The organism is Rhodococcus jostii RHA1, from assembly GCF_000014565.1.
GTDB classification, from domain to species: domain Bacteria; phylum Actinomycetota; class Actinomycetes; order Mycobacteriales; family Mycobacteriaceae; genus Rhodococcus_F; species Rhodococcus_F jostii_A.
In genome coordinates, this window is the sequence record NC_008268.1 from 5,388,303 (window position 1) to 5,445,973 (window position 57,671).

Here is a 57,671-nt window from a genome sequence, read left to right on the forward strand (position 1 = left end):
AGGCCAGACCGACGCCCGAGCCGCAGATACAGGTCACCACGACCAGGCCCCACGTCGACCCCATCAGGAACATCGACGATCCGTAGCCGAGCGCGATGACGAGGCTTCCGACGAGCAGGGTGACCTTCGGCCCGCGGGTGGATGACAGCTTGGCGCCGAAGGGGGAGACCGCCATCATCATCAGACCCGAGGGGGCCATCCACAGACCCATGGCCAGCATCGACTGTCCCAGGCCGTATCCCGTAGACGCCGGCAACTGCAGGAGCTGTGGAACGATCAGGGACTGGGCGTACATGGCGAAACCGACGACGACGGACGCGGCGTTGGTCAGCAGCACCTGACGGCCGGCGATCACCCGCAGGTCGACCAGCGGTTCGGGAGTGCGGAGTTCCCACCAGCCCCAGGCCGTCAACGCGACGACCGTGGTCGCGAACAGACCGAGGGTGGTGCTGCTCGCCCAGCCCCAGTCGGCGCCCTTGGACACAGCCAGCAGCAGGGACACCAGTCCGACACCCAGTCCGACTGCGCCGATGGGATCGAAGCGGGCCTTGGGTCCGTGGACGGGTGTGGCAGGCACGAAGAACCAGAGCAGCACGGCGATCAGCGCGCTGAGCCCGGCGGCGCCCCAGAACAGCACGCGCCAGCTCGCATTCTCCGCGACCGTTGCGGCGAGCGGCAGACCGAGGGCGCCGCCGATGCCCATGGACGAGCTCATCAAGGCGATGGAGGAGTGCAGGCGCTCGGGCGGCAGCAGGTCCCGCAGTGCGCTGATTCCCAGCGGAATCATGCCCACACCAATGCCCTGCAGCCCTCGGCCGATCACCATCGGGGCCAGGGACGTCGCGACCGCACAGACCACCGAGCCCAGGACGAGCGGAACCGTGCAGATCAGCATCATCCGCCGCTTGCCGTACAGGTCGCCGAGACGTCCGGTGACCGGTGTCGCCACGGCGCCGGCGAGCAGCGTCGCGGTGATCACCCAGGACGCGTTGGAGGCGGTCGTGTCGAGCAGTCGGGGAAGGTCGCCGATCAGCGGCACCACGAGGGTCTGCATGAGCGCGGCGACGATGCCGGTGAAGGCCAGCACGGCGACGAGGCCGCCCGGTCGGACGGCGGGCGTCGGACTGTCCACACGAATCTCCTCAACTCAGCGAAACACAATTTGTGCACCATACACAGCATATGCATGGTGCACAACGTATGTATCGTGCAATGAGTTCAGGTGGGGCGTTTTCCGAGGTAGGCGGCGGCGAGTCCGCACGCGACCACGGCAACCACCGACAGTCCGGTCGATGTCCACGCCCACGAGTCCGGCCCCGGCGTGCTCTCGGATCCGACGAGCGGCGCGTACGCCGTCCACCCGTAGTCGGCGATCAGCGGGACGGCCAGCGCGGCCGGCACCGCCAGCGACATCGCGGTGACCGATTCGCTCGACGGCAGACTCGACGCGACCGTGTACGACGCCGCGAGCGGAAGGAGGAGCCACGTCGCACCGGCGTGCAGGTTGTCCCACGGCGGGTGCTCGAACAGCGCCGCCGCGGCCACGACTGCGAGTGCCGCGATGCCGAACACCGGCTGCGGGAAGCGCCTGCCGAGCACGGCACCCGTCAACGCGAGCGCCGCGGGCACCAGCAGCCACGGCCAGGAGTCCGGGAACGCCACGCCGATGTCCCCCGCGGCGACGAAGGCCATCGCGGCAAGCAACACGATCCCGGTGCGGCCCTCCAGCCACAGCGAGGCGGCGATCACCACCACGACGAGGACGAGTCCGAACATCCACCGGCCCTGCGTCGCACCGTAAGCGCCCACGTCCCAGACACGACGAACGAACCACCAGTACAGCACCAGCCCGATCAACGGCAGAACGATCCCGACGACGAGGGCGCGCCCGCTCACCGCGGCGAGCGTCCGCTCACCGAAGTCGCCGGACGCGAGCGTGACGGCCAGAACCACGGCCGTGAGCGCGAGGACGGTCAGCATCACCGGCTCGAACAAGGGTTCCGGAAGGTAGTCCGCGTAGCGCCGGGGAACCGGCGTCCGGAAATGGTCGATCGGTCCGGCGAGGAGGAGTCCGGTGAGAACCCCCGCCGCGAGTGCGGTCTGCGACCACGCCCGGTCGGCGGTGGCGCACAGTCCGACGATGCCGCCGAGCAGAAGGCCCGCACCGACTCCGCCGAGATACACCTCGGACTCCCACGGCCCCGTCGCCGGAGCGACACCCAGCAGCGCCAGGCCGATGAACGACAGCGTCGACATGATCCGGCGGACACGAACCAGCGTTGCCACCAGGACGGCGACGATCGCGGCGAGGAAGGCGCCTGCGGCCGGACCGACATACAACGCGTCCAGGCGGTCGCCGTCGACCACGAACGCGAACTCACTGGACGTGGTGGACCTCAACGCAATTCCCGCGACGAACCCGCCCAGCAGCAGGCACACGTGCGAGATACTGAATGTCATCCCCCGAGCATCGCGTAAGGGCACCGGCCTTGAAGTGACCGACGCGCAGGAGAAGGCTGGAGGTCGTGCTGTGCCCGCGGCAGAGAAGGGGTGGTCCGCTTGGTCATCGACAACGACGTCTACAACCGGGTGGGGGAGTCGTGGTGGGAGGAAGACAACCCACTCAACCTGCTGCACGGAAGTCTGACGCCGGGACGATTCGCCTACTTCCGAAAGGTGCTCGGCGAAACGGTCGGTCGTGACCATCGCGGACTCCGCGCCCTCGACGTCGGTTCGGGCGGCGGGTTCCTCGCGGAGGAGTTCACCCGCATCGGTTTCCGGGTCACGGGCATCGATCCGTCCCCGGTATCGGTCGACACCGCGCGGCGTCACGCGGCCGGCTCGGCACTCGACATCGAGTACCGCATCGGGTCGGGGGAACACCTGCCGGTGCCGGATGCCACGTTCGACGTCGCCTACTGCTGCGACGTCCTCGAGCACGTGTCGGATCTCGACGGAGTGATCGCCGAGACGTCCCGTGTGCTGAAACCTGGCGGCCTGTACCTGTTCGACACCATCAACCGCACATTCGCCAGCAAGCTCGTCGCGATCAAGATCATGCAGGAGTGGCGGATGACCCGGATGTTCGACACTCCCATCCACGACTGGTCGATGTGTATCCGTCCAGCCGAGCTGGCGCCGATCATGGAGCGGCACGGTCTGCGGCTCGGCGAGATCGTCGGGCTCGGGCCTCGGTCGAAGAATCCTCTCCGGCTCCTCGACCTTGCCCGGGCAGGCGGAACACGGCTCAGCTACGGGGAGTTGAGTCGCCGGCTCGACTTCGGGCAGATCCGGAGCACGGCCATCTCCTACATGGGATTTGCGGTCAAGAACGGCGAAAGCCCGCCGCGACGACGCGACGGGCTTCCGGACGGGCGTGATCAGCTGTAGTCGTAGAAGCCCTTGCCGCTCTTCTTGCCGAGCTGTCCGGCGTCGACCTTGCGCTTGAGCAACGTCGGGGGAGCGTAGTGCGGCTCGGCGAACTCCGCGTACAGCGACTCCGCCGCGGCGAGGGTGATGTCGAGACCGACGGTGTCGATGAGCGTCAGCGGGCCCATCGGGTAGCCGCAGCCGCCCTTCATGGCCTCGTCGATGTCCTCGGCGGTGGCGTACCCCGACTCCAGCATCCGGACCGCTGACGTGAGGTACGGGATGAGCAGCGCGTTCACGATGAAGCCCGCGCGGTCACCGGCCCGCACCGTCTTCTTGCGCAGCGTGTTCTTCGCGTAGTCGGTGACCGCGAGGACGGTCTCCTCCGACGTGACCAGGCTGACCACGATCTCCACCAGCGGCATCACCGGCACCGGGTTGAAGAAGTGGACGCCCACAACCTGCCCGGGACGCTGCGTGGCGTTGGCCATCTTGATCAGCGGGATGGACGACGTGTTGGACGCCAGGATGCCCGACGGCTTCACGATCTTGTCGAGCTTCTGGAAGATGTCGACCTTGAGCGACTCGATCTCCGGTGCCGCCTCGATCACGAGGTCGCGGTCCGCGAACTCCTCGATGTCGAGGGTGACCCGCACGCGGGCGAGCGCGGCATCCGCGGCGTCCTGGTCGAGCTTGCCCGCCTTGACCCCGCGAGCCAGGGACTTCTCGATCCGGGCCTGCGCGGCCTCGGCGAATTCCGGCTTGGTCTCGAGGATGAGAACCGAGCTGCCGGCCTTGATACATACCTCGGCGATGCCGGCACCCATGGTGCCGCCGCCGATCACGCCTACTAGTTCCACAAATTCTCCTCACGTAGCCGTGCGTGGTTAGCGAGTCCAGAGACTCGCTAACCACGCACGGGCGGCGTAGCCGCCTACTTCAACAGTGCACGCGACATCACGACGCGCTGGATCTGGTTCGTGCCTTCGTAGATCTGAGTGATCTTCGCATCACGCATCATCCGCTCGACAGGGAAGTCGGTGGTGTAGCCGGCGCCACCGAACAGCTGGACGGCGTCGGTGGTGACCTCCATCGCGACGTCGGAGGCGAAGCACTTGGCGGCCGCGGAGATGAATCCGAGGTTCTTCTCGCCGCGCTCGGCGCGGGCCGCGGAGGTGTAAACCATGAGGCGTGCGGCCTCGACCTTCATCGCCATGTCGGCGAGCATGAACTGCACGGCCTGGAAGTCGCTGATCGACTTGCCGAACTGCTTGCGGTCCTTGGTGTAGGCGAGGGCGGCGTCGAGGGCGCCCTGCGCGAGGCCGACTGCCTGCGCGCCGATGGTGGGACGGGTGTGGTCGAGGGTCTGCAGCGCCGTCTTGAAACCGGTGCCGGGCTCGCCGATGATGCGGTCGCCGGGGATCTTGCAGTTCTCGAAGTAGAGCTCCGCGGTGGGCGAACCCTTGATGCCGAGCTTCTTCTCCTTCGGTCCGACGACGAAGCCCTCGTCGTTCTCGTGGACCATGAACGCGGAGATGCCGTTGGCGCCCTTGTCGGCGTCGGTGACGGCCATGACGGTGTACCAGCTGGACTTGCCACCGTTGGTGATCCAGCACTTGGAGCCGTTGAGGATCCAGTCGTCGCCGTCGGCCTTGGCGCGGGTGCGCATACTGGCGGCGTCGGAACCGGCCTCACGCTCGGACAGCGCGTAGGACGCCATGGCCTCGCCGGACGCGAGCTGCGGCAGGACCTGCTGCTTGAGTTCTTCGGACCCGTTGAGGATGAGGCCCATGGTGCCGAGCTTGTTGACGGCGGGGATCAGGGAGGAGGAGCCGCAGACGCGGGCGACCTCTTCGATGACGATGCAGGTGGCGACGGAGTCGGCGCCCTGGCCGTCGTATTCCTCGGGGACGTGGATGGCGTTGAACCCGGAGTTCACGAGGGCGACGCGGGCCTCTTCGGGGAAGCGTGCGTCCTCGTCGACCTGCTTCGCGTAGGGGGCGATCTCCTTCTCGGAGAGCGCGCGGATCGCGGACCGCAGTTCGTCGTGCTCTTCACCGAGCTTGAACAGATCGAAGTCCGGATTTCCGGCCATGGGGCGCTCCTTGCTGAGTCTCGACGGCACCGAGTCTGAATAGGCACTCCGTGCCAGGGTTGTTGTCGTTCAGGTGGGCCGCAATGTTCGTGGTCGGCAAACTACTGCCACTACAGTGCAGTCAACCACGGCACTGAGTGCCAGTCAAGGGTGGTTGTCGTCACCCGGCCGCCTCAGTCCCGGCGCCGGGACAGCTGGGCCTGGATACGCCCGGTGATCTCGTCCACCGGCGTTCCCGGCGGGTACGACACCACCAGCACGGCGTCCTGTTCCTGCGTCGATGCCCCCGGAGCGACGCCGAACGTCCGGCGCACGTCGAGGAGGGCCCGCTCGAGTTCCTCGGCGGTGGCGTCGGGATCGCCCTTGATCATGTTCCGGAGCAGGAAGTTGTGGCACGCGGTGACAGCGGCCGCGAATCCGATGACCTTCAGGACCGGCTCGGTGGGTACGACACCGCGCAGGTAGTCGACGAACAACCGCTCGTAGCGGAAGCCGGTGACGATCTCCCGGTCGCGCAGGGCGGGCACCCGCTGCACCACCTGGTACCGGCGAGCCGACAGCTCCCGGTTCTCGCGGAACCTGTCGAAGACCAGGCCGGCCGTCCTGCAGACCGCGGCCCACGGGTCATCGGAATCCGTGGACAGATAATCGCCTGCCTGCTGCAACAGTGATTCGTGATCGGCGAAGATCACGTCCTCCTTGGAGCGGAACTGGCGGAAGAACGTCCGCCGGGACACGCCCGCCGCGGACGCGATCTGCTCGACGGTCGTCGCCTCGTACCCGTTCTCGGAGAACAGCCGGATGGCCTGCGCCACGACGTGGACGCGGAAGTCCGCGGGATCGATGCCGGGTGTGTCGACGCGCTCGGTCATGGGGCCCAGTATCCATCGGCGGCATTGGGCCCGCAGTGCCCTGGACCCGGCGCGCCTCGCGGGCGGATACTCGAAAGAGTGCGTCCGTCCTGGTTGGGCGGGGCGAGGTCGAGTTCGAGTGTGCCCTGGACAAGGTGAAGGACCCGTTCCGGGGGCGGGAGAAACGCGCCGCCCCGCGGACGTCCGTGTTCCGGACGGCGGCGAACCGATTCCGCTCTCGGCGGCCCAGCGGGCCACGTGGTTCGCGCAGCAACTCGAACCGCAGGTCCCGATCTCCATCGCCCAGTACGTCGAGTTCCACGGTGTCCTCGACATCGACCTGCTCCGGCAGGAGACGGTGGAAGCGGCCCGCGAATTCGAATCACCCTTCCTCAAGGTGTACGACGTCGACGGCCGGCCGCTGCAGTACGTGGACCATCGGACGGACACGTCCATCGCGTACGTCGATTTCCGCGCGGACGAGGACCCGGTGGCGGCGGCACACGCATGGATGGAACGTGATTACGTCACACCGCTCGATCTGAGCGCCGACCGGCTGGTCGAGACGTCGATCCTGCAGACCGCTGACACCCACTTCCTGTGGTACAGCAGGATTCACCACGTTGCTCTCGACGGTTACGGGGCCATGACGATGCTGCGCCGCATCGCACACCGGTATTCTGCGAAAGTCGCGGGCCGCGAACCGGATCCGAACCGGGCGGTGAGCCTGCGGCAGTTGTACGACATCGACAGCCGGTACCGCGCCTCCGAGCGGTTCGTGACCGATCGGGAGTACTGGGCGGGCCGGGTCGCCGGGCTCGAGGGCACCACGCTGGCGCGGACGGCGGGGCAGGTGTCGGCCACCAGTACGGTGGAGAGTGCCGTCCTCTCGGACGACGTCGTGGCCGTTCTCGATTCCCGCGACAGCCTGTCGGCGGCGACGATCATCGCGGCCGCGGCGTGCTACCTGTCGCGACGTACCGGCAGAACCGATGTGCTGGTGACCATTCCGGTGTCGGCCCGCACCACGGCGGTGCTGCGCAATTCCGGGGGCATGCTCGTCAACGTGGCACCGATGCCCGTCAGCGTCCGGGCCGACGACACCGTCGCGGAGCTGATCGAGAAGGTGCAGCGCGAGCTGGTCGCCGCACTGCGACACCAGCGGTGCAGCCTCGACGACATCCGCCGCGACGCCGGCGACACCGCGACGACGGCACTGTACGGGCCGATGGTGAACGTGATGTTGTTCCGCCAGGAGGTCGCGCTCGGTTCGCTCCTCGGCGATTTCCACATCGTCACATCGGGTCCGGTCGAGGACCTGCTGATCAACGTGTATCAGAGCGGCACCCCCACCAGGATCTTCGTCGACTTCCGCGCGAACCCCAGCCGCTATGAGGACGCGGAACTGCGGGAACACCATCGGCAGTTCGTCGAACTGCTCGAGGAACTGGCCACCGCAGACCCGGCGTCCCGGGTGGGCAGCATCCACGAGTCCAGTTCGCGCGCCGGCGAACGACTTCTGCGCGAGGCGGCGGAAATCGACTACTGGCGCCGGCAGCTGGACGGGTTGCCCGACCTCCTGCCGTTGCCCACCGACCACCCGCGGCCCGCGAGGTTGTCGCAGGCGAGCGACCGGGTCACCGTGGTGGTGCCGGGGGAGTTGCACCGCCGCGTCGCCGCTCTGGCCGACGCCGCAGGCACCACCGGCCGCACGGTGTTCCTGACGGCCCTGTCGATCCTGCTGGGCAGGGTCACCGGTAGCAGCGACATCGCCGTCGGAACGGCCGTGGACGTGGGCGATCGCACGGACGTCGTGGTGGTGCGGTCGCGGTACGCGAGCGAGGTGTCGTGCCGCGACTATCTGTCGCACGTCCGGGACGTCGCCACCGAGGCGGCCGCGCACACCGGTGTTCCGTTCGACCGTCTGGTGCGGGAACTCGGCGTGTCGGTGTCGGACGCGTACGCACCGATCGTCCAGGTGCTGCTCGACACCCGCGCGCCCGGCGCCCCGGGTCCTGCCGTCTCCGGCCTCGACCTATGCGTGACCGTGACCGAAGCGGCCGACGAGTCGGGCGATCCGGCGGGTGTCACCGTCGAATTCGGTTTCGCCGCAGACCTGTTCGACGCCCACACGATCCGGGTGGCCGCCGAGCGGTACCTCCGCATCCTCGACGCGATGGCCGCCGATCCGGAGGTTCCGGTCGGTGACATCGAGATCCTCTCCGCAGACGAACGTTCCGCGCTGACGCCGGTACGAGGACGGCCGGGCCGGTCCGAGCGCACCCTGCCCGACCTCTTCGCGGATGCCGCGGCACTGGATCCGGCGGCGACGGCGCTGTCGCGGCAGGGCGAGGAGTTGTCGTACCGCGAGCTGGACCGGTGGTCGACGCAGGTCGCGCGCATGCTGATCGACCGCGGGGTGGGGCCGGAATCGTTCGTCGCGCTGGCGCTCCCGCGTTCGTTCCGGTCGGTGGCGTCCGTGTGGGCCGTCGCGAAGACCGGGGCGGCCTTCGTTCCCGTGGATCCGAACTACCCGGCCGATCGGATCGACTACATGCTCGCCGATTCGGGTGTGGTGCTGGGCCTGACGGAGGAGGCGGCGCGCGGTCGCCTGCACGACTCGATTCCCTGGTGCGTGCTGGACGATCCCGATTTCCAGGCTGACTGCGCCGCCCGCTCCGGCCGTCCGCTGACCGACTCCGACCGCATCCAGCCCCTGCACCTCGACAATGCCGCGTACCTGATCTACACGTCCGGTTCGACGGGGCGGCCGAAGGGCGTCACCGTCACCCACCGCGGGCTCGACAACTTCGCTGCCGACCAGCAGGAGAGGTTCGGCGCCACGAGATCGTCCCGGACGCTGCACTTCTCGACCCCGAGTTTCGACGCGTCCGTGTTCGAATACCTGCAGGCGTTCGGGGTGGGCGCCACGATGGTGGTCGTGCCGCCGTCCGCGTACGGCGGCTCGGAACTGGCCGATCTGCTGAGGTCGGAACGCGTCACGCACGGCTTCGTCACCACCGCGGCGCTGGGCACGATCCCGCCGGATTCGCTGGGCGACTTCCTCGACGTGGTGGTGGGCGGTGAGGCCTGCCCGCCCGAACTGGTGGCCCGGTGGGCGCCGGACCGCAGGCTGCACAACGCGTACGGTCCCACCGAAACCACCATCATGGCGAACATCAGCGCACCGATGACCCCCGGCGACCCCATCACACTCGGCGGGCCGATCCGGGGCGCCGAGGAAGTGGTGCTCGACGCCCGGCTCCGTCCGGTACCCGTCGGCGTCCCGGGTGAGCTGTACATCGCCGGCGCCGGTGTGGCCCGGGGGTATCACCGGCGGCCCGGTCTCACCGCGGCACGGTTCGTCGCCGACCCGTACGGCCGGGGCCGGATGTACCGCACTGGTGACGTGGTGCGGTGGCGGCCCGACCACACCCTCGAATATTTGCGGCGCAGCGACTTCCAGGTCAAGGTGCGGGGTTTCCGCATCGAACTCGGCGAGATCGACGCGATGCTGCAGACGCATCCGGACGTGCGACTGGCCGTCACCATCGGCAGGCCGGGACCGTCCGGGGACACCGTCCTGGTCTCGTACGTCGTCCCGGCTCCGGGCAGGCCGATCGAGACGACGGAACTGCTGCGACAGGTTCGGAACCGGTTGCCGGCGTACATGGTTCCCTCGGTCGTCGTGGTGCTCGACGAGATCCCGCTGAACCCGGTCGGGAAGCTGGACCGCGCGGCACTGCCGGAACCGCGGTTCCTGTCCGCGGCCGCCGAGTTCAAGGCGCCTACCGACCCGGTCGAGGAGTCGATCGCCGAGGTCTTCACCGAGGTCCTCGGCGTCGAACGGATCAGTGTCGACGACAGCTTCTTCGACCTCGGCGGCAATTCTCTCGTGGCGACGCGGGTGATCGCGCGCGTCAACGCGGCACTCGGATCGGACGTGGGTGTGCGGGCGTTGTTCGAGGCGCCCACCGCCGAACTGCTGGCCGCGTACGTTCGGCGTGCGGGGACGGAATTCGTGGACCGTCCGCCCCTGGTCGTCGGGGAGCGGCCCGAGCGGATCCCGTTGTCGCTGGCGCAGCAACGGATGTGGTTCATCAACCAGTTCGACACGTCGTCGGTGGCGTACAACATCCCGATGGCCGTGCGCCTCACCGGACCGCTGGATGCGGACACGCTGCGGGCCGCGGTGGGCGATGTGATCGAGCGGCACGAGTCGTTGCGCACCGTGTATCCCGCGTCGACGGACGGGCCCTACCAGGTGGTGGTCGACACCGCGGACGTCGTCCCGGACCTCACCCCGCACGTCGACGGCGACGAGTCGCTGCACGAGAGGATCGCGACCCTCCTCGCGGGCGGATTCGACGTGAGCGCGAAGGTCCCGCTGCGCGCGGCGCTGTTGTGGACCGGCCCCGACGAACACGTGCTGGTGATCGTGGTGCATCACATCGCCGCCGACGGGGCGTCGCTCGCGCCGCTGGCCCGCGACCTGATGGTCGCGTACTCGTCGCGCCGGTCCGGGACGCCGCCGAGCTGGGAGCCGCTGCCCGTGCAGTACGCCGACTTCAGCGTGTGGCAGCGTCGCCTTCTCGGCAGTGCCGAGGACGCGGACAGTCTCATGTCCCGGCAACTGCAGTACTGGCGCGGTGTGCTCGCCGAACTGCCGGAGGTCAGCGCCCTGCCGCTCGACCGGAACAGGCCGCCCGCCCGCTCGCTCGAGGGTGCGACCGCGGCGTTCGCGATCGACGCGGGCCTGCACCGGCAACTGCTCCTCCTCGCGCGCGAGCACCAGGCGACGCTGTTCATGGTGATGCACGCGGCGCTGGCCGTGCTGCTGTCGAGGATGTCCGGTTCGGGTGACGTCGCCATCGGCACCCCGATCGCCGGTCGCGGTGAGGCGGCGCTGGACGACCTGGTCGGGATGTTCGTCAACACGCTGGTGCTGCGGACTCCGGTGGAGCCGGGTGAGGTGTTCACCGACGTACTGGCCCGGGCCCGCGACACGGACCTGGGTGCGTTCGGGCACACGGACGTTCCCTTCGAGAGCGTCGTCGACGAGCTGGCTCCAGGCAGGTCGACGTCCCACTCGCCGCTGTTCCAGGTGCTGCTCGAATTCCAGAACACCGTGCGCGCCCACCTCGAACTGCCGGGCCTGACCGTCGAGGCGGTCGACGTCGACCCGGGAGTCGCCAAGTTCGACCTGCAGCTGTCGCTCGCCGAATACCACGATGAGAAGGGCACCGCCGCAGGCATGGCCGCCGCGTTCCTGTATGCGACGGACGTGTTCGACCGGACGTCGGTGGAGGGGTTCGGGGAACGCTTCGTCCGGGTACTGCGGGCGGTGGTCGACGACCCGGCGGCGGTGGTGGGGGACATCCCGGTTCTCGGTGCGGTCGAGCGCGACCTGGTGCTGGACCGGTGGAACCGCGAGGGTGTCACCGCCGACGCGCAGACCGTGGTCGAGTTGTTCGCGCGGGTGGCCGCGTCGACCCCGGACGCCACCGCGGTCGTGTGCGGTGACGAGACGCTGACCTACGGCGAACTGGACGAGCAGGCGAACCGGTTGGCCCGGTTGCTGATCGCCGAGGGGGTGGGAACCGAGTCGCTGGTCGCGGTGATGGTGGATCGCACACCTGCCCTCGTGGTGACGTTGCTGGCGGTGCTCGCCGCCGGTGGCGGGTACGTGCCGGTCGACACCAGCTATCCCGCCGAGCGGGTGGCGGCGATGTTCGACGACGCACGACCCGTCTGCGCCGTGGTGAGCGCCGAATTCGCGTCGCTGGCACCGGCCGGAATCCCGGTGGTGGCGATCGACGATCCGGCGACGGCCGGTGCGATGGCCGAACTGTCCGGGTTGCCGGTCACCGACTCGGATCGGTTGCGGCCGCTGTGGGCCGACGCCGTCGCGTACGTCATCTTCACGTCGGGGTCGACCGGGCGACCCAAAGGCGTCCAGGTGTCGCACCGGTGCGTCGTCACGCTGCTCGCCAACACCCGGGAATTGTTCGGGTTCGACTCGTCCGACGTGTGGACGCTGTTCCACTCGTACGCTTTCGATTTCTCCGTCTGGGAACTGTGGGGTGCGCTCGTCCACGGTGGCCGGCTGGTGCTGGTCGACTACTTCACCGCACGGTCGCCGGACACGTTCCTCGAACTGCTGCGCCGGGAACGGGTGACGGTGCTGAACCAGACCCCGACGGCGTTCTACCAGCTGACGGAGGCCGATCGCGCGGCGAACGCCGTCAACGACGCCGGCGGATCGCCACTGTCGTTGCGGCACGTGATCTTCGGCGGTGAAGCCCTCGACGTCGGGCAACTGGAGCGGTGGTACACCCGGCACGACGACCGGGCCCCCGTGCTGGTGAACATGTACGGCATCACCGAGACCACGGTGCACGTCAGCTTCCTCGCCCTCGACCGCGCGCTGGCGGCGTCCGTGCCGGGCTCGGTGATCGGCGGCGGACTCCCCGGTCTACGGGTCTACGTCCTCGACGGCCGGTTGCATCCGGTACCGCCCGGGGTGGTGGGCGAGCTGTACGTGTCCGGCGACCAGGTGACCCGCGGCTACATCGGCAGGCAGGGTCTGACCTCGACGCGTTTCGTCGCCGACCCGTTCGACCACCACCGGGCGGGGGCGCGCATGTACCGCTCGGGCGACGTCGTGAAGTGGGGTGCGGGCGGCCGGCTCGAGTACATGGGGCGCAGCGACTTCCAGGTGCAGTTGCGCGGATTCCGGGTGGAACTCGGCGAAGTGGAGGCGGCCCTGGCCGCGTGTGCCGGGGTCGCGCAGTCGGTGGTCGTGGTGCGCGGCGACGACCGGGACGGTGACCGGCTGGTGGGTTACGTGGTCCCGGAGACGGGTGCGGATGTCGACGCGGCGGCGGTTCTCGACGCGGTCGGGGAGAGCGTTCCGTCGTACATGGTGCCGGCTGCGGTCGTGGTGATCGACGCGCTGCCCCTGACGGTGAACGGCAAGCTCGACCGGAAAGCCCTGCCCGAAGCGGACTTCGGCACGTCGACGCTGGGTTTCGTCGCCCCGCGCAACCCGGTGGAGGAGATCGTCGCCGCCGTGTTCGCCGATCTGCTCGGCATCGTCCGGGTGGGGGCGAACGACAGCTTCTTCGCACTCGGCGGGAACTCGCTGACCGCGACCCGGCTCGTCGCCCGCGTCAACGCCGCGGTCGGCAACCGTTTGGGCGTGCGGGACGTGTTCGACGCCCCGACCGTTGCCGGATTGGCCGCCCGGGCCGAGGCCGGGGACTCCCGCCCGGAATCCCGGCCGGCGCCGGCGCCGCGGGATCCGTCGCGGGAGGTCCCCGTCTCGCTCGCACAGCAGCGGATGTGGTTCATCAACCAGTTCGACACGGCCAGTGCGGCGTACAACGTCGCAATCGCGCTGCGCCTCTCCGGCACCCTCGACGCGCAGGCGCTGGACGCGGCCGTCGCCGACGTCGTCGAGCGCCACGAGTCCCTCCGCACCGTCTTTCCCCTCACCGACAACGGTCCGCGGCAGGTGATCCTCCCGGCAGAGAAGGTGGCGCCCCCACTCACACCGCACGCCGTCGCGTCGGCGGACCTCGACGCGGAACTCCACCGCCTGCTCTCCGCCGGGTTCGACGTGACGACGGAGGCGCCGGTGCGGGCCCGGCTGTTCGGAGTGAACGAGCACGAGCACGTGCTGGCCGTGGTCGTCCATCACGTCGCGGCGGACGGCTTCTCGATGGTTCCGCTCGCCCGCGACGTCCTGTCGGCGTACACCGCCCGGTGCCGCGGCGCCGCACCCGACTGGACCCCGCTTCCCGTGCAGTACGCCGATTACACACTGTGGCAACGAGACTGGCTCGGCGACGAAGACGACGACGGTTCGCCTCTCGCCCGCCAGCTCGACTACTGGACCGCGACGCTGGCCGACCTTCCGGATGTGCTGGAACTGCCGACGGACCGGCCCCGCCCGGCCGCCCGCACCCTTGGCGCGGGCCGCGTCGAGTTCGACATCGACCCGGACCTCCACCGGAGCGTCGTGCAACTCGCACGCAGGCACGGATCGACCGTGTTCATGGCACTGCACTCCGCGCTGACGGTCCTGCTGTCGCGGCTGAGTGCGTCGGACGACATCGCCGTGGGCACACCCATCGCGGGCCGCGGCGAGGCCGAGCTCGACGACCTGGTCGGGATGTTCGTGAACACCCTCGTGCTCCGCACCCCCGTCGACGGCGCCCGTACGTTCGCCGAGCTGCTCGCGCAGGTCCGCGAGGCCGATCTGGGGGCGTTCACGCACGCGGACGTCCCGTTCGAGCGTGTCGTGGAGAGCCTGCGGCCCTCCCGTTCGACGGCGTACTCACCGCTGTTCCAGGTGATGCTGGAATTCCAGAACACCGAGCGCCCCGAGTTGGAACTGCCGGGCCTCCATGTCGAACCCCTCGACCTCGCGTTCGACACGATCAATTTCGACCTCCAGCTGACGCTGCGGGAGAATGTCGACGCCGACGGTCATCCCGCGGGGATCAGCGCGGCGCTGGGGTACGCCACCGACATCTTCGACGCGGACACGGTGACCGCGTTCGCCGAGCGCCTGGTCCGGATCCTGAGCGCCGTCACCGAATCGCCGGACGCCCCGGTCGGCGACGTCGACGTCCTCGGCGCCGGCGAGCGGGCCGCACTGACGTCCGCGAGCGGAGGCCCCGGCGTGGCCGCGCGGACACTGCCGCAGATGCTGACGGCCGCCGCAGCCGCGGACCCGGCCGCCGTGGCGCTGGTCTCCGACGGACGTCAGGTGTCCTACCGTGATCTCGACGAGTGGTCGAACAGGCTCGCCCGGCTCCTGATCGAGCGGGGCGTCGGCCCGGAACAGGTGGTGGCTCTGGCACTGCCGCGGTCGATCGAATCCGTGCTGGCCGTCTGGTCGGTGGCCAAGACCGGGGCCGCGTTCCTGCCGGTCGACCCGAACCATCCGGCCGAGCGCATCGAGTACATGCTCGGCGACTCGGGCGCCGTCGCCGGTCTCACCACGGCCGCGCTGCGGTCGGCCCTTCCCGCGTCGATTCCGTGGCTGGTGCCGGGCGACCCCGAGACCGAGGCCGAGTTGGCACTGCTCCCGGCGGCGGCGGTGACCGACGCCGACCGAACGTCGGCGTTGCACGTGGACCACCCCGCGTACGTGATCTACACGTCGGGATCGACGGGCAAGCCGAAGGGTGTGGTGACCACGCACCGCGGCCTGGCGAATTTCGCTGCGACGGAGCAGAACACGTTCGGTACCACCGCGGCGTCCCGGACCCTGCACTTCGCGTCGCCGAGCTTCGACGCCTCCGTGCTCGAGCTGATGCTGGCGATCGGGCCGGGCGCGACGATGGTGATCGCGTCCCCATCCGTCTACGGCGGCGACGAGCTGGCGGAACTGCTGCTGCGCGAGCGGGTCACGCACTGCTTCGTCACCCCGGCGGCGCTCGCCTCGGTCGATCCCGCCGGCCTGGAGAGCGTGCAGTGCGTCGTGACCGGCGGCGAGACGTGCCCGCCGGAACTGGTGGCCCGCTGGGCACCGGGCCGGGCCATGTTCGACGCGTACGGTCCGACCGAGTCGACCGTCGTGTCGAGCATCAGCACCCCGTTGGCACCGGGCGAACCGGTCACGATCGGCGCGCCGACGCTCGGGTTCACCGCGGCGGTCCTCGATCAGCGGCTGCATCCCGTACCGGCGGGGGTCGCGGGGGAGCTGTACCTCGCAGGACCGGCGCTCGCGCGCGGCTATCACGGCCGATACCCGCTCACCGCGGAACGCTTCGTGGCCAACCCCTTCGGGCCGCCGGGCAGCCGGATGTACCGGACCGGCGACCTCGTGCGCTGGACGGCGGACGGGCAACTCGACTACCTCGGGCGCACCGACTTCCAGGTGAAGATCCGCGGATTCCGGATCGAGCTGGGCGAGGTCGAGTCGGCGCTGCTCGCACACGGCGACGTGGCGGCGGCGGTCGCCGACGTGCGCCGGGACGAACGCTCGGGCGACCGGCTGATCGGATACGTGGTCCCCGAACCCGGAGCGGACATCGACCCGGGCGAGGTCCTGCAGTTCGCGGGCACGCGGCTCGCGTCGTACATGGTGCCCGCCGCCGTCGTGGTGATCGCGGCGCTCCCGGTGACGGTCCACGGCAAGCTCGACCGGAAGGCGCTGCCGGAACCGGACTTCGGTGTCGTCGTCACCGACAGTCGTCCGCCGCGCACCGAGACGGAGGCGTTGCTCGCCGGCCTGTTCCGGGACGTGCTGGGACTCGGGTCGGTGGGTATGGACGATTCGTTCTTCGCGCTGGGCGGCGACAGCATCATGTCGATCCAGCTGGTGGCCCGCGCGAAGGCGGCGGGTCTGATCCTCTCCCCGCGGGACGTGTTCGAGCGCAGGACCGTCGCCGGTCTCGCCGAGGTGGCCCACTACGAGCGCGCGGATGCCGTGGTGCTGGAGGAACTGCCCGGCGCCGGCGTCGGCCCGGTTCCGCTGACACCCGTCGTCGCGTGGATGCTGGGGCGCAGCGGCGGCCGGCTGAACCGGTTCTCTCAGGCCGTGCTGGTCACCGCGCCGCCCCGGCTCACCCGCGACGATCTCGCCGCCGCCGTCGACGCGGTGCTGGACCGTCACGACATGCTCCGCGCGCGGCTCGCCGTCGACGAGTCGGGGCAGTGGGCCATGACGGTGCTGCCGACCGGATCGGTGCCTGCCGATGCGCTGATCCATCACGTGCCCGTGACGTCGTTCGACGCCGGCGACTTCGATGCGGTGGCGAGAGCGGAACTGAACGCGGCGGCGGACCGCCTGGACCCGGCCTCGGCCAGCATGGTGCAGGTGCTCTGGTTCGACGGTCCCGGCGGGCAGGGGCGGTTGCTGCTGGTCGCGCATCATCTCGTGGTCGACGGCGTGTCGTGGCGGATCCTGATCGCGGATCTGGCGGCGGCCCACGCTCGCGCCGCCGAGGGTCTGCCCGCCGCGCTGCCTGCCGTGGGGACGTCGATGCGGCGGTGGTCGCACGGACTCACCGATGCCGCGGCGGCCCGTCGCACCGAAGCGGGGCGGTGGCAGTCGATCCTGGACGGCCCCGACCCGCTCCTCGGCTTCCGGCCCCTGGATCCGGCCGTCGATGTCGATGCCACGACGGGCCGCGTCAGCGTCGACGTCCCCCCACCCGTCACCGAGGCACTCCTCACCACACTGCCCGCCGCGTTCCACGGCACCGTCGGCGACGGCCTCCTCACCGCGCTCACAATGGCGATGATTCGGTGGCGGCGGCTCCGCGGGGTCGAGACGGCCGACGTGCTGATCAACCTCGAGGGTCACGGCCGCGAAGACCACGTCGTGCCCGGCGCCGACCTGTCCCGGACCGTCGGATGGTTCACCACCCTGTTCCCGGCGCGACTCGACCTCACCGGCATCGGCATCGACGCCGCCCTCGCCGGCGACGACGCGGCCGGGACCGCGATCAAGGCGATCAAGGAACAACTCCTCGCCATCCCCGATCACGGCATCGGTTACGGGATCCTGCGGTACCTGGATCCGGTCGGCTCGGAGGCACTGCGCCGATTCCGGCCACCGCAGGTGAGTTTCAACTACCTCGGCCGGGTGGCGACGAGCGGGGGCGACGTGTCCTGGCTGCCCGTCGCGGGCAGCGGGGACCTCGGCGGAACCCAGAACTACGACATGCCCGCCGCCTGGGTCGTGGACGTCAACGCCGCCACCACCGTCCGGGACGGCGCACCGGTACTCACGGCGACGTGGTCGTACCCCACCGGTGTGCTGGCCGCCGAGGACGTGGAAGAGCTGTCCGCGCTGTGGATTCGGGGACTCACAGCCCTGGCCGAGCACGCGAGCCGTCCGGGCGCAGGCGGGCTGACGCCGTCCGATCTCGATCTGGTGTCCGTCGGGCAGGCAGACATCGAGCGGTTCGAGAGCGCCTACCCGGACCTCGCCGACATCTGGCCGCTGTCACCGTTGCAGGCCGGTCTGCTGTTCCACGCGCAGCTGTCCGAACATCGCCTCGACGCGTATCAGGTGCAACTGGTCCTCGACCTGCGCGGCACCGTCGACTCCGCCAGGCTCCGCCGCGCCGCACAGGGCCTGCTCGACCGGCATGCGAACCTCCGGGTGGCGTTCGCCGACACCGGTGCCGGACCCGTCCAGGTGGTACTCGCCGGGGCGACCGCGCCGTGGACCGACGTCGACCTGTCGGATCTCGCCGACACCCGGATCGCCGCGGAGGCGGAGGCACTCGTCGCGGCAGACCGCGCCGTCCCGTTCGAGATGTCCGAGGCGCCGCTGCTCCGATTCACGTTGCTGCGCACCGCACCCGACCGGTACCGGCTGGTCGTGACCCATCACCACATCCTCCTCGACGGATGGTCGACGCCCCTGGTCATCAAGGACCTGCTGATCCTCTACGCCACGGACGGCGACACGACGGCCCTTCCCCGCGTCACGTCCTACCGCGACTACCTGCAGTGGATCGGCAGGCAGGACCACGAACGCTCCACGGCCGCCTGGGTATCCGCCCTCGCCGGCTCGGACGAACCGACATTCGTGGCCCCCGCGGCGCGCGGCGAGCAGAGCTTCGCCGAACCCGAGGACGTGCGCCTCGACGTGGGCGAGGAGAAGACCCGGGCGCTCGAGGCACTTGCACGGGAGCACGGACTGACGATGAACACCCTCGTCCAGGTGGCGTGGGGGTTGGTGCTGACCACACTCGGCACGCGCGAGGACGTGGTTTTCGGAGCCACGGTGTCCGGCCGCCCACCGGGCGTCGCCGGCATCGAGTCGATGGTGGGGCTGTTCATCAACACGGTGCCCGTCCGGCTGCGCCTGCGCCGCGAGGAGACGCTCGCGGAACTGCTGCAGCGCTTCCAGCGTGAACAGTCGGCCCTGCTCGATCACCACTATGTGGGCCTCACGGAGATCCAGCGCGCCGTCGGGGAAGGCGCCGCCTTCGACACGCTGACCGTGTTCGAGTCCTATCCGGTGGACCGCATGGGATTGTCGGAAGACACCGACATCGACGGCATGCACGTCGCCGGGATCGAGGGGATCGACTCCACCCACTATCCGTTCACCCTGATGGCGCACGTCGACACCGGACTGCACCTGCGCTTGCGGTACCAGCCGAACGTCTTCCGGAGCGAGTTCGCGGAGTCGGTGGCGGCCCGCGTCGCGCGCGTCGTGCAGATCCTGCTGTCGGACATCGAGACACCCATCGCCCACCTCACCCTGCTGTCGGAGGCCGAACTCCAGGAGTACACGGCGGTGTCCGGGGCCCCCGCCGGGCCGCCGAAGACCCTGCCCGAGATCCTCACGGCGTCGGCGGGGAACCGGCCGGAGGCGGCCGCGCTCGTCTGCGACGGACGCGAGACCAGTTACCGCGAGCTCGACGAGCGGTCGAGTGCGCTGGCCCGGGTCCTCATCGAACGCGGTGCCGGGCCGGAGACGTTCGTGGCGCTCGGGTTGCCCCGATCGCGGGAATCGGTGCTGGCGGTGTGGGCGGTCGCGAAGGCGGGCGCTGCGTTCGTGCCCGTCGACCCGAACTATCCCGCCGATCGCATCGAACACATGCTGGCCGATTCCGGTGCGGCACTGGGTGTGACGATGTCGGCCCACCGGCACCGTTTGCCGGGCTCGGTGCCGTGGCTGGTGCTGGACGATGCTGCCTTCGACCGCACGTGGGCCGCCGCATCGCCGGTCCGCGTCACCGATCTGGACCGCCGGTCGGTGCTCGACGTCGACCACGCCGCGTACGCGATCTACACGTCCGGGTCCACCGGCAGGCCGAAGGGCGTCGTCGTCACCCACCGCGGTCTGGCGAACCTGCTCACCGAGCAGACCGAGCACTACACCGTTTCACCCGACTCCCGGTGCCTGCACATCTGTTCACCCAGTTTCGACGTGGCGATACTCGAACTCGTCCAGTCGTGTGCCGCCGGGGCGACGCTCGTGATCGCTCCCCCCGACGTCTACGGCGGGGCGGAACTGGCGGCGCTGCTGCGGCGCGAACGCGTCACCCACGCCTGCATCACCCCGGCCGTCCTGGCCACCGTCGAGCGCGACGGCATCGAGCACCTCGAGGCGCTCGTCGTGGCCGGCGACGCCGTCGGCGACGAACTGGTCGCCGCGTGGGGTGCGGATCGGGCGATGTTCAACGGGTACGGCCCCACCGAGGCCACCATTCTCACCACCTTCAGCCGGCCGATGAGACCGGGCGAGCCGGTCACGATCGGGGGGCCCGTCCGCGGCATCGCGCTGTCGGTCCTCGACGCCCGGTTGCAGCCCGTCCCGGCCGGGGTGCCCGGCGAGTTGTACATCGCGGGACCGGCGCTGGCCCGCGGATATCACCGGCGGCCCGCTCTCACCGCGGAGCGGTTCGTCGCCGACCCCTACGGCGGTGGCCGGATGTACCGCACGGGTGACGTCGTGCGGTGGTCTCGTGACCACACCCTCGAGTACCTCGGGCGCAGCGACTTCCAGGTGAAGATCCGCGGTCAGCGTGTCGAACTGGGCGAGATCGATTCCGTTCTCACCACCCACCCGCACCTCGACTTCGCCGCGACTCTCGGCAGGCCGGGACCGCTGGGGGACACGGCGCTGGTGTCGTACGTGCTGCCGCACGACGGCGAGGAGGTGGCGGCGCCGGAGGTGCTCGCGTTCGCGGGCCGGATCCTGCCCAAGTACATGGTGCCCGCCGCGGTGGTCGTCCTCGACGAGATTCCGCTGACCCCCGTCGGCAAGCTCGACCGGAAGGCTCTGCCCGCACCGGAATTCACGTCGGCGACCATCGGGTACCGGGCGCCCACCACTCCGGTCGAGGAGGCTGTCGCGCAGGTGTTCGCCGACGTGCTCGGCGCTCCGCGCGTCGGTGCGGACGACAGCTTCTTCGAACTGGGCGGCGACTCGCTCAGTGCCACCCGGGCGGTCGCCCGCATCAACTCCGCCCTCGACGCCGGGATCGGCGTGGCCGCGCTGTTCGACGCGCCGGTCGTCGCCGATCTCGCAGTCCGGATCGACTCGGCCGTGACGGCGGCCACCCCGTCGGTGGCACTCGCCGCACGACCGCGCCCCGACCGGATCCCGTTGTCGCTGGCGCAGCAACGCATGTGGTTCGTCAACCAGTTCGACACGTCGTCGCCCGCCTACAACATCCCGATCGCTCTGCGACTGACCGGAGTCCTCGATCACGCGGCCCTGCTCGCGGCGGTCGGCGACGTCGTCGCGCGGCACGAATCGCTCCGCACAGTGTTTCCCGGGTCGGTCGACGGACCGCACCAGGTGATCGTCGATGCCGGGCGGGCCACCCCCCGCCTCGATCCGGTGGCCGTCGCCGGTGACCGCGCACTGCGGGACGCCCTCGCAGCCCTGGTCAGCGCCGGTTTCGACGTCAGCGACGAGATCCCGTTCCGCGCAAGGCTGTTCGAGCTGGAACCCGAGCAGCACGTCCTCGCCATCGTCGTGCACCACATCGCGGCCGACGGCTTCTCCATGATGCCGCTGGCCCGTGACGTCATGCTCGCGTACACCGCCCGGACCGTGGGGGACACGCCCGGCTGGACCCCGCTGCCGGTGCAGTACGCCGACTACAGCGTGTGGCAGCGGGACTTCCTCGGTGCGGTGGACGATCCGGACTCGGTGCTGTCGAGGCAACTGGGCTACTGGACGGACACCCTGTCCGGTTCGCCCGAGGTGCTGCAGATCCCGGTAGACCGGCCGCGCCCCGTCCAGCGGTCCTACCGCGGGGACGTCGTCGAGTTCGACGTGCCTGCCCGGCTGCACCGTGCGTTGAACACGATCGCGGCCCAGCACAATTCGACACTGTTCATGGCGGTCCACGCGGCATTCGCCGTCCTGCTGTCCCGGTTGTCGGGCACGGACGACGTCACGATGGGAACGCCCGTCGCCGGTCGCGGGCAGGCGGTGCTCGACGACGTGGTGGGCATGTTCGTCAACACGCTCGTCCTGCGGACGGTGGTGGATCCGCGGGCATCGTTCGGTGAGGTACTGACCGCGGTGCGGGCCGCGGACCTCGGTGCGTTCGAGCACGCGGACATCCCGTTCGAGCGGCTGGTCGACCATCTCGCCCCCGAACGATCCACGTCGCACACCCCATTGTTCCAGGTGCTCATCGAGTTCCGGAACGCGGAGGGCACCCACCTCGAACTGCCCGGACTCACCGTCGATTCGCTCGACGTGGACCTGGGCGTCGCGAAGTTCGACCTGGAACTGAGTCTCGCCGAACAGATCGACAGGGACGGCGCGCCCGCCGGACTCGCTGCCGGACTGCGGTTCGCGACGGACGTGCTCGATCGCGACACCGTAGCCCGATTCGGGGAACGGTTCCTCCGGGTGCTCGAGTCGGTCGCCGTGGCCACGGAGCTTCCCGTGGGCGACATCGAGATCCTGGACACCGCGGAGCGGGACCTGGTGCTGCCGCCGTTCGCCGAGCCCCCGGCCCCGGACGCGACCCTGGCGGAACTCTTCGAGCGGGCCGCTCAGCGATCCCGCCACGCGACGGCCGTCGTGTGCGAAGGCGTCTCGCTCACCTACGACGAGCTGGACACCCGGGCGAATCGCCTGGCGCGGTTGCTGATCGCGCGGGGCGCCGGCCCCGAGACCCTGGTGGCCGTCGCCGCCGCGCGGTCGGTGGAGCTGGTGGTGGCGCTGCTCGCGGTGGTGAAGTCGGGTGCCGGCTACGTGCCCGTGGATGTGACGTACCCGGCGGAGCGGCTCGCGTTCGTGTTCGCCGACGCCCGGCCGGTGTGTGTGCTGACCACCGAGGCCGAATCCGACGCAGTCCGGGCGAGCGGAGTCCCGCTCCTGCTCGTGGACAGCGCGGAGACGGTGGCCGAACTCGACCGTACGTCGCCGCTGCCGGTCACCGACGGCGACCGGACCGGGCCGCTGCGCCCGGACTCGGTGGCGTACGTCATCTACACCTCCGGCTCGACGGGGCAGCCGAAAGGCGTTCAGGTGGCGCACCGCAACGTCGTCACCCTGTTCGCGAACACGCAGCCGCTGTTCCGGTTCGATGCCTGCGACGTGTGGACCATGTTCCACTCGGCGGCGTTCGACTTCTCCGTGTGGGAACTGTGGGGTGCGCTGCTCCACGGCGGCCGGCTGGTGGTGGTCGACTACTTCACGACCCGCTCACCCGACATGTTCCTGCGACTGCTGCGGGACGAGAACGTCACCGTCCTGAATCAGACCCCCACCGCCTTCTACCAGCTTGCCGAGGCGGACCGGGTCGCCGGCGCCACCGAACTGTCCCTCCGCGTCGTCGTGTTCGGCGGCGAGGCCCTCGACCTGGGGCAGCTCACCCGCTGGTACGCGCGACACGTTGACACCGCCCCGGCGCTGGTGAACATGTACGGCATCACGGAAACCACCGTGCACGTCAGCCACCTGCCGCTGGACGCGGAACTCGCCGCGTCCGCGTCGGCCTCCGTGATCGGCCGGGCACTGCCCGGACTGCGCGTGTACGTGCTCGACTCCCGTCTGCACCCGGTGCCGCCGGGAGTGGTCGGGGAACTCTACGTGTCGGGCCCGCAGGTGTCCCGGGGCTATCTCGGACGGTTCGCGCTCACGTCGACCCGGTTCGTGGCCGACCCGCACACCCCCGGGTCGCGGATGTACCGGTCCGGCGACCTCGGCCGGTGGAACGCGGACGGTCAGCTGGAATATCTGGGCCGCAACGATTTCCAGGTTCAGGTCAAGGGCTTCCGCATCGAGCTCGGCGAGGTGGAGTCGGCGCTGCTCGCCTGCGAAGGAGTGGCGCAGTCGGTGGTGCTGGCGCGACGCGAACGACTGGTGGGCTACGTGGTGCCCGAGGCGGGCCGGGTGCTGGATCCGGCCGGAATCGTCGACGCGGTCGCCGGCCGGCTGGCGGCGCACATGGTGCCCGCGGCCGTGGTGGTGCTCGACGCCCTGCCTCTCACCGTGAACGGCAAACTCGACCGCAGGGCGCTGCCCGAACCGGACTTCGGACGGCAGGTGTCGCTCGGCCGCGCACCGGCGACGGAAACGGAGCGGATCCTCGCCGGCCTGTTCGCCGAGGTGCTCGGCCTCGAATCGGTGGGCGTCGACGATTCGTTCTTCGCGGTCGGTGGCGACTCCATCATGTCGATTCAGCTCGTCACCCGGGCGAAGGCGTCCGGGGTGGTGATCACCCCGCGGGACGTGTTCGAACGCAAGACGGTTGCGGCACTCGCGGAGGTCGCGACCGCGGGGGAGCAGGTGGTCACGCTGGAGGAGTTGCCCGGCGGCGGCGTCGGCGAATTCCCCCTCACGCCGATCGTGCACTGGATGCTGGGCAGGGGCGGCGATTTCCGCCGGTACTCGCAGGCTGCGCTGATCACCACCCCCGCCGCGCTGGACGAGGACGCGCTGACGGCGGCGTTGCAGGCCGTCCTGGACCGGCACGACATGCTGCGCGCCCGGCTGTACCGGAGCGACCGGGCCGAGCGCGGTGCGGCGATGGCGGTCGCGCCGCCCGGCTGGGTGCGGGCGACCGCGGTGGTGCGCACGGTGTCACTCGACCCTGCGGACTCGTTCACCGTGGCCGCGTCCTTCGAACTGGACGCCGCCGCGGACCGGCTCGACCCGGAGTCGGGTGTGATGGTGCAGGCGGTGTGGTTCGCGAGCAGTGCGACACCGGCAGCCCCGGGCCGGCTGCTGATCGTCGCCCATCACGTGGTGGTCGACGGGGTGTCGTGGCGCATCCTCGTCCCCGACCTCGCCCTCGCCTGCGCCCAGGTGCTGTCGGGTGAGCCGCCGAGCCTGCCCGGCACCGGCACGTCGATGCGCCGGTGGGCGCACGCCCTCACGGATGTGGCGCAGGAGCCTTCTCGCACAGCCGAACTCGACCTGTGGCGGCAGATGCTCGACACCCCCGACCCACCGCTCGGGTCGCGGGCCCTCACCGCAGCCGACGTCCAGACCTCCGACGTCGAGGTCCGGATTCCCGTCGCGGTGACCGAGGCCCTGCTGACGACGCTGCCCCAGGCCTTCCACGGGAGTGTCGGCGACGGACTGCTGACGGCGCTGGCGTTGGCGCTCGTCCGCTGGCGCCGGGCGCGGGGCATCGAGTCGTCCGGCGCGTTGGTGAATCTCGAGGGGCACGGTCGTGAGGAGCAGGTGGTTCCGGGCGCCGATCTCGCCCGCACCGTCGGCTGGTTCACCACGATCTTCCCGGTGGGCCTCGACCTGAGCGGCGTGGACATCGACGACGCATTCGCAGCCGGCCCCGCTGCCGGGGTCGCGGTCAAGGCGGTGAAGGAGCGGTTGCAGTCGATCCCCGACCACGGCATCGGGTTCGGGCTGCTCCGTTACCTCGACGCCGAGACGGCTCCGGAACTCGCGGCCCTGCCGGGCGCGCAGGTGAGCTTCAACTACCTCGGCAGGCTCGGTTCGGGTTCCGCTCCGGACGGCGACTGGACGCCGGTCTCCGACGAGGGCCTCGCCGCCGCCGCGCACTCCGGGCTGCCCGCGGCGGCCGTCGTCGACGTGAACGCCAGGACCACCGACACCGCCGCCGGTCCCGCACTCGCCGCCACGTGGTCGTTCCCCGTCGGGGTGATCGCCGCCGACGACGTCGGCGAACTGGCGAGCCTGTGGGCCGACGCGCTCGAGGCCCTCACCGCGCACGCCCGGTCCGGAGGCGGCGGATTCACCCCGTCCGACCTGAACCTCGTCCGGCTCGGCCAGAGCGCGATCGACGACCTCGAGCGCCGCTACCCGGCGATGACCGACGTCTGGCCGCTGTCGCCGCTGCAGGCGGGCATGCTGTTCCACGCCGAACTGGCCGACGAATCGGTGGACGCCTACCTCGTCCAGCTGATTCTCGACCTCGGCGGCGACGTCGATGCCGCACGACTGCGCCGGGCCGCCGCCGCACTCCTCGACCGTCACCCGAACCTGCGCAGCGCGTTCTGTCACGACGCCGAGGGCGGGGCCGTGCAGGTGGTCTCGGGCCGGGTTGCCGTGCCCTGGCGGGAGATCGACCTGAGCGGACTGGACGAGGACGCGGCAGCCGCCGAGATCGAGCGACTGCTGGCCGCCGACCGGACCACCCCCTTCGACATGGCCACCGCACCACTGATCCGGTTCCTGCTGGTGCGGACGGCCGGCGGCCGCTGCCGACTGGTGTCGACGAACCACCACATCCTCCTCGACGGCTGGTCGATGCCGCTGATGATCCGGGAACTGCTCACGCTGTACGCCACGGATGCCGACCCGTCGCCGCTGGCGCGCGTGCGGGACTACCGCGACTACCTGCTGTGGATGAGCGGGCGCGACACCGACGTGTCCGCGCGGGCCTGGGCGGACGCCCTCGCGGGGGTCGAGGAACCGACGCTGCTGGTGCCTGCCGACCGGGCTCGGCAGCTGTCGACCGTGTCGCGGGAGTGGGTGTTCGACCTCGACGAGGACCGGACCGACCGGCTCCGCGAATCCGCGCGGGCGCGCGGGCTCACCCTCAACAGCATTCTGCAGACGGCATGGGGCATCGTGCTGGCGATGCTCACCGGACGCGACGACGTCGTGTTCGGCGCCACCGTCTCCGGCCGGCCGCCGGAACTCTCCGGCATCGAGACGATGATCGGGCTGTTCATCAACACCGTTCCGGTGCGCGTCACGCTGCGCCCGGAGGAGACACTCGGCGCGTTGCTGGAGCGGGTGCAGGCCGAGCAGGCGGCGATGCTCGATCACCACTACACGGGTCTCGCCGAGATCCAGGACGCCGCGGGTCCCGGCGTCGGGTTCGACACCCTCACCGTGTTCGAGTCGTATCCGGTGGACCGGGCGGGGCTGTCGGAAGACACCGACATCGCCGGGCTCCGCGTGACCGGCGTGGATGCCCGCGACGCCGCCCACTACCCGCTGAGTCTCGTCGCGTCGGCGGCGGCGAGCCTGCACCTGAAGTTCGAGTACGTGCCCGACCTGTTCACCCCCGGCGCGATCGAGGACATCGCCGAGCGGGTGGTGCGGGTGCTCGACGCCTGCACCGGACCCGACGTGCCGCTGGCCCGGCTCTCGCTGCTCACCGAGCGGGAACGCGCGGAACTGGTACCGGTCCGCGGTGGTCCCGCCGGCTCCGTCCGTACGCTCCCGCAGATCTTCACGGACGCCGTCGCGGTCGACCCGGATGCGGTCGCCCTGTCGTCCGGCGACGTCGAGGTGTCCTACCGGGAGCTGGACGAGCGGTCCAACCGGCTCGCCCGTGCTCTGATCGCCCGCGGACTCGGACCGGAAACATCGGTGGCCGTGGGTATCCCGCGCTCGATCGAGTCGGTGCTGTGCGTCTGGGCGGTGGCCAGGACCGGGGCCGTGTTCGTGCCCGTCGACCCGAACTATCCGGGCGAGCGCATCACGCACATGCTCACCGACTCGGAGTGCGCACTCGGGCTCACGACGTCCGAGCATCGCGCCCGTCTGCCCGAGAACATCGGCTGGCTCGTTCTCGACGACCCCGCGTTCGCCGCCGAGTGCGCGGCCGCATCCGCGGCACCGGTCGACGACGGCGACCGCACGGCACCGGTCACCCTCGACACGGCCGCGTATCTCGTCTACACGTCGGGGTCCACCGGCAGGCCGAAGGGCGTGACCGTGACGCACCGCGGTCTCGACAATTTCGCGCGCGACCAACTCGCCCGCTTCGGGGCGGATCCCGGGTCCAGGACGCTGCACTTCTCGACACCGAGCTTCGACGGATCCGTATTCGAATATCTGCAGGCGTTCGGTGCGGCGGCGACGATGGTGATCGTGCCGACCACCGTCTTCGGCGGCGACGAACTCGCCCAGCTGATCCGGGACCGGCACGTCACGCACGCATTCGTCACCACGGCGGCGCTCGCATCCCTCGACCCGGCGGGGCTGGATCACTTCACCGACGTCGCCGTCGGCGGCGAGGCCTGCCCGCCCGAACTCGTGTCCCGGTGGGCGCCGGGGCGCCGGTTGTACAACGCGTACGGGCCGACCGAGACCACGGTCATGTCCAACATCAGCGATCCCCTGACCCCGGGGGACCGCATCACCATCGGCGGACCGATCCGCGGTGTCACGGAGCTGGTGCTGGATTCCCGGTTGCAGCCCGTTCCGGCCGGGGTTCCGGGGGAGTTGTACCTCGCCGGTGCAGGACTGGCGCGCGGCTACCACCGGCGCCCCGGGCTGACGGCGGAGCGGTTCGTCGCCGACCCCGCCGAGGCCGGGCAACGGATGTACCGCACCGGCGACATCGTGCGCTGGACCCCCGAACGCACCATCGAGTACCTCGGCCGCAGCGACTTCCAGGTGAAGGTGCGCGGGTTCCGCATCGAGCTCGGCGAGATCGACACCACCCTCACGGCCGACCCCGACGTCCGGTTCGCGGTCACGGTCGCCTACCGCGGTCCGGCCGGGGACACACTCCTCGCGTCGTACGTCGTGCCCGCACCCGAGCATGCCCTCGACACCGAGACGATCACCCGCCGTCTCGCGGGCAGACTGCCCTCCCACATGGTGCCGTCCTCGATCACGGTGCTGGACGAGATCCCGCTGAACGCCGTCGGCAAGTTCGACCGCAAAGCCCTGCCCGCACCACGATTCGACGTCGGCGCGCGCGAATACCGGGCACCCGCCGATCCGGTCGAGGAGACGGTGGCCGAGGTCTTCGCGGAGGTCCTCGGACTCGCCCGGGTGAGCGCGGATGCGGGATTCTTCGACCTCGGCGGCAACTCGCTGAGCGCCACCCGTGCCGTTGCCCGCCTGCGCGCCGCACTCGACACCGACATCGGCGTGCGGGCGTTGTTCGAGGCGCCCACCGTCGAGGCATTCGCCGCGCGCATCGAGCACGCGGGAGCGGGTCCGTCCGGCCGCCCCGCCCTCACCGCCGGAGCCCGTCCCGATCGCATCCCGCTGTCCTACGCCCAGCAACGCATGTGGTTCATCAACCAGTTCGACACGAGTTCGCCCGCCTACAACATCCCGATGGTGGTGCGGCTCACCGGCGACCTCGACGTGGATGCGCTGACCGCCGCCGTCACGGACGTCGTGACCCGGCACGAGTCGTTGCGCACCCGCTTCCCGCTCCGCGACGGCGAACCAGTCCAGGAGATCCTCGCGCCCACCGCCCCGATGCTCGCGCCGACCGCGGTCGCGGACGACAGTCGGCTCCGGGAAGAACTCACCCGGCTCGTGACGGCCGGCTTCGACGTCGCCCAAGCCGTCCCGCTGCGCGTCGCCCTGTTCTCCCTGGACCCGACGGACCACGTGCTCGCCGTCGTGGTCCACCACATCTCGGCCGACGGCTTCTCCATGGCACCGCTGGTGCGGGATGTGATGGTCGCGTACGAATCCCGCGTCCACGGCCGCACTCCCGGATGGACGCCGCTGCCGGTCCAGTACGCCGACTACACACTGTGGCAACGCAGGCTGCTGGGTTCGGAGGACGACCCCGGGTCGCTGATCTCGCGGCAACTGGCCTACTGGGAGTCGGCGCTGGCCGGGCTGCCCGAACTCCTCGAACTGCCTGCCGACCGCCGGCGTCCCGCACAGCAGTCGTTCCGCGGCGAGCGGGTGCGCTTCGCGATCGACCCGGGCCTGCACGAGCGGATCCGGACGGCGGCGCGAGAGCACCGGTCCACCGAGTTCATGATCGTGCACGCGGCACTCGCCGTGCTGCTCGGCCGGCTCGGCGGCACCGGGGACGTGGCGATCGGCACCCCGATCGCCGGCCGCGGCGAGGCGGCGCTCGACGACCTCGTCGGCATGTTCGTCGGCACGCTGGCCCTGCGCACCCCGGTGGAGGCGGGACAGCCGTTCCGTGACCTGCTTGCGCGGGTCCGCGACGCCGATCTCGGCGCCTTCGCGCACGCCGACCTGCCCTTCGAACGGGTGGTGGACGCCGTCGGACCGGTGCGGTCGACCGCCCACTCGCCGCTGTTCCAGGTGTCCCTCGAATTCCAGAACACCGAGAATCCCGCCCTGCGGTTGCCGGGGCTGACCGTCGAGGGGCTCGATCCCGACCTCGCCGTCGTGAAGGTGGACCTCGAGGTGATCCTCGACGAGCGGTTCGCCGCCGACGGCAGCGCGGCGGGCATGGTGGGTGCGATCGACTACGCGACCGACCTGTTCGACGCCGACACGGTGCGCGGGTTCGCGGAACGGTTCGTGCGCATCCTCGGCACCGTCACCGCGGAACCCGGTGTTCCGGTCGGCGACATCGAGATCCTCGGCACCGACGAAGTCGCGGCGCTCACCCCGGCGCGCGGCGCATCCGACGCCCCGAATGTCCTGCTGCCGGAACTGCTGTCGGCCGCGGTCGAACGAGACCGGGGCGCCGACGCGGTGTCCTACCGGGGCCGGACGATCAGCTACCGCGAACTGGACGAGGCGTCGAACCGGCTGGCGCGCCGCCTGATCGAGGACGGTGCGGGTCCGGGAACCACTGTCGCGCTGAGCCTGCCGCGCTCGATCGAATCGGTGCTGTCGGTGTGGGCGGTCGCTCGGACGGGCGCCGCGTTCCTGCCGGTCGACCCCGGGTATCCACTCGACCGCATCGAGCACATGCTCACCGATTCCGGGGCGGTGTCCGGGGTGACCCTGCGGGCACACCGGGATCAGCTGCCCGGCACCGTGAACTGGATCGTGCTCGACGACGCCGAAGACGAGGAACGGATCCGGCTGCAGTCGCCTGCCCCCGTCACCGACGCGGACCGGACGGCACCGCTGCACGAAGCACATCCCGCGTACCTCATATACACGTCCGGATCCACGGGCGTCCCCAAGGGAGTGGCCGTCACACACCGTGGGCTGGCGAACCTCGCCGCGGAGGAGCGCGACCGCCTCGCCGTCACACCCGGCGCCCGGGTGCTGCACTTCGCGTCGCCGAGTTTCGACGCGTCCGTGTTCGAACTGGTCATGGCATTCTGCGCGGGAGCGACGCTGGTGATCGCCCCGCCGACGATCTACGGCGGCACCGAACTGGCCGCACTGCTGAGCGACGAGCGGGTGTCCCACGGATTCGTCACCCCGACCGCACTGGCGTCGATGGACCCCCTCGGCTTCGAGTCGCTGCGGACGCTGGTCGTGGCCGGTGAAGCCTGTCCACCCGAACTCGTCGCCCGGTGGGCGCCCGGCCGCCGGATGTTCAACGCCTACGGGCCGACCGAGACGACGATCATGTCGAACATCAGCGACGCGCTGGTGCCCGGCGAGCCGATCACGCTCGGCGCACCCACCCGCGGCGTCTCCGAGGTCGTGCTGGATTCGCGGCTGCGCCCGGTGCCGCTCGGTGTGGTCGGTGAGCTGTACGTGTCGGGACGCGCCCTGGCGTCCGGGTATCACCGTCGGCCCGGTCTGACGGCGTCCCGTTTCGTGGCCGCCCCCTGGGGTCCCCCGGGCGAGCGGATGTACCGCACGGGAGACGTGGTGCGGTGGCGCCGGGACGGCACCCTCGAGTACGTCGGGCGCAGCGACTTCCAGGTGAAGATCCGCGGGTTCCGCATCGAACCCGGCGAGATCGACGCCGTACTCACCGATCATCCGGACGTCGGGTTCGCCGTCACCATCGGCCGTGCAGGGCCCGCCGGGGAACCGCTGCTCGTCTCGTATGTCCGGCCGATCGGCGGCGCGGACGTCGACACCGCGGAACTCACCCGTCTCGTCGGGGAGCGTCTGCCCGCCCACATGGTGCCCGCCGCGATCGTCGTCCTCGAACAGATTCCGCTGACGCCGGTGGGCAAGCTGGATCGCACCGCACTGCCCGCACCCGAGTTCCTGTCGGGCGCCGCCTTCCGGTTGCCGGCGAACGACCTCGAGGCGGCGATCGTGGACGTCTTCGCCGAGGTGCTCGGGCTCGACCGGGTGGGGGCCGAGGACAACTTCTTCGAGAGAAGCGGCAACTCCCTGCTCGCGACGAAGGTGATCGCCGCCCTGCAGGAGAGGCTCGGTCGGAAGATCCCGCTGCAATGGATGTTCCTCGATCCCACCCCGGCCGGCCTCGCTCGCAGGATCGCAGTGCCGTCGGCAGAGAGCGGGGTGACGGAGGCGCTGGGGGTGGTCATCCCGCTGCGAACCGAGGGCACCGGACGACCGCTGTTCTGCGTCCACCCGGGAATCGGGCTCTCCTGGGGATATGCGGGCCTCGTCCGGTATCTGCCCGCCGACCGCCGCGCGTACGGACTGCAGTTGCCCACGATCAGCGGAGACGGCGACTACCGGTCGATCGAACAACTCGCGCACCGGTACGTCGAGGAGATGAAGGCCATCCAGCCGGAGGGACCGTACGACCTGCTCGGCTGGTCGCTGGGCGGGGTCATCGCCCACGCGATGGCCGTCGAACTCCAGCATGCAGGCGACGACGTCGCCTCCCTCACCGTCATGGACAGCTATCCCGACAACGGCGAGGATCCGCTGTTCGGGAAGCTCGACATGCGGGATCTGCTCCGCGGCCTGGGGCTCGTCGTCGCCAACGACGGCGACCTCACGTACGAACGCGCGGCGCAACTGCTGAACGAATCGTGGGGCAGTGACTCCGGACTGCGCGGAGAACACCTCGAGCGCATCAACGCCGGATACGAGAATTCGCGAAACCTCGTCCACCGGTTCGAGCCGCAGGTCTACGACGGCGAACTGCTGATCTTCCCCGCGACCGGCGACGACGACGGCACCACGCGCGCCCGGTCGGCGGACGAGTGGCGGCCGCTCGTGACCGGTCGAATCGTGGAGCACCGGGTGGACTGCGGGCACAACGACATGATCGAGCCGCAGTCCCTCGCCGTCATCGGGCCGGTGCTGTCTAGGTATCTCGAGGCCGGTCGCACCCGGCGCCGCGACGACCGAATCCGCTGAACGGGGCCGTGCCGCTGTGCAACGATGGGGTCTGTGCGCCCTGTGGACGGCGAACGAATTTTCTGGGGGACGGCGAAAAGTTACCGCCTCCCGCATTCGCGAGCCAGGATACGGACGCGGTCACGCCGTGAGTGGTCGGGGATACCTTATGGGGAGGAACCGCCGTGAAGCCCGTCGACGCGCGGAAGCCGGCCACACACGATTCGGAAGGGGAGCCGTTCCCGCTGTCTGCGGCGCAGCGTGCCACCTGGTTCGCGCAGCAACTCGACCCCGCGGTGCCGATCTCGGTAGCGCACTACGTGGAACTGCACGGCGACCTCGACATCGACCTGCTGCGCCGGGAGACCATCGCGGTGGCCCGCGAGTTCCAGTCGCCGTTCCTCAAGGTCGTCGAGGTCGACGGCCGACCGATGCAGTACGTGGACCACGCCACCGACACGTCCATCGCCTTCATCGACTTTCGCGGTGAGGACGACCCGGTCGCTGCCGCGCACGAATGGATGGACCGGGACTACCAGGCCCCCCTCGATCTCGACGCGGATCGACTGTTCGAGACCTCGATTCTCTGCGTCGGAGAGTCGCATTACCTGTGGTACAGCCGCATTCACCACGTTGCGCTCGACGGATACGGCGCCATGACGGTGATCAACCGCATCGCGCACCGGTACTCGGCCGTGGTGGCCGGGCGCGAACCGGATCCGAGTCGCGCCGCGACCCTGCACGAGCTGTACGACGTCGACGCCCGCTACCGGTCGTCGGATCGCTTCGTGGCCGACCGGGAGTACTGGGCGAAGCGAGTCGAGGCCGTCGACGGATCGACCCTGGCCGACACGCCCGCCCCCGCACTCGCCAGGAGCAAGGTCGAGAGTGCCCTGCTGTCCGAGGCCGCCGTGTCCGGTATCCACGGCGCCGACAGTCGGGCAAACGCCACCGCGGCAGTCACGATCATCGCCGCCTTCGCCTGCTACCTGTCGCGGACCACGGCGAAAACTGATGTCCTCGTGAATGTTCCGATGTCCGGCCGGACCACCTCGGTGCTGCGCAACTCCGGCGGCATGATGGTCAGCGTCGCACCGCTGCCGATCACGGTCGACGAGGACGAGACGGTCGCGGACCTCGTGTCGCGGGTCAGACGTGAGCTGATGGGCGCGTTGCGGCATCAGCGGTGCAGTGTCGAGGACATCCGCCGCGACGTGGGCGCGGGCAGCGGCGCCGATCTCCACGGACCGATGGTCAACGTCATGCTGTTCCACCAGAACGTGCAGCTGGGCCCACTGGTCGGCGAATACCACATCGTCACGTCGGGTCCGGTGGAAGACCTCCTGGTCAACGTGTACCCGAGCGGGACGCCGGCCGAGATCTACGTCGATTTCCGGGCCAACCCGAACCGGTACGAGGACGCGGCGCTGCGCCTGCACCACCGGCACTTCGTCGAACTGCTGGAAGAGTTCATCTCGGCCGACCCGCAGGCCCGGGTCGCGACGATTCACGAGGTCACGGCCCGCGACGGCGAGCGACGACGCCTCGAGGCGCATCAACTCGCGTACTGGACGGATCAGCTGTCGGGGATGCCCGAAGTGCTGAATTTGCCGTCCGATCGGCCCCGGCCCGTCGAGCAATCCGGGCGGGAAGACCGCGTCGAAATTCAGATCGGCGCGGAAGCGCATGCCGCGGTGCTGGCCCTCGCGCACGAACACGACACCACCGCGTTCTCGGTTCTGCACGCAGCGTTCACCGTGCTGCTGAGCCGGCTGTCGGGGGCCTCGGACGTGATGATCGGAACCACGACCACGGCGGACCACGGCCGGAACCTCGTGGCGCTCCGTACCCGCGTCGAACCGGACACGCACTTCACGCATCTCCTCGGCCACGTCCGCGACATCGACCGGGAGGCGTTCGAGCACCGCGACGTCCCATTCGAACGGGTGGTCCGGACGCTCGCCCTCGGCGATTCGCCCGCGTACTCGCCGATCGTCCAGGTCCTTCTCGAGTGCCGTGACGAGGCGGAGACGTCCGGGATCGGCCGACTCGACCTCCGGGTGACCGCGACCGAGAACTCCGACGCCGACGGCATCCCGTCCGGCATCACGGCGACTCTCGGGTTCGCCACCGATCTGTTCGACCCCGACACGGTACGTCGCCTCGGCGAACGGTTCCGCCGAATCCTGGAGACGACCGCCGACGACCCCGGGCTCGTCGTCGGCGACCTCGACATCCTGTCCGATACCGAACGGGCCACACTCGTTCCGGTCTCCGGCAGTCCGGGGCGACCGGGCCGCACCTTGCCCGAATTGTTCTCCGCGGCAGCACGAACCAACCCCGACGGTATCGCGCTCTCGTATCGCGGTACCGAGGTGACGTACCGCGAAGTGGACGAGCGCTCGAACCAGTTGGCGCGCGTCCTCGCCGGACGCGGCATCGGGCCGGAAAACTTCGTCGCACTGGGCACGACTCGCTCGATCGAGTCGGTTCTGTCGATGCTGGCGGTGGCGAAGTCGGGTGCGGCCTACGTGCCGGTGGACCCGAACTACCCGGCCGAACGTATCGAGCACATGCTCGGCGATTCGGGTGCCGCCCTGGGCATCACGGTGTCCGCCGTCCGTTCCCTGCTTCCGGACGCGATTCCGTGGCTCGTACTCGACGACGACGAATTCCGGACCCACTGTGCGGCGCACCCGGTATCCGTCGTGACCGATGCCGAGCGGGCGCGGCCTCTCCGCGTGGAGAACCCGTCCTACGTGATCTACACATCCGGTTCCACGGGCAGGCCCAAAGGCGTCGTGGTCACACACGGTGGCCTGGACAACTTCGCGGCCGAGCAGCGCTCACGATTCGGGGCGACGGAGACATCCCGGATTCTGCACTTCTCCACACCGAGTTTCGACGCGTCCGTCTCCGAGTACCTGCACGTGTTCGCCGCCGCGGCAACCATGGTGATCGTGCCGCCCACGGTTTACGGCGGCGCCGAGTTGTCCCGCTTCCTGAAGTCGGAGCGGGTCACTCACGGATTCGTCACCACTGCCGCGCTCGGAACGGTCGAACCGGACGGACTCGCCGACCTCGGCGACGTGGTGTTCGGCGGCGAGGCGTGCCCGCCGGAACTCGTCGAGCGGTGGGCGCCCGGTCGCAGATTGAGCAACGCGTACGGGCCCAGCGAGGCCACCGTGATGTCCAACATCAGTGCACCGATGTCACCGACCGGCACCATCACGGTGGGCGGTCCGCTCCGCGGGTTCCACGAGGTCGTCCTCGACGCGCGGTTGCAACCGGTGCCGCCCGGCGTCGCCGGGGAGCTGTACGTCGCGGGTGACGGCCTCGCCCGCGGGTATCACGGCAAATCAGCGCTGACGGCCGAACGGTTCGTGGCCAACCCCTTCGGCGGCCCCGGCGAGCGGATGTATCGAACCGGGGACGTGGTGCGGTGGCGCACCGACCTTTCACTGGAGTACCTGGGCCGCATCGATTTCCAGGTGAAGATACGCGGATTCCGCATCGAGCCCGGTGAGATCGACACCGTCCTCCACGCCCATCCGCGCGTGCGGACCGCGATGACGATGCCGCGAACGGCACCGTCCGGCGACACGGTGCTCGTGTCGTACGTGCTGCCTGCGGCCGGGCACCAGCTCGCGACTCGCGAGTTGATCGACTATGCCGCAGAGCAATTGCCGACGTACATGGTGCCGGCGGCGATCGTGGTACTGGACGAGATCCCGATGACACCGGTGGGGAAGCTCGATCGTGCGGCACTGCCGGCGCCGGAATTCCTCTCCACGGCCACCGAGTTCCGTGCACCTGCCACTCCGGTGGAGCGGGCGGTCGCGCGAGTGTTCGCCGACGTGCTGGGTGTCGAACGAATCGGGCTCGACGACAGCTTCTTCGACCTCGGCGGAAATTCACTGGTCGCGACGAAAGTGGTGGCGCGGGTCAACGCCGCACTCGGCATCGACCTCGTGGTGCGGACCCTGTTCGAGGCACCGACGGTGGAGGCACTGGCAGACCGGATCGAGGGTACTCACGCGAGGCGCCCCGACCGCCCGGACCTGGTGGCGCAGACACGTCCCGACCGGATCCCGCTTTCGCTCGCCCAGCAACGTATGTGGTTCGTCAATCAGTACGACACCTCGTCGCCGGCCTACAACATTCCGATGGCGCTCCGACTGTCCGGAACGCTCGACGTGGAGGCGCTCCGGGCCACGGTTGCGGACGTCCTCGAACGACACGAATCGCTGCGCACGGTGTATCCGGCGTCGGTGGACGGACCGCAACAAGTGATCCTGCCACCGGGGGAGGTGATTCCGGATCTGGAGCCGACGGTCTGCGAAGACGAGGACGCGGTGCGCGCGCGGATCGCCGAATTGACCGCTCGGGGCTTCGACGTGAGCACCGAGGTGCCCGTACGTGGTGCCCTGTTCCGGACCGGCCACGACGAGAACGTCCTCATACTGGTGGTGCACCACATTTCGGCGGACGGAGCGTCGCTGGCCCCGCTCGCGCACGACCTGATGGTGGCCTACTCGGTGCGGATACAGCAGCAGGCGCCGGACTGGCGGCCACTCCCGGTGCAGTACGCCGACTACAGCCTGTGGCAGCGGGCGGCCCTCGGCAGTGACGAGAACCCCGACAGCATGATGTCGGCGCAGTTGGAATACTGGAAGCAGACGCTGTCCGGCCTCCCCGACGCGATAGATCTTCCCCTCGATCGACCGAGACCCGCGGACAGAGCATTACGGGGTGGGATCGTCCGGTTCCCGGTGTCGGCGGAACAGCATCGGGCGCTTCTGCTCATTGCGCGGCAGCACAACTCCACGATGTTCATGGTGATGCACGCGGTGCTGGCGGTATTGGCGGCGCGGCTGAGTGGTTCCGGAGACATCGCGATCGGGACGCCGATCGCCGGGCGCGGCGAGGAAGCACTCGACGACGTGGTGGGGATGCTCGTCAACACTCTGGTCCTGCGGACGACCGTCGAGCCCGCAGCAACGTTCGCCGAGGTGCTGTCGCGGGCGCGGGAGGCGGATCTGGCAGCGTTCGGTCATGCCGAGGTGCCGTTCGAGAGCGTGGTGGACACGGTCGCACCGACCCGCTCGACAGCGTACTCACCGCTGTTCCAGGTTCTTCTGGAGTTTCAGAACACCGCCCCGGCGCACCTCGACCTGCCGGGACTGACGGTGGAGATCCTCGATGTCGATTCCGGTGTGTCCAAATTCGATCTGCAGTTGACGCTCGCGGAACGCTACGACGCGTCCGGGACGCCGGCAGGCGTCGACGCGTCGTTCACGTTCGCGTCGGACGTGTTCGATCCGGACACGGTCACGGGATTCGGGGAACGGTTCCTCCGGATTCTGGCGGGTCTGGTTGCGGATCCGGACACCGCGGTCGGTGATGTGGAGGTTCTGGGGCCGGGTGAGCGGGCGTTGGTGGTGGGTTCGTGGAATGCGACGGGTCACCCGGTGCCGCACACCACCCTCGTCGACCTGCTCGACGCGCAGGTGGGGCGGACTCCTGGTGCTGCGGCGGTGGTGTGTGGGGATGTGGTGTTGTCGTATGGGGAGTTCGATGCGCGGGTGAATCGGCTGGCGCGGTTCTTGGTCGCGGCGGGGGTGGGTCCGGAGTCGTCGGTGGGTGTGGCCGTGCGTCGTTCGGTGGAGATGCTGGTGGGGATTTACGCGGTGGTGAAGGCGGGTGGGGCGTATGTGCCGATAGATCCGGGTCAGCCTGCCGAGCGGGTGGGGTATGTGGTGGGGATTGCGGATCCGGTGCTGGTGTTGACGTCGTCGGCGGATCGGGTGGTGGTGCCTGCGGGTGTGCGGGTGGTGGAGTTGGACACCCTGGATGTGTCGGGGTTTTCGGCGGGTCCGGTGGGGGACGGCGATCGATCGGGTCCGGTGCGGCCGGAGAATCCGGCGTATGTGATCTTCACGTCGGGGTCGACGGGTCGGCCTAAGGGTGTGGCGGTTCCGCACGAGGGTGTCGTGAATCGGTTGTTGTGGATGCAGGATCGGTATGGGTTGGCGTCGGATGATGTGGTGTTGCAGAAGACGCCGGTGACGTTCGATGTGTCGGTGTGGGAGTTGTTCTGGCCGTTGATCGTCGGTGCGCGGTTGGTGATCGCGGAGCCGGACGGGCACCGCGACCCGGCGTACCTCGAACGGGTGATCCGCGAGGAGTCGGTCACCACTGTGCATTTCGTGCCGTCGATGCTCGAGGTGTTTCTGGCGGGGGCGAACGTGGAGGGGTGCGGTGCGCTGCACCGGGTGTTCACCAGCGGTGAGGCCTTGCCGTCGGCAACTGCGGCACGTCTGCGCGGGGTGAGCGGGGCGGAGCTGCACAACTTGTACGGTCCGACCGAGGCTGCGGTCGACGTGACGTTCCACGAGGTCTCCGGGTCGGATCGGACTGTGGTCCCGATCGGGGCGCCGGTGTGGAATACGCAGACCTATGTGCTGGACGGGCGGTTGCGGGTGGTGCCGGTGGGGGTGGCGGGGGAGTTGTATCTCGGGGGCGTGCAGTTGGCGCGGGGGTATCAGGGGCGAGCAGACCTGACGGCGGATCGTTTTGTGGCGAATCCGTTCGGTACGGGGCGGTTGTATCGGACGGGGGATCGGGTCCGGTGGTTGCCGTCCGGTGAGTTGGAGTATTTGGGGCGTACGGATTTTCAGGTGAAGTTGCGGGGTCAGCGGGTCGAGTTGGGGGAGATCGAGGCGGTGTTGTTGCGCCGGGAGGATGTGGCGCAGGCGGTGGTGGTGCTGCGCGGGGATGGGTCGTCGGGGGAGTATCTGGCGGGGTATGTGGTGCCGGTGGCCGGGGCGGTGGTGGACGAGCGGGTGGTGCGGGAGTCGGCTGCGGTGGCGTTGCCGGGGTTCATGGTGCCGTCGGTGGTGGTGGTGCTGGCGGAGTTGCCGGTGACGGTGAACGGCAAACTCGACCGCAAGGCCCTGCCCGAACCCGACTTCGGCACGCGCACGATCGGATATCGCGCCCCCACCACACCCGCGGAGGAAGCGATCGCCACGGCCTTCGCGGCCGTCCTCGGGGTCGATCGCGTCGGGGCCGACGACAGCTTCTTCGACCTCGGGGGAGACTCGCTCAGTGCCACCCGCGCGGTCGGACGCATCAACAGCGCACTGGACACGGCTCTGGGTGTCGCCGCGCTGTTCGACGCACCCGTGGTGTCCGATCTGGCCGTCCGGATCGACTCGGACGTGAGGACGAGTTCCGCCTCCCCGGCACTCACCGCGACGGCGCGGCCCGAACGGATTCCCCTTTCCCTCGCGCAGCAGCGCATGTGGTTCGTCAACCAATTCGACACCTCCTCACCGGCCTACAACATCCCGGTCGCCTTGGACTTGGACGGCGCGGTGGACCTGACTGCGCTACAAGCGGCACTCGGCGACGTCATGGAACGGCACGAGTCGCTGCGGACCGTGTTTCCCGGTTCCGCCGACGGACCCCGGCAGGTGATCGTCGATTCCGCGCTCGCGACCCCCGAACTCGATCCGGTCCCGGTTGCCGAAGGGGCCCTTCGCGACTCGCTCACCGCATTCTTCGGCGTGGGATTCGATGTCACCGAGGACCTTCCGATCCGGGTGCGACTGTGGGAACTCGCTCCCGAGCGGCACGTTCTCGCCCTCGTCGCGCACCACATCGCGGCCGACGGCTTCTCCATGGCACCCCTGGCGCGGGACGTGATGCTCGCCTACACCGCCCGCGCACAGCAGCAGGCACCCGGCTGGGCGCCGCTGCCCGTGCAGTACGCCGACTACAGCCTGTGGCAGCGAGCGGCTCTGGGCACCGAAGAGCAGCCCGATTCGATGATGTCCGGGCAGCTCGGCTACTGGGCGCGGACGTTGTCGGGCATCCCGGACGTGCTGCCACTGCCCCTGGATCGGCCACGACCCCTCCAGCGGTCGTTCCTCGGGGACGTCGTCCCGTTCGACATCCCGCCCTCCGTTCACAAAGCTCTGACCGAGCTTGCACGCCAGTACAATTCGACTCTGTTCATGGTGGTGCACGCCGCGCTGGCCGTGCTGCTCGAGAGAGTATCGGGATCGGACGACGTGGTGGTGGGAACCCCGATCGCGGGCCGGGGCCACGCGGCACTCGACGACGTCGTGGGAATGTTCGTCAACACGCTGGTGCTTCGCACAGCGGTGGCACCAGGGTCGTCGTTCGCCGACGTGCTCACCGACGTGCGGTCGGTCGACCTCGGCGCGTTCGAGCACGCAGACCTCCCCTTCGAGCGTCTGGTGGACCAACTCGCACCCGAGCGGTCCACCGCGCACTCACCCCTGTTCCAGGTGTTGCTCGAATTCCAGAACGCCACCCGCACCCACCTGGAACTGCCCGGGTTGACCGCCCGGTCGCTCGACGTCGATCTGGACGTCGCGAAGTTCGATCTGCAGCTGAGCCTGGTGGAGCGGGTCGACGAGCAGGGGGTTCCGGCCGGGATCGGCGCCGGCCTCCGCTACGCGACCGACGTGTTCGATCGTGCGTCGGTAAAGAGTTTCGCGGAGCGCTTCGTGCGCGTGATCGAGGCCGTGACCACCGACCCGGCCACACCCGTCGGGGACATCGACATCCTGCACGCGCCCGAACGCGAACTCGTGCTCACCGCCGCGCATCGGCCGGGGACCGACGTCCCGCCGCTGTCGCTCGTGGACGCGTTCGATCGCATGGTGGCATCCGCGGGCGACGCCGTCGCGGTGCGCTGCGACGGCGCGTCGATGACCTACCGCGCACTCGACGACCGGGCCAACCGGCTCGCGCGACTTCTCGTGGCGCAGGGGGTAGGTGCGGAAACGCTGGTGGTGGTGGGGATGACGCGGTCGATCGACCTCGTCGTGGCGCTGCTCGCAGTGGTGAAGACGGGCGCCGGGTACCTTCCGGTGGATGTGGCCTCTCCTGCCGAGCGGTTGGCTTTCGTGCTCGGCGACGCCCGGCCGGAGTGTGTGCTCACCACGACCGCGGACGCGGGGACCTTCCGCGGCGCCGGGGTCCCGGTGGTGGTGCTGGACGACCCCGAGACCGTGACTGCGCTGCAGCAGTTCTCGTCGCTGCCGGTGACCGACGACGACCGTCGTACTCCACTGCACCTGGATTCGGTGGCATACGTGATCTACACGTCGGGTTCCACCGGGCAGCCGAAGGGCGTGCAGGTCTCGCACCGCAACGTGATCACGTTGCTGGCGAACACCCAGACGCTGTTCGGATTCGGACCGGCCGACGTGTGGACCATGTTCCATTCCGCCGCGTTCGACTTCTCGGTGTGGGAAATGTGGGGAGCGCTCGCACACGGTGGCCGGCTGGTGCTGGTGGACTATTTCACGGCGCGCTCACCCGAGAGGTTCCTCGAACTCCTGCGCGGTGAAACCGTCACGGTCGTGAATCAGACCCCCACCGCCTTCTACCAATTGGCGGAGGCCGATCGCCTCGCCGGTGGTCCCGGCCTGTCGCTGCGATACGTGATCTTCGGCGGGGAGGCCCTCGAATTCGGCCAGTTGCGGCGCTGGTACGCACGCCGCGGCGACGCCGCACCGGTCCTGGTCAACATGTACGGCATCACGGAAACGACCGTGCACGTCAGCCACCTGCCGATCCACCGGGACCTCGTCGAGGAGGAGTCCGCATCGGTGATCGGCCGGGGACTGCCCGGACTGCGCGTGTACGTGCTCGACGGACGACTCCATCCGGTGCCGCCGGGCGTGGTCGGCGAGATGTACGTCTCGGGTGCGCAGGTTTCGCGCGGCTACCTGGGCCGGGCCGCCCTCACGTCCGGCCGATTCGTCGCCGACCCCTTCACTCCCGGGGCCCGCATGTACCGGTCCGGCGACCTGGGCAGGTGGAACGGGCACGGACAGCTGGAGTACCTCGGCCGCAACGACCTCCAGGTGCAGGTGAAGGGCTACCGGATCGAACTCGGGGAGGTGGAAGCGGCGCTGCTCGCGTGCGAGGGGGTGGCGCAGTCGGTCGTGACTGCACGCGGGGACCGGTTGGTGGGGTACGTGGTGCCGGAGACCGGCGCCGCGATCGACCCGGCCGCGATCATCGATGCGGCCGCGGTGCGATTGGCGTCGCACATGGTGCCGGCCGCGGTGGTGGTTCTCGACGAGCTGCCGCGGACGGTGAACGGCAAACTCGATCGGAAAGCCCTGCCCGAACCGGACTTCGGACAGCGGGTGACGGCGGGCCGCGGCCCGGTCACCGAGACCGAACGGATCCTCGCCGACCTGTTCGCGGAGGTCCTCGGCCTCGACTCGGTGGGGGTCGACGATTCGTTCTTCACCCTCGGCGGGGATTCGATCATGTCCATCCAACTGGTCACCCGCGCCAAGGGCGCCGGGATACTGATCTCACCGCGCGAGGTGTTCGAGCGCAAAACCGTTGCCGGGCTGGCCGCGGCTGCCGGGACGGAAGACGGGACGGTGGTTCTCGACGAGCTGCCGGGAGGCGGGATCGGCGAGATTCCGCTGACCCCGATCGTGCGGTGGATGCTCGCCCGGGGCGGGGATTTCCGCCGCTACTCGCAGTCCGCACTGTTCACGCTGCCCGCCACGGTGGACGAACGCACCCTGACGGAAGCTCTGCAGGCCGTGCTGGATCGGCACGAGCTGTTGCGGGCCCGGCTGTACCGCACGTCCCGCACCGAAGAGGGCTGGTCGATGGAGGTGCAGGCCGAAGGATCGGTGCGGGCGACGACCGTTCTCCGCCGGGGGCGGATGGACGATGTCGGCGCCGAACTGGACAGCGCCCTCCACCGGCTCGACCCGGAATCGGGCGTGATGATGCAGGCGGTCTGGCTGGACCGGGCCGAACATCCGGCTCGCGTGCTGATCGTCGTCCATCATCTGGTGACGGACGGTGTGTCCTGGCGGATCCTGATCCCCGACCTCGCGGCGGCGTGCGCGCAACTGCAGTCCGGCGCGGCACCGGCGCTGGAGCCACCGGGGACGTCGATGCGCCGGTGGGCGCACGCACTCGCCGACGCCGCGCGTGAACCCCCGCGCACCGCCGAGGTCGAACTCTGGCAGGGAATGCTGAACGCGCCCGACCCGCTGCTGGGATCGCGCCGGGTGACCCCGTCGGACACCGCCGCGACGGCCGCGGACATCGCGGTACGGGTTCCGGCCCCGCTGACCGAGACGCTCCTGACGACCGTGCCGCGGGCCTTCCACGGCAGCGTGGGAGATGCGCTGCTGACGGCGCTGACCATGGCGCTGACGAGCTGGCGGCGACGACGCGGGATCGAACTGTCCGGCGCGCTGGTCAGTCTCGAGGGACACGGTCGCGAGGAGCAGTTGGCGCCTGGCGCTGATCTCGCACGCACGATCGGCTGGTTCACGACGATCTTCCCGGTGCGACTCGATCTGAGCGGGGTGGACCTCGACGACGCGTTCGCCGCGGGCCCGTCCGCGGGGGCCGCGGTGAAGACCGTGAAGGAGCAACTCCTCGCCGTTCCCGACCACGGCATCGGTTTCGGGGTTCTCCGGTATCTGAACGACGAGACGGCGCAGGTTCTTTCGCCGCTGCCGATGCCTCAGGTCAGTTTCAACTATCTCGGCAGGATGGGCCCGACCGCCACGGCGACCGCGGAGGGGTGGGTGCCGGTCGACGAACCCGGACTGCGCGAGAAGTCGGCGGTGCCCGTCGCGGCCGTCGTCGACGTCAACGCGATGACCGTCGACTCGGGCGACGGCCCCCAGCTGAACTCCACGTGGACGTACCCGCCGGGCGTCCTCACCCGCGAGGAGGTCGAGGAACTCGCGCAGCTGTGGGTGCAGGCACTCGCTGCTCTCGGCGCGCATGCGGAGTCGGGCGGCGGCGGGTTCACACCGTCGGATCTCGATCTCGTCGAACTGCGGCAGGATGCGATCGAGGACCTCGAACACGTGTGTCCGGACCTGACGGACGTGTGGCCGCTGTCGCCCCTGCAGTCCGGCATGCTGTTCCACTCCGAACTCGCCGACGACTCCCTCGATGTCTACCTGGTGCAGGTGAGCCTCGAACTGGAGGGCACCGTGGATCCGCGTCGACTGCGCCGCGCGGCCGATGCGCTGCTGGACCGGCACGCCAATCTGCGGGCCGGCTTCCTGCACGACGCCGAGGGCAACGCCGTCCACGTGATCCGGCGACGGGTGGAGGCGCCCTGGCGCGACGTCCAACTCACGGCTCTGGACGAGGACGCCGCGGCGGCCGAGGTCGCGCGACTGCTGGCCGAGGACCGGGTCCGCCCGTTCGACCTGACACGTGCCCCGCTGATCCGGTTCATGCTGATCGCGACCGCCCCGAACCGTTATCGGCTGGTGTCGACCAACCACCACATCCTCCTCGACGGCTGGTCGATGCCGTTGCTGGTCCGGGAGTTGCTGACGCTCTACGCCACCGACGGGGACCCGTCGCCGCTGCCCCGCGTCCGCGGGTACCGCGACTATCTGGCGTGGATGAGCCGCCGAGATCACGGCGCCTCCCGGGAGGTGTGGGGGCGGGCCCTCGCCGGGGTGGACGGACCGACGTTGCTGGCCCGCTCGGATCCGGGACGACGGCTGTCCACGATGTCCGACGAGTTCGTCTTCGACCTGGACGAGGACCACACCACCCGCCTGCGTGACGTCGCGCGGTCGCGTGGCCTGACGGTCAATACGCTCGTTCAGGTCGCGTGGGGGATTGTGCTGGGTACGTTGACCGCCCGCGACGACGTGCTGTTCGGTGCCACCGTCTCGGGGCGGCCTCCCGAACTGGCCGGCATCGAGACGATGGTCGGACTGTTCATCAACACCTTGCCCGTCCGGGTCAGGCTGCGCCCCGACGACACGGTGGGTGCCCTGCTGGAGCGCGTGCAGGCCGAGCAGGCGGCGTTGCTGGATCACCACTACCTCGGGTTGGCCGAGATTCAGAGTGCCGCCGGGCCGGAGGTCGGATTCGACACGCTGACGGTGTTCGAGTCGTACCCCGTCGATCGCGCCGGGCTCTCCACCGAGACCGACATCGCCGGAATGCGCGTCACCGGAGTGGATGCGCGCGATGCGGCCCATTATCCGCTGAGTCTCGTGGCATCCGTCGACTCTCGTCTTCGCCTGAAATTCGAGTACCTGCCGGACATCTTCGACGCGGACACCATCGACGACATCGCCGGGCGCGTGCTGCGGGTGCTCGACGCCTGCACTCGTCCCGACCGGCCGCTGGCCGCGCTGTCGCTGCTGACCGACCGGGAGCGCGCCGACCTGGTGCCGGTCCGCGGCCGTCCGGGTGGGTCGATACGCACGCTGCCCCAGATTCTCGCCGAGGGAGCCGCGCTCGATCCGGGCGCGATCGCACTGTCCTCCGAGGACGGCGACGTGAGCTACGGCGACCTGGACGAGCGGTCGAATCGCCTGTCGCGCGCACTCATCGCCCGTGGTGCGGGCCCGGAGACGTTCGTGGCCATCGGAATACCGCGGTCCCTCGACTCGATACTGTCGGTGTGGGCGGTGGCGAAGACCGGTGCGGCGTTCGTGCCGATCGACCCGAACTACCCCGACGAGCGCATCACCCACATGCTCGTCGATTCCGGAGTCACCCTCGGCGTGACCACGACCGCACACCGTGACCGGCTCCCGGGCGCCGCGCACTGGCTGGTGCTCGACGAACCCGCCTTCGCGATCGAGTGCGCCGAGCGCGCGGGGGCACCCGTGACCGATGCCGACCGGAGCGGTCCGGTCACGCTGGACACCGCCGCGTACGCCGTCTACACGTCGGGATCCACGGGTGTGCCCAAGGGCGTAGTGGTCACCCATCGCGGACTCGACAACTTCGCACTCGACCAGCTCGAACGTTTCGGGGCGACACCGCAGTCCCGGACTCTGCACTTCTCCACGCCGAGTTTCGACGGGTCGGTGTTCGAGTACCTGCAGGCCTTCGGTGCCGGCGCGACGATGGTGATCGCGGCGCCCACCGTGTTCGGCGGTGAGGAACTCGCGAGGCTGCTGGCCGACCGGCGCGTCACCCACGCGTTCATCACCACCGCTGCGCTGGCGTCACTCGATCCGGCCGGGCTGGTGCATCTCACGGACCTGGTGTTCGGCGGCGAGGCCTGCCCACCCGAACTCGTCGCCCGCTGGGCGCCGGGCCGTCGGCTGTACAACGCGTACGGACCGACCGAGACGACGATCATGTCCAACATCAGCGAGCCGATGGTTCCCGGAAACCCGATCACCATCGGCGGCCCGATCCGCGGGGTGACGGAACTGGTGCTCGACCCCCGGCTGCAACCGGTCCCCGTGGGAGTTCCCGGCGAGTTGTATCTCGCCGGCGCCGGCCTGGCCCGCGGCTACCACCGCCGACCGGCACTCACCGCCGAACGGTTCGTCGCCCACCCCGTCCGCCCCGGCGAGAGGATGTACCGCACCGGCGACATCGTGCGGTGGACGGCAGACCGCAGCATCGAGTACGTGGGCCGCACCGACTTCCAGGTGAAGGTGCGCGGCTTCCGCATCGAACTCGGCGAGATCGACTCCACCCTCATGTCGGAGCCGGACGTCGGATTCGCCGCCACTCTCGCGCACCGCGGACCCGCGGGAGACACCCTGCTGGTGTCGTACGTCGTTCCGGCGTCGGGGCGCTCCCTCGACCCGGTCGTACTCACCCGGCACTTGGCGGACCGCCTGCCGTCCCACATGGTGCCCACCTCCATCACGGTGCTGGAGCGCATCCCGCTGACCGCCGTCGGCAAGCTGGACCGCGCGGCACTGCCCGAACCCGACCTGCTCTCCGGGACAGGGCACGACCGGGTGCCGGTCGGTCCGATCGAGGACGCGGTGGCCGTCGTCTTCGCAGAGGTACTCGGACTGGCGCGCGTCGGCGCCGACGCCGGTTTCTTCGACATCGGCGGCAACTCCCTGAGCGCTACCCGGGTGATGGCACGGCTGCGCGCGCTGCTCGGCACCGACTGTGGGGTGCGGGATCTGTTCGAGGCGCCCACGGTCGCCGCGCTGGCGGCACGGATCGAGCACGCCGGCGCCGGGCCGTCCGGACATCCGGTGCTCGCGGCCCGCAGCCGGCCCGACGACATTCCGCTGTCGTACGCGCAGCAGCGGATGTGGTTCGTCAACCAGCTCGACACCACCTCGGCTGCCTACAACATCCCGATCGTGGTGTCACTGAGCGGGGCCCTCGATGTGGGAGCGCTGAACTCGGCACTCACCGACGTCGTCGCCCGGCACGAGTCGCTGCGCACGATGTTCCCGGTCCGCGGGGACTGGCCGGTTCAGCAGATCCTGCCCGCCGAGGGTGCCGTGCCCACTCTGACCCCCGTCCCCGTCGCGGACGAGCACGGCCTGCGAGAGGAGCTGACCCGGCTGGTCTCGGCGGGTTTCGACGTCACCGTGCGGATCCCGCTGCGGGCCGGACTGTATTCACTGAGCGACACCGAGCACGTACTCGCCGTGGTGGTGCATCACATCTCGGCGGACGGGTTCTCGATGGTCCCGCTGGTGCGCGACGTGATGACCGCGTACGGCGCCCGCGTCGGCGGCGGCGCACCCGACTGGCCGCCCCTGCCGGTGCAGTACGCCGATTACGCCCTGTGGCAACGGGAGTCGCTGGGTTCGGACGACGACCCCCGATCGCTGATCTCGCGGCAACTCGACTACTGGACGACCACACTCGCAGGCGCCCCCGACCTCCTGGAACTCCCCACGGATCGGGATCGGCCGTCCCAGCAGTCCTTCCGCGGCGCGCGCATCCACTTCGCCGTCGACAGCGACCTGCACCGTCGCATCGGCGAACTGTCGCGACGTCTCGGCTCCACCGAATTCATGACCGTGCACGCCGCACTGGCGGTGTTGCTCAGCCGTCTCGGGGGAACCCCGGACGTCGCCGTCGGCGCCCCGATCGCCGGCCGGGGAGACCCCGCACTCGACGACCTGGTGGGCATGTTCGTGGGCACGCTCGCCCTGCGCACGCAGGTGGATGCGGCCGAGTCGTTCACCGCCCTGGCCGCGCACTGTCGCGACGTCGATCTCGAAGCCTTCGCCCATGCCGACGTTCCGTTCGAGCGGGTGGTGGACGCGGTGGGCCCGACCCGATCGACGGCGTATGCGCCGCTCGTCCAGGTCTCGCTGGAATTCCAGAACAACGAGCGACCGGTCCTGACACTGCCGGGGCTGGAAGTCCGCGGAATCGATCCCGGCCTCGCCGTGGTCAAGGTGGATCTCGAATTCCTCCTGGCGGAGGAGTTCGACGCGAACGGTGCGCCGGCCGGGATGAACGGCGCCGTCGACTTCGCCACCGATCTCTTCGACTCCGACACGGTCCGCGGCTTCGCCGACCGCTTCGTGCGCATCCTCGACGCCGTCACCGCGAATCCGGACCGGCCGATCGGCGACCTCCCCCTCCTCGACGAGGTGGAGTTGCGGGCGATGGTGCCTGCCCGCGGCGAGCCGCAGGTGCGCCCCGAGCTGTGGCCCGATCTGCTGACGGCCGCCGCAGCACTCGACCCGGACTCGGTGGCCCTGTCCTTCGAGGACCGGCGGGTCAGCTACCGCCAACTCGACGAGTGGTCCAACCGGGTGGCCCGGGTCCTCCGCGGACGCGGGGTGGGACCGGAGACGTTCGTGGCAGTCGGAATGCCCCGGTCGATCGAGTCGGTGGTCTCGATCTGGTCGATCACCAAGGCAGGCGCGGCGTTCGTGCCCGTCGACCCCACCTACCCGCGCGACCGCATCGACTACATGCTCATCGACTGCCGGGCTGCGCTCGGCCTCACCGTGAGAAGTCGCCGGAGCACCCTGCCCGACACCGTTCCGTGGCTGATCCTCGACGACGAGGACTTCGCCACGCAGGCGTCGGCCGTGTCGTCGGCACCGATCACCGACGCGGATCGGACGAATCCGTTGCACCTCGCTCACCCGGCCTATCTCATCTACACGTCGGGGTCGACCGGCAGGCCGAAGGGCGTGACCGTCACCCACCGGGGCATGGCCGATTTCACCGCGGAGACGCACCAACGGTTCCAGGTCACGCACGAGTCCCGGGTGTCGCAGCTGGCGTCCCCGAGTTTCGACGCCTCGGTGTTCGAGCTGATGATGGCGTTCAGTGCGTCGGCGCGCGTCGTGATCGTGCCGCCTGCCATCGTCGGGGGCAGCGAACTGGCGGATCTGTTCCGTCGCGAGCAGGTGACTCATGCGACCATCACGCCGACCGCACTGGCGGCCCTCGACAACGACGGACTCGATTCGCTCCGGGTCCTGGATCTGGTGGGCGAGGCGTGCCCGCCGGAGGTGGTGGCGAGGTGGGCTCCGGGTCGGAGCCTGCACAGCGGGTACGGGCCCACGGAGACCACGATCCAGGCGAGCGTCAGCGACCCGATGCGTCCCGGCGAGAGCGTGAACATCGGGGCACCCGCCCGGGGATTCGCTTTCCTGGTCCTCGACGAGCGGCTGCAGCCGGTCCCGGTCGGTGTGCCCGGCGAGTTGTACATCGCCGGACCGGGTATGGCACGCGGGTACCACAACCGGGCGGCGCTCACCTCGGAACGATTCGTGGCCTGCAACTTCGGGGAACCGGGGTGCCGGATGTACCGGACCGGTGACGTGGTGCGCTGGCGTGAGTCGGCGAGCGCACTCGAGTACATCGGGCGCAGCGACTTCCAGGTCAAGGTCCGTGGATTCCGTATCGAACTCGGGGAGATCGACGCCGTGCTCACCCGTCACCCGGCGGTTGCGTTCGCCGCGACCATCGGTCACATCGGCCCGTCCGGTGACACCGTGCTCGCGTCGTACGTGCGGGCTCAGGACGGGCAGGAGGTGCAGCCCGCGGGACTGCGCACCTACGCGTCCGAGCGACTGCCCGCCCACATGGTGCCGTCCGCGGTGGTCGTACTCGATCGGATTCCGATGACCCCGGTGGGCAAGCTCGACCGGAAGGCGTTGCCAGCCCCGGAGTTCGGTTCGACCGGTGCGGCGTTCCGGGCGCCGGCCACGGAAAACGAGCGCATCGTCGTGGACGCCTTCACGGAGGTTCTCGGGGTGGACCGGGTGGGTACCGCGGACAGCTTCTTCGATCTCGGTGGAAATTCGCTCCTCGCCACCAGGATCGTCGGCGCGCTGCAGGCTGCGCTGGACCGGAGGGTTCCGCTGCAGTGGATGTTCCTCGACCCGACACCGGCGGGGATCGCGCGCCGCCTCGACCTGCCGCATCGGAGCGCCGGCATGGAAGAGGCACTCGCCGTGGTGATTCCGTTGCGTGCGCAGGGAAGCGGGCGACCGTTGTTCTGCGTGCATCCGGGCATCGGCCTGTCCTGGGGGTACGCCGGGCTGGTGCGGTATCTCCCTCCCGACCGGCCGGCGTACGGACTGCAGCTGCCCACGATCAGCGATGACGGCGACTACCGGACGATCGAGCAACTGGCCCACCGCTACATCGAGGAGATGCAGGCCATCCAGCCCACGGGCCCGTACGACCTGCTCGGCTGGTCACTCGGCGGGGTCATCGCGCACGCCATGGCCGTCGAACTGCAGGCAGCCGGCGAAGAGGTCGCGACGCTTGCCGTCATGGACAGCTACCCCGTGGGCGGCGAGGACCCGCCGGCCGACCGGCTGGAGATCCGGGACCTCCTGCGCGGGTTGGGACTCCAGGCCGAGGGGGACGGTGAGATGACCTACGAGCACGCCGCGCGGTTGATCGACGAATCGTTCGGGACCGAGACCGGAGTGCGGGGGCACGACCTCGAACGCATCGCCGCCGGGTACGAGAGTTCGAGGTGGCTCGCCCACCACTTCGTGCCCCGGGTGTACGACGGCGACCTGCTCATCTTCCCCGCCACGCGCGACGGGAACGGCACGACCCGGGCCCGGTCGGCGGACGAGTGGCGGCCGCTCGTGACCGGTCGGATCGACGAGCAGCCCGTGGACTGCGGGCACAACGAGATGATCGAGCCGCAGTCCCTCGCCGTCATCGGGCCGGTCCTCTCGCGCACGCTCTCCGAACGGCCGTGACTCGGATCAGGCGATGCGGAACTCTGCGAGACCGCGAATCGGCCACTCGCCGTTGACGTCCGATGCGTCCCTGCCCTGCCGGACGAGGTAGTCGGCGAAGTCGCGTTGCCGTTCTGCGTGCCAGCCGGCCTGATGCGTCATGATGTCGAGGGCCCGCAGATTCGGGTACTCCTGCGCGAGCGTCCGGGCGAGGTGTGCGGCGGCGATCGCGTCGGCCTCGGCCTCGTGGGCGTCCTCGAGGGCGATGCCGTAGTGCTCGCACACCGCGCCCAGTGTGCGCCTGCCCTTCCGGTGCCGGTCCATCTCGCGGTCGATGACGTACGGGTCGACCACGATGCCGGTGACGAGTTCGGCCAGCCCGAGGCGCAGGCCCTCGGTGTGCATGACGGTCAGGTCGTAGGAGGCGTTGAACGCGACGACGGCATGGTCGCGGGTCCATGCGTCGTGCAGAGCCTCGCGGATCTCCCCGTACCCGGTGGCGTAGTCCTGCCCGTGGGCCCGGGCGTACTCCGTGGAGATTCCGTGCACGTCCGAGGCGCCCTGCGGGATGGGAACCTCCGGGTCGAGCAGCCACGTTCGCGACTCGAAGTGGTGAGCGTCGACGACGGCGATGCACGCGGAGACGATGCGGGCGTCGGTGGGGTCGGGCCCCGTCGTCTCCAGGTCGAACGCGCAGATCGGTCTGTCCGACCAGCTGGTCATGGGGGCCTCTCGGTGGTGATTCGTTGCCCGCCCAGTATCGGCCGCCTCTGGCGCCGGATCCGGGACCGACACGGCGGGGATCCCAGGTTGTCGTGGCCGGTCGCCGGGGGTATCGTGTCCTCCGGTCTGCAGTTCGCCGAGGTCGTGAACTGCCATTTCGAGAGAGCAAGGAGGTGTGGCGTCCGATGAGAAGCCAACCTCCGAGTACCAACTGAAACCGTTCCACCGGTAGGTGCGCGGTTTCACGGTCCGTGTTCCTCAGCGCTGTTCCGCGCTGCCCACTTTCCCTCGAAAGCCCCGTGTCATGCCTCAGCTGCGCCCGATCCGTTCCCTTCTCCCCAGCCGTTCCGCCGGTCTGTCCGACGCCGACGCCGGTCACGCGGTGACCCGCCGGCCCGTCGAACCGACGCCTGCCGAGGAAACGGTGGTCAACAGCGCCGTCTACCGCGACGGCCGGAAGACGGCCACCCCGGCCACCCTGTCCGAGGCCCTCGCGAGCCTGCCGGACGCGTCGTCGATGGCGTGGATCGGGATGTACCGGCCGAACGACGCCCAGTTGTATGCGGCAGCAAAGCAATTCGACCTGCACGAGTTGGCCGTCGAGGACGCGATCGTCGCCCACCAGCGGCCCAAGCTGGAGCGTTACGGCAAGACGCTGTTCGTGGTCCTGCGCGCCGCGCGCTACTGCGACGAGACCGAGCGCGTCGAATTCGGTGAGCTGCACGTCTTCTGCGGTCCGACGTTCGTGCTCACGGTCCGGCACAGCGAATCCCCCGACCTGTCGGCGGTCCGCCGGCGGATGGAGAGCAACCCGGACCTGCTCCGGCTCGGACCCGAAGCCGTCCTCTACGCGATCCTCGACGCCGTGGTCGACGGGTACGCGCCCGTCGTCGCCGGATTGCAGAACGACATCGACGAGATCGAGACCGAGGTGTTCAGCGGAGCGCCGGGTGTCTCGCGGCGCATCTACGAACTCACCCGCGAGGTCATCGAATTCCAGAGGGCCACAAGGCCGCTGCTCGGGATGCTGCGCGGGTTGTCGGCGGGATTCGAGAAGTACAACACCGACGAGGAACTGCAGCGGTACCTGCGCGACGTCACCGACCACGCGACGGTTGTCGTGGAGCGGGCCGACGGCCTCCGTCAGCTGCTCGGGAACATCCTCACCGTCAACGCCACCCTGGTGTCGCAGGAGCAGAACGAGGAGATGCGCAACCTGACCCAGGCCAGCTACGCGCAGAACGAGGAGATCAAGAAGGTGTCGGCTTGGGCGGCGATCCTGTTCGCGCCCACCCTGATCGGGACGGTCTACGGCATGAACTTCGACCACATGCCCGAACTGCACTGGGTCGGTGGGTATCCGTTCGCCCTGTCGCTGATGATGCTCACCTGTGCCGGGCTGTACACGATCTTCAAACGCCGCGGCTGGTTGTGAGCGAGGCCGGCTGCGGGCAGTGTCCGCAGCCGGCCGGCGCCTGCTGTCAGAGTTCGTCGACGCAGACGACGAACTTGCGCTCGGGGTATTCGTATCCGTTGGACGACGTGCTGCACGAGTCCACGGACGTGGCGCCCTGCACGATCTCCGTCACCTTCACACCGTCGACGGCCGTCGTGTCGCCGCAGTCGATGCGCGCGGGATCTTCGCCGCCGACGTCCATGCACCCGCCGATAACCCAGTCCACGTCGAGGCAGATCGCGCCCTGCTCGATGCCGCCGAGGGTTTCGTAGTAGTACGAGTCGGCGTCGCTGATGCACTGGCTGTTCTTCGCGGCCTTGGCGATCACCTTGTAGTTCGAATCGGCGCTGCCGCACACCGCCTTGTCGATCTCGGCGTCGGAGACGGTGCCGCCGAGCTTCACGCACTCACCGATCGCGACCTCGAAGTCGACGTCGCCGCCGGCGTCCTCGCCTTCCTGCCCGTCGATCACGGTGGTCGATTCGCTGGACGTGGTGGCCGCGGAGGCACCCGACTCCGGCACCGCGGTAGGCGTCGTGTCCGAACCGCACCCGGCCACCAGAACTGCCGTCGCCGACAACGCGACGACTGCGGTACACACCCGCCGAACTAACCCTGTCATGTCTGACCCCTCCGTCAGGTGACCGTCCGCCACCCGTTCCTCCGAGATGACCGTTGCCACCCCGATCGTGTCCACCGCGATTGCCGTGTCGCGCATAATTTGATTACATCGCTGTCCGATTTGCCAATCGTGGTGACAGTATGGACGGGTGGATCTCCCCGTGATGCCTCCGTTACAGCCGATGCTCGCGAAGGCTGCGTCGTCCGTTCCGGCGCAACCGGAGTCCGGCCTCGCCTGGTCCTACGAACCGAAATGGGACGGTTTCCGCACCCTCGTCTTCCGCGACGGCGACGAGGTGGTGCTCGGGTCCCGCGGCGGAAAGGATCTGGCGAGGTACTTTCCCGAACTCGTCCGGGCAGTGAAGGACGAACTGCCGCAGCGGTGCGTGGTGGACGGCGAACTCGTCGTCCCGCGCAACATCGACGGCCGCACCCGGCTCGACTGGGAGTCGTTGTCGGAGCGCATTCATCCGGCCGAGAGCCGGGTGACGATGCTGTCCGAGAAGACCCCGGCGCAGTTCGTCGCGTTCGATCTGCTCGCCCTGGGCGACCGCGACCTCAGCCGGGAGGACTTCTCCGTACGCCGCGCGCAGCTCGTCGACACCATCGGCGGCGGACCCAGCTGCCACGTCACCGCCGCCACCGAATCCAGTGCGACGGCCACCGAGTGGTTCGAGGCGTTCGAGGGTGCCGGCCTCGACGGGGTGGTGGCGAAGAAGCTGGTGGGCCCGTACCTGCCCAACAAGCGGGAAATGGTGAAGGTGAAGCACGCCCGCACCGCCGACTGCGTCGTCATCGGATACCGGCCGCACAAGAGTCAGCCGGGGATCGGGTCGATGCTGCTCGGACTGTACGACGGCGACCAGATGGCGATGGTCGGCGGTGCGTCGGCGTTCACGGCCGCGCGGCGGATCGAACTGCTCGCCGAACTCGACGAGCTGCGCGTCGGCGACGACGTGGTCGCGGACGGCGCGCCGACGCGGTGGCAGTCGGGCAACGACCGAACCTGGGTGCCGCTGCGCCCCGAACGCGTCGTCGAGGTGGCGTACGACCAGATGGAGGGTGCCCGGTTCCGGCACGCCGCGCGGTTCCTGCGCTGGCGCCCGGACCGGACGCCCGACGAGTGCACGTTCCAACAATTGGAGGTCCCGGTGCGATACGACCTTGCCGACGTCCTGGCCGGAGGTTCCTAGATGGCGAGTCCTGCCGAAGAACTCGACGTCGACGGCGTCGCCGTGCGGCTGTCGAACCCCGACAAGATCTACTACCCGAAACTCGGTGCCGAGGGCGGCACGAAACGGCACCTGGTGGAGTACTACCGGACCGTGGCACTCGACGGTGCGCTGCTGACCGCCCTGTTCGATCGGCCGACGCATCTGCAACGGTTCCCGGACGGGATCGAGGGCGAGGAGATCTACCAGAAGCGGGTTCCCGCGAAGCGCCCCGACCACGTGGAGTCGTGCGAGGTCACGTTCCCGTCCGGCCGCAAGGCGGATGTGCTCCGCGTGCGCAGTGCCGCGAACATCGTGTGGGCGGCGAACCTCGGCAACATCACGTTCCATCCGTGGGCGGTCCGGTGCCCCGACGTCGATCACCCCGACGAACTGCGCATCGACCTGGACCCGCAGCCGGGAACCGGATTCGACGACGCCCGGGCGGTCGCGCTGGACGTGCTCCGGCCGCTGCTCGACGAACTCGGTCTCGTCGGCTACCCCAAGACGTCGGGCGGCCGCGGGCTGCACGTGTATCTCCGCATCGAACCGCGCTGGGATTTCATCGAGGTGCGGCGCGCGGGCATCGCCCTCGCCCGGGAGATCGAGCGGCGCAGCGGCGACCGGGCCACCACGTCCTGGTGGAAGGAGGAACGCGGCGAACGCATCTTCCTCGACTTCAACCAGAACGCCAGGGACAAGACCATCGCGTCCGCCTACTCGGCCCGCAAGACGCCGATCGCGACCGTGTCGACGCCCGTCACCTGGGAGGAACTGGTGGACGTCGACCCCGACGACTTCACCATCGCGACCGTGCCCGCGCTGCTCGCGAAGCGCGGCGATCCCATGGGGACCATGGGTGACGTGGCGCAATCGCTCGACGTGCTGCTGGAGATGGCCGAACGGGACGCCGCGAACGGTCTCGGAGATCTGCCGTACCCACCCAACTACCCGAAAATGCCGGGGGAACCCAAGCGGGTACAACCGAGTCGGGACCGAGACCGCAAATAGCCGGCGCTCACGTAGGCTCGGGACGGTCGGGTGGGTCGGGAACAATGTGAGGTCGCCATGGAACGTACGACAGTCGGTACTGCCGGACTCGTCCTCGGTGTCGTCGCGACGGCACTCGGGGCCCTGATGATCGCGCCGGCCACCGCGTCGGCCGTCTCCCTCTCCTGTGTGTCCCCACCGGGCCGGGGTGACACCACGGTCGTCGACCGCACCGCGTGCGGGGCCAACGCCGATACGAGCAGCAATTCGGCGGCGTTCGGCACGGACGGTGTCGGGTTCGCCGACGCAGCCCACGCGGGAGCGGCGCTCGGCGCCGGCCTGGGCGGCGGTGTCGGTGCCGCCGAGGCACGTCGCGGCGCAGTCGCCGCGGTGGCGGTCGGGCCCCAGAGCGTCGCCATCGGAACGGTCGACAGTGCCGGTCCCGCGCTGGTGCTGAGCGGTCCGGGAGGACAGGCGCTCGTCGCGGATCCGGCCAAGGGCGTGGTGTGCGCCGGTGGACCGTCGCTCGCGATCAATTTCCTTGCAGGTCAAGCGTGTCTGAGCGACGG

The 57,671-nt window shown here is 69.6% G+C and carries 14 protein-coding genes (2 of these 14 cut by a window edge); 7 read left to right on the plus strand and 7 right to left on the minus strand.

Annotated elements, in window-relative coordinates:
• Together RHA1_RS24935 and RHA1_RS24940 are read right to left on the minus strand one after the other, a co-directional pair.
• Nucleotides 1-1,132 carry the 5' portion of an MFS transporter gene (locus RHA1_RS24935; RefSeq protein ID WP_009478130.1) on the minus strand. The gene continues 317 nt to the left of window position 1, outside the view, so only the first 1,132 of its 1,449 coding nucleotides appear in the window; the start codon lies at nt 1,130-1,132; its stop codon lies beyond the left edge, outside the window.
• 86 nt (nt 1,133-1,218) lie between these two features.
• Complete coding sequence (locus RHA1_RS24940; RefSeq protein ID WP_011597335.1) at nt 1,219-2,460, minus strand: membrane protein; 1,242 nt, start codon at nt 2,458-2,460, stop codon at nt 1,219-1,221.
• 90 nt (nt 2,461-2,550) lie between these two features.
• Between RHA1_RS24940 and ubiG the strand changes: the two genes are divergently transcribed.
• Nucleotides 2,551-3,390 carry a bifunctional 2-polyprenyl-6-hydroxyphenol methylase/3-demethylubiquinol 3-O-methyltransferase UbiG gene (ubiG, locus tag RHA1_RS24945; RefSeq protein ID WP_011597336.1) on the plus strand — a complete coding sequence of 280 codons (840 nt, stop codon included), beginning with the start codon at nt 2,551-2,553 and terminating at the stop codon, nt 3,388-3,390.
• Here the strand turns inward: ubiG and RHA1_RS24950 are convergent.
• The 3 genes from RHA1_RS24950 to RHA1_RS24960 all read right to left on the minus strand — a co-directional run bounded on the left by RHA1_RS24950 (nt 3,381) and on the right by RHA1_RS24960 (nt 6,336).
• Nucleotides 3,381-4,229 (minus strand): 3-hydroxybutyryl-CoA dehydrogenase, encoded by an 849-nt coding sequence (locus tag RHA1_RS24950; protein ID WP_005561875.1) that lies wholly within the window; start codon nt 4,227-4,229, stop codon nt 3,381-3,383. The two genes, ubiG and RHA1_RS24950, sit on opposite strands and share 10 nt — an antisense overlap.
• Nucleotides 4,230-4,303: 74 nt before the next feature.
• A complete protein-coding gene (locus RHA1_RS24955; protein WP_009478133.1) occupies nt 4,304-5,464 on the minus strand; it encodes an acyl-CoA dehydrogenase in 1,161 nt (386 codons plus the stop codon).
• A gap of 173 nt (nt 5,465-5,637) precedes the next feature.
• A complete protein-coding gene (locus RHA1_RS24960; protein WP_011597337.1) occupies nt 5,638-6,336 on the minus strand; it encodes a TetR family transcriptional regulator in 699 nt (232 codons plus the stop codon).
• 118 nt (nt 6,337-6,454) lie between these two features.
• On the opposite strand from RHA1_RS24960, the gene RHA1_RS24965 reads away from it, so the two are divergent.
• Nucleotides 6,455-33,154: a non-ribosomal peptide synthase/polyketide synthase gene (locus RHA1_RS24965; RefSeq protein WP_041811979.1), complete on the plus strand. Its 26,700-nt coding sequence runs from the start codon at nt 6,455-6,457 to the stop codon at nt 33,152-33,154.
• Nucleotides 33,155-33,318: 164 nt separating this feature from the next.
• On the plus strand, nt 33,319-52,122 hold the full coding sequence (locus RHA1_RS24970; protein WP_041811982.1) for a non-ribosomal peptide synthase/polyketide synthase: 18,804 nt from the start codon (nt 33,319-33,321) through the stop codon (nt 52,120-52,122).
• 6 nt (nt 52,123-52,128) lie between these two features.
• On the opposite strand, the gene RHA1_RS24975 is transcribed toward RHA1_RS24970, so the two are convergent.
• The gene (locus RHA1_RS24975) at nt 52,129-52,824 is read right to left on the minus strand and encodes a 3'-5' exonuclease (RefSeq protein WP_011597340.1); all 696 of its coding nucleotides are present in this window, start codon (nt 52,822-52,824) and stop codon (nt 52,129-52,131) included.
• A 304-nt stretch (nt 52,825-53,128) separates the two neighbouring features.
• Here RHA1_RS24975 and RHA1_RS24980 point away from each other — a divergent pair, with 304 nt between their 5' ends.
• Nucleotides 53,129-54,259 carry a magnesium and cobalt transport protein CorA gene (locus tag RHA1_RS24980; protein WP_011597341.1) on the plus strand — a complete coding sequence of 377 codons (1,131 nt, stop codon included), beginning with the start codon at nt 53,129-53,131 and terminating at the stop codon, nt 54,257-54,259.
• A 46-nt stretch (nt 54,260-54,305) separates the two neighbouring features.
• Here the strand turns inward: RHA1_RS24980 and lppU are convergent, their stop codons facing one another.
• Complete coding sequence (gene lppU, locus RHA1_RS24985; protein ID WP_037197591.1) at nt 54,306-54,902, minus strand: LppU family putative lipoprotein; 597 nt, start codon at nt 54,900-54,902, stop codon at nt 54,306-54,308.
• Nucleotides 54,903-55,050: 148 nt separating this feature from the next.
• On the opposite strand from lppU, the gene RHA1_RS24990 reads away from it, so the two are divergent.
• The 3 genes in view from RHA1_RS24990 to RHA1_RS25000 are tightly spaced (at most 57 nt apart) and all read left to right on the plus strand, a layout consistent with a single transcriptional unit that may run on beyond the window.
• The gene (locus RHA1_RS24990; protein ID WP_011597343.1) at nt 55,051-56,094 is read left to right on the plus strand and encodes an ATP-dependent DNA ligase; all 1,044 of its coding nucleotides are present in this window, start codon (nt 55,051-55,053) and stop codon (nt 56,092-56,094) included.
• Nucleotides 56,095-57,123, plus strand: a complete 1,029-nt coding sequence (locus RHA1_RS24995; protein ID WP_011597344.1) for a DNA polymerase domain-containing protein — start codon at nt 56,095-56,097, stop codon at nt 57,121-57,123.
• 57 nt (nt 57,124-57,180) lie between these two features.
• Nucleotides 57,181-57,671: the 5' portion of a DUF6764 family protein gene (locus RHA1_RS25000; RefSeq protein ID WP_009478143.1), read on the plus strand. 25 nt of this gene lie beyond the right edge of the window; only the first 491 of its 516 coding nucleotides appear in the window; its start codon is at nt 57,181-57,183; its stop codon lies off the right edge, out of view.

Coding starts and splice junctions, on each gene's coding strand:
- RHA1_RS24995 (WP_011597344.1), top strand. CDS start 56,095: ATGGCGAGTCCTGCCGAAGAACTCGACGTCGACGGCGTCGCCGTGCGG.
- lppU (WP_037197591.1), bottom strand. CDS start 54,902: ATGACAGGGTTAGTTCGGCGGGTGTGTACCGCAGTCGTCGCGTTGTCG.
- RHA1_RS24980 (WP_011597341.1), top strand. CDS start 53,129: ATGCCTCAGCTGCGCCCGATCCGTTCCCTTCTCCCCAGCCGTTCCGCC.
- RHA1_RS24955 (WP_009478133.1), bottom strand. CDS start 5,464: ATGGCCGGAAATCCGGACTTCGATCTGTTCAAGCTCGGTGAAGAGCAC.
- RHA1_RS24960 (WP_011597337.1), bottom strand. CDS start 6,336: ATGACCGAGCGCGTCGACACACCCGGCATCGATCCCGCGGACTTCCGC.
- RHA1_RS24975 (WP_011597340.1), bottom strand. CDS start 52,824: ATGACCAGCTGGTCGGACAGACCGATCTGCGCGTTCGACCTGGAGACG.
- RHA1_RS24940 (WP_011597335.1), bottom strand. CDS start 2,460: ATGACATTCAGTATCTCGCACGTGTGCCTGCTGCTGGGCGGGTTCGTC.